At 68.9% G+C, this 54,819-nt stretch carries 57 protein-coding genes and 4 pseudogenes (1 of these 61 only partly in view); 31 read left to right on the top strand and 30 right to left on the bottom strand.

Annotated features, from left to right (window positions below):
- Positions 1-919 carry the 3' portion of a hypothetical protein gene (locus ABZ898_RS24065; protein ID WP_361662483.1) on the top strand. The gene continues 149 nt to the left of window position 1, outside the view, so 919 of the gene's 1,068 nt are visible here — the last part of the coding sequence; its start codon lies beyond the left edge, outside the window; its stop codon occupies positions 917-919.
- Between the two features lie 71 nt (positions 920-990).
- On the opposite strand, the gene ABZ898_RS24060 is transcribed toward ABZ898_RS24065, so the two are convergent.
- Both ABZ898_RS24060 and ABZ898_RS24055 read right to left on the bottom strand, forming a co-directional pair.
- Entirely contained in the window at positions 991-3,345 is a 2,355-nt protein-coding gene (locus tag ABZ898_RS24060) for an FdhF/YdeP family oxidoreductase (RefSeq protein WP_361662480.1), read from the bottom strand.
- A gap of 281 nt (positions 3,346-3,626) precedes the next feature.
- A complete protein-coding gene (locus ABZ898_RS24055) occupies positions 3,627-3,968 on the bottom strand; it encodes a hypothetical protein (protein WP_361662477.1) in 342 nt (113 codons plus the stop codon).
- A 162-nt stretch (positions 3,969-4,130) separates the two neighbouring features.
- On the opposite strand from ABZ898_RS24055, the gene ABZ898_RS24050 reads away from it, so the two are divergent.
- From ABZ898_RS24050 to ABZ898_RS24040, 3 genes are read left to right on the top strand one after another with little or no spacing between them, the layout of a single operon-like run.
- Positions 4,131-5,210, top strand: coding sequence for a site-specific integrase (locus ABZ898_RS24050; protein ID WP_361662474.1), 1,080 nt, complete (start codon positions 4,131-4,133; stop codon positions 5,208-5,210).
- On the top strand, positions 5,207-5,539 hold the full coding sequence (locus tag ABZ898_RS24045) for a helix-turn-helix transcriptional regulator (RefSeq protein ID WP_361662471.1): 333 nt from the start codon (positions 5,207-5,209) through the stop codon (positions 5,537-5,539). The genes ABZ898_RS24050 and ABZ898_RS24045 overlap by 4 nt, the downstream gene beginning before the upstream one ends.
- Before the next feature lie 4 nt (positions 5,540-5,543).
- Positions 5,544-7,121 (top strand): hypothetical protein, encoded by a 1,578-nt coding sequence (locus tag ABZ898_RS24040; protein WP_361662468.1) that lies wholly within the window; start codon positions 5,544-5,546, stop codon positions 7,119-7,121.
- Positions 7,122-7,173: 52 nt separating this feature from the next.
- On the opposite strand, the gene ABZ898_RS24035 is transcribed toward ABZ898_RS24040, so the two are convergent.
- The 5 genes from ABZ898_RS24035 to ABZ898_RS24015 all read right to left on the bottom strand — a co-directional run bounded on the left by ABZ898_RS24035 (position 7,174) and on the right by ABZ898_RS24015 (position 11,350).
- Positions 7,174-7,581 carry a hypothetical protein gene (locus ABZ898_RS24035; RefSeq protein WP_361662465.1) on the bottom strand — a complete coding sequence of 136 codons (408 nt, stop codon included), beginning with the start codon at positions 7,579-7,581 and terminating at the stop codon, positions 7,174-7,176.
- A 258-nt stretch (positions 7,582-7,839) separates the two neighbouring features.
- Complete coding sequence (locus ABZ898_RS24030) at positions 7,840-8,715, bottom strand: serine hydrolase domain-containing protein (protein ID WP_361662462.1); 876 nt, start codon at positions 8,713-8,715, stop codon at positions 7,840-7,842.
- 125 nt (positions 8,716-8,840) lie between these two features.
- Positions 8,841-9,389, bottom strand: a complete 549-nt coding sequence (locus ABZ898_RS24025) for a GNAT family N-acetyltransferase (RefSeq protein WP_361662459.1) — start codon at positions 9,387-9,389, stop codon at positions 8,841-8,843.
- A gap of 228 nt (positions 9,390-9,617) precedes the next feature.
- A complete protein-coding gene (locus ABZ898_RS24020; RefSeq protein ID WP_361662456.1) occupies positions 9,618-10,724 on the bottom strand; it encodes a hypothetical protein in 1,107 nt (368 codons plus the stop codon).
- A 167-nt stretch (positions 10,725-10,891) separates the two neighbouring features.
- Positions 10,892-11,350: a nucleotidyltransferase domain-containing protein gene (locus ABZ898_RS24015; protein ID WP_361662453.1), complete on the bottom strand. Its 459-nt coding sequence runs from the start codon at positions 11,348-11,350 to the stop codon at positions 10,892-10,894.
- Positions 11,351-11,519: 169 nt separating this feature from the next.
- On the opposite strand from ABZ898_RS24015, the gene ABZ898_RS24010 reads away from it, so the two are divergent.
- The gene (locus ABZ898_RS24010; RefSeq protein ID WP_361662450.1) at positions 11,520-12,365 is read left to right on the top strand and encodes a hypothetical protein; all 846 of its coding nucleotides are present in this window, start codon (positions 11,520-11,522) and stop codon (positions 12,363-12,365) included.
- 29 nt (positions 12,366-12,394) lie between these two features.
- Here ABZ898_RS24010 and ABZ898_RS24005 read toward each other — a convergent pair whose 3' ends face one another.
- Positions 12,395-12,544 carry a hypothetical protein gene (locus ABZ898_RS24005; RefSeq protein WP_361662447.1) on the bottom strand — a complete coding sequence of 50 codons (150 nt, stop codon included), beginning with the start codon at positions 12,542-12,544 and terminating at the stop codon, positions 12,395-12,397.
- Between the two features lie 209 nt (positions 12,545-12,753).
- Between ABZ898_RS24005 and ABZ898_RS24000 the strand changes: the two genes are divergently transcribed.
- Positions 12,754-13,410 (top strand): fasciclin domain-containing protein, encoded by a 657-nt coding sequence (locus ABZ898_RS24000; RefSeq protein ID WP_361662444.1) that lies wholly within the window; start codon positions 12,754-12,756, stop codon positions 13,408-13,410.
- A gap of 432 nt (positions 13,411-13,842) precedes the next feature.
- Here ABZ898_RS24000 and ABZ898_RS23995 read toward each other — a convergent pair whose 3' ends face one another.
- Together ABZ898_RS23995 and ABZ898_RS23990 are read right to left on the bottom strand one after the other, a co-directional pair.
- Positions 13,843-14,568 carry an anti-sigma factor gene (locus ABZ898_RS23995; protein WP_361662441.1) on the bottom strand — a complete coding sequence of 242 codons (726 nt, stop codon included), beginning with the start codon at positions 14,566-14,568 and terminating at the stop codon, positions 13,843-13,845.
- Positions 14,565-15,134: a sigma-70 family RNA polymerase sigma factor gene (locus ABZ898_RS23990; protein ID WP_361662438.1), complete on the bottom strand. Its 570-nt coding sequence runs from the start codon at positions 15,132-15,134 to the stop codon at positions 14,565-14,567. The genes ABZ898_RS23995 and ABZ898_RS23990 overlap by 4 nt, the downstream gene beginning before the upstream one ends.
- A gap of 616 nt (positions 15,135-15,750) precedes the next feature.
- Between ABZ898_RS23990 and ABZ898_RS23985 the strand changes: the two genes are divergently transcribed.
- Positions 15,751-16,056 carry a hypothetical protein gene (locus ABZ898_RS23985; RefSeq protein WP_361662436.1) on the top strand — a complete coding sequence of 102 codons (306 nt, stop codon included), beginning with the start codon at positions 15,751-15,753 and terminating at the stop codon, positions 16,054-16,056.
- A 225-nt stretch (positions 16,057-16,281) separates the two neighbouring features.
- Complete coding sequence (locus ABZ898_RS23980; protein ID WP_361662434.1) at positions 16,282-16,524, top strand: chaplin; 243 nt, start codon at positions 16,282-16,284, stop codon at positions 16,522-16,524.
- A gap of 238 nt (positions 16,525-16,762) precedes the next feature.
- Here the strand turns inward: ABZ898_RS23980 and ABZ898_RS23975 are convergent, their stop codons facing one another.
- Positions 16,763-17,410, bottom strand: a complete 648-nt coding sequence (locus ABZ898_RS23975) for a dihydrofolate reductase family protein (protein WP_361662431.1) — start codon at positions 17,408-17,410, stop codon at positions 16,763-16,765.
- Between the two features lie 256 nt (positions 17,411-17,666).
- On the opposite strand from ABZ898_RS23975, the gene ABZ898_RS23970 reads away from it, so the two are divergent.
- On the top strand, positions 17,667-18,062 hold the full coding sequence (locus ABZ898_RS23970) for a hypothetical protein (RefSeq protein ID WP_361662639.1): 396 nt from the start codon (positions 17,667-17,669) through the stop codon (positions 18,060-18,062).
- A gap of 25 nt (positions 18,063-18,087) precedes the next feature.
- Here ABZ898_RS23970 and ABZ898_RS23965 read toward each other — a convergent pair whose 3' ends face one another.
- Positions 18,088-18,660 (bottom strand): GNAT family protein, encoded by a 573-nt coding sequence (locus tag ABZ898_RS23965; RefSeq protein ID WP_361662428.1) that lies wholly within the window; start codon positions 18,658-18,660, stop codon positions 18,088-18,090.
- On the opposite strand from ABZ898_RS23965, the gene ABZ898_RS23960 reads away from it, so the two are divergent.
- Together ABZ898_RS23960 and ABZ898_RS23955 are read left to right on the top strand one after the other, a co-directional pair.
- Positions 18,634-18,933, top strand: coding sequence for a hypothetical protein (locus tag ABZ898_RS23960; RefSeq protein ID WP_361662425.1), 300 nt, complete (start codon positions 18,634-18,636; stop codon positions 18,931-18,933). The two genes, ABZ898_RS23965 and ABZ898_RS23960, sit on opposite strands and share 27 nt — an antisense overlap.
- Positions 18,934-19,012: 79 nt before the next feature.
- Positions 19,013-19,738, top strand: a complete 726-nt coding sequence (locus tag ABZ898_RS23955) for an SMI1/KNR4 family protein (RefSeq protein WP_361662422.1) — start codon at positions 19,013-19,015, stop codon at positions 19,736-19,738.
- A 281-nt stretch (positions 19,739-20,019) separates the two neighbouring features.
- Here the strand turns inward: ABZ898_RS23955 and ABZ898_RS23950 are convergent.
- From ABZ898_RS23950 to ABZ898_RS23935, 4 genes and pseudogenes are all read right to left on the bottom strand, one after another.
- Positions 20,020-20,286, bottom strand: a pseudogene (locus tag ABZ898_RS23950) (SDR family oxidoreductase); the annotation flags it as partial.
- Between the two features lie 29 nt (positions 20,287-20,315).
- A pseudogene (locus ABZ898_RS23945) lies at positions 20,316-20,375 on the bottom strand (hypothetical protein); the annotation flags it as partial.
- An 83-nt stretch (positions 20,376-20,458) separates the two neighbouring features.
- Positions 20,459-21,184: a dienelactone hydrolase family protein gene (locus tag ABZ898_RS23940; protein ID WP_361662419.1), complete on the bottom strand. Its 726-nt coding sequence runs from the start codon at positions 21,182-21,184 to the stop codon at positions 20,459-20,461.
- A 231-nt stretch (positions 21,185-21,415) separates the two neighbouring features.
- Positions 21,416-22,024: a hypothetical protein gene (locus ABZ898_RS23935; protein ID WP_361662416.1), complete on the bottom strand. Its 609-nt coding sequence runs from the start codon at positions 22,022-22,024 to the stop codon at positions 21,416-21,418.
- A 557-nt stretch (positions 22,025-22,581) separates the two neighbouring features.
- Here ABZ898_RS23935 and ABZ898_RS23930 point away from each other — a divergent pair.
- Both ABZ898_RS23930 and ABZ898_RS23925 read left to right on the top strand, forming a co-directional pair.
- Complete coding sequence (locus ABZ898_RS23930; RefSeq protein WP_361662413.1) at positions 22,582-23,583, top strand: hypothetical protein; 1,002 nt, start codon at positions 22,582-22,584, stop codon at positions 23,581-23,583.
- 137 nt (positions 23,584-23,720) lie between these two features.
- On the top strand, positions 23,721-24,098 hold the full coding sequence (locus ABZ898_RS23925) for a VOC family protein (protein WP_361662410.1): 378 nt from the start codon (positions 23,721-23,723) through the stop codon (positions 24,096-24,098).
- Between the two features lie 152 nt (positions 24,099-24,250).
- On the opposite strand, the gene ABZ898_RS23920 is transcribed toward ABZ898_RS23925, so the two are convergent.
- A complete protein-coding gene (locus tag ABZ898_RS23920; RefSeq protein WP_361662407.1) occupies positions 24,251-25,036 on the bottom strand; it encodes an SDR family NAD(P)-dependent oxidoreductase in 786 nt (261 codons plus the stop codon).
- Positions 25,037-25,092: 56 nt separating this feature from the next.
- Here ABZ898_RS23920 and ABZ898_RS23915 point away from each other — a divergent pair, with 56 nt between their 5' ends.
- Positions 25,093-25,542: a MarR family transcriptional regulator gene (locus ABZ898_RS23915; protein ID WP_361662404.1), complete on the top strand. Its 450-nt coding sequence runs from the start codon at positions 25,093-25,095 to the stop codon at positions 25,540-25,542.
- A gap of 67 nt (positions 25,543-25,609) precedes the next feature.
- Here ABZ898_RS23915 and ABZ898_RS23910 read toward each other — a convergent pair whose 3' ends face one another.
- Positions 25,610-26,371, bottom strand: coding sequence for a DeoR/GlpR family DNA-binding transcription regulator (locus ABZ898_RS23910; protein WP_361662401.1), 762 nt, complete (start codon positions 26,369-26,371; stop codon positions 25,610-25,612).
- 91 nt (positions 26,372-26,462) lie between these two features.
- Between ABZ898_RS23910 and ABZ898_RS23905 the strand changes: the two genes are divergently transcribed.
- Together ABZ898_RS23905 and ABZ898_RS23900 are read left to right on the top strand one after the other, a co-directional pair.
- Positions 26,463-27,671 carry an MFS transporter gene (locus ABZ898_RS23905; protein ID WP_361662398.1) on the top strand — a complete coding sequence of 403 codons (1,209 nt, stop codon included), beginning with the start codon at positions 26,463-26,465 and terminating at the stop codon, positions 27,669-27,671.
- A gap of 157 nt (positions 27,672-27,828) precedes the next feature.
- Positions 27,829-28,887, top strand: a complete 1,059-nt coding sequence (locus ABZ898_RS23900) for an aldo/keto reductase (RefSeq protein ID WP_361662395.1) — start codon at positions 27,829-27,831, stop codon at positions 28,885-28,887.
- A gap of 92 nt (positions 28,888-28,979) precedes the next feature.
- Here ABZ898_RS23900 and ABZ898_RS23895 read toward each other — a convergent pair whose 3' ends face one another.
- Positions 28,980-29,366, bottom strand: a complete 387-nt coding sequence (locus tag ABZ898_RS23895) for an SRPBCC family protein (protein ID WP_361662392.1) — start codon at positions 29,364-29,366, stop codon at positions 28,980-28,982.
- A 343-nt stretch (positions 29,367-29,709) separates the two neighbouring features.
- Entirely contained in the window at positions 29,710-31,104 is a 1,395-nt protein-coding gene (locus tag ABZ898_RS23890; protein WP_361662390.1) for a PLP-dependent aminotransferase family protein, read from the bottom strand.
- Positions 31,105-31,164: 60 nt separating this feature from the next.
- On the opposite strand from ABZ898_RS23890, the gene ABZ898_RS23885 reads away from it, so the two are divergent.
- From ABZ898_RS23885 to ABZ898_RS23865, 5 genes are all read left to right on the top strand, one after another.
- Positions 31,165-31,878, top strand: a complete 714-nt coding sequence (locus ABZ898_RS23885; protein WP_361662387.1) for a hypothetical protein — start codon at positions 31,165-31,167, stop codon at positions 31,876-31,878.
- 115 nt (positions 31,879-31,993) lie between these two features.
- The gene (locus tag ABZ898_RS23880) at positions 31,994-32,737 is read left to right on the top strand and encodes a phosphodiesterase (protein ID WP_361662384.1); all 744 of its coding nucleotides are present in this window, start codon (positions 31,994-31,996) and stop codon (positions 32,735-32,737) included.
- A gap of 329 nt (positions 32,738-33,066) precedes the next feature.
- Entirely contained in the window at positions 33,067-33,549 is a 483-nt protein-coding gene (locus tag ABZ898_RS23875; protein ID WP_361662382.1) for an Rrf2 family transcriptional regulator, read from the top strand.
- A 58-nt stretch (positions 33,550-33,607) separates the two neighbouring features.
- Complete coding sequence (locus tag ABZ898_RS23870; protein WP_361662379.1) at positions 33,608-34,831, top strand: FAD-dependent oxidoreductase; 1,224 nt, start codon at positions 33,608-33,610, stop codon at positions 34,829-34,831.
- A 550-nt stretch (positions 34,832-35,381) separates the two neighbouring features.
- Positions 35,382-36,413: a hypothetical protein gene (locus ABZ898_RS23865; RefSeq protein ID WP_361662377.1), complete on the top strand. Its 1,032-nt coding sequence runs from the start codon at positions 35,382-35,384 to the stop codon at positions 36,411-36,413.
- Positions 36,414-36,517: 104 nt separating this feature from the next.
- Here ABZ898_RS23865 and ABZ898_RS23860 read toward each other — a convergent pair whose 3' ends face one another.
- Positions 36,518-37,108 carry a TetR/AcrR family transcriptional regulator gene (locus ABZ898_RS23860; protein ID WP_361662374.1) on the bottom strand — a complete coding sequence of 197 codons (591 nt, stop codon included), beginning with the start codon at positions 37,106-37,108 and terminating at the stop codon, positions 36,518-36,520.
- A gap of 61 nt (positions 37,109-37,169) precedes the next feature.
- Here ABZ898_RS23860 and ABZ898_RS23855 point away from each other — a divergent pair, with 61 nt between their 5' ends.
- Both ABZ898_RS23855 and ABZ898_RS23850 read left to right on the top strand, forming a co-directional pair.
- On the top strand, positions 37,170-38,027 hold the full coding sequence (locus tag ABZ898_RS23855; protein ID WP_361662636.1) for an alpha/beta hydrolase: 858 nt from the start codon (positions 37,170-37,172) through the stop codon (positions 38,025-38,027).
- A gap of 361 nt (positions 38,028-38,388) precedes the next feature.
- Entirely contained in the window at positions 38,389-40,689 is a 2,301-nt protein-coding gene (locus ABZ898_RS23850; protein ID WP_361662633.1) for a SpoIIE family protein phosphatase, read from the top strand.
- Positions 40,690-40,788: 99 nt separating this feature from the next.
- On the opposite strand, the gene ABZ898_RS23845 is transcribed toward ABZ898_RS23850, so the two are convergent.
- Together ABZ898_RS23845 and ABZ898_RS23840 are read right to left on the bottom strand one after the other, a co-directional pair.
- Positions 40,789-42,021 carry a low temperature requirement protein A gene (locus tag ABZ898_RS23845; RefSeq protein WP_361662630.1) on the bottom strand — a complete coding sequence of 411 codons (1,233 nt, stop codon included), beginning with the start codon at positions 42,019-42,021 and terminating at the stop codon, positions 40,789-40,791.
- 378 nt (positions 42,022-42,399) lie between these two features.
- On the bottom strand, positions 42,400-43,422 hold the full coding sequence (locus ABZ898_RS23840; protein ID WP_361662371.1) for an alcohol dehydrogenase catalytic domain-containing protein: 1,023 nt from the start codon (positions 43,420-43,422) through the stop codon (positions 42,400-42,402).
- Between the two features lie 365 nt (positions 43,423-43,787).
- Between ABZ898_RS23840 and ABZ898_RS23835 the strand changes: the two genes are divergently transcribed.
- Positions 43,788-44,393, top strand: a complete 606-nt coding sequence (locus ABZ898_RS23835) for a TetR family transcriptional regulator (RefSeq protein ID WP_361662368.1) — start codon at positions 43,788-43,790, stop codon at positions 44,391-44,393.
- A gap of 72 nt (positions 44,394-44,465) precedes the next feature.
- Positions 44,466-44,987 carry a hypothetical protein gene (locus tag ABZ898_RS23830; protein WP_361662365.1) on the top strand — a complete coding sequence of 174 codons (522 nt, stop codon included), beginning with the start codon at positions 44,466-44,468 and terminating at the stop codon, positions 44,985-44,987.
- Positions 44,988-45,083: 96 nt separating this feature from the next.
- Here the strand turns inward: ABZ898_RS23830 and ABZ898_RS23825 are convergent, their stop codons facing one another.
- The 3 genes from ABZ898_RS23825 to ABZ898_RS23815 form a co-directional block, all read right to left on the bottom strand.
- Complete coding sequence (locus tag ABZ898_RS23825) at positions 45,084-45,536, bottom strand: nuclear transport factor 2 family protein (protein WP_361662362.1); 453 nt, start codon at positions 45,534-45,536, stop codon at positions 45,084-45,086.
- 72 nt (positions 45,537-45,608) lie between these two features.
- A complete protein-coding gene (locus ABZ898_RS23820; RefSeq protein WP_361662359.1) occupies positions 45,609-45,890 on the bottom strand; it encodes an aldo/keto reductase in 282 nt (93 codons plus the stop codon).
- A gap of 113 nt (positions 45,891-46,003) precedes the next feature.
- Positions 46,004-46,765, bottom strand: coding sequence for a maleylpyruvate isomerase family mycothiol-dependent enzyme (locus ABZ898_RS23815; RefSeq protein WP_361662356.1), 762 nt, complete (start codon positions 46,763-46,765; stop codon positions 46,004-46,006).
- Positions 46,766-46,985: 220 nt separating this feature from the next.
- Between ABZ898_RS23815 and ABZ898_RS23810 the strand changes: the two are divergent.
- Positions 46,986-47,263, top strand: a pseudogene (locus ABZ898_RS23810) (hypothetical protein); the annotation flags it as partial.
- Positions 47,264-47,572: a hypothetical protein gene (locus ABZ898_RS23805; protein WP_361662353.1), complete on the top strand. Its 309-nt coding sequence runs from the start codon at positions 47,264-47,266 to the stop codon at positions 47,570-47,572. It begins immediately after the preceding pseudogene.
- A gap of 225 nt (positions 47,573-47,797) precedes the next feature.
- Here the strand turns inward: ABZ898_RS23805 and ABZ898_RS23800 are convergent, their stop codons facing one another.
- Positions 47,798-48,595: an alpha/beta hydrolase gene (locus ABZ898_RS23800; protein WP_361662350.1), complete on the bottom strand. Its 798-nt coding sequence runs from the start codon at positions 48,593-48,595 to the stop codon at positions 47,798-47,800.
- Between the two features lie 44 nt (positions 48,596-48,639).
- Positions 48,640-49,305: a DUF4097 family beta strand repeat-containing protein gene (locus ABZ898_RS23795; protein WP_361662347.1), complete on the bottom strand. Its 666-nt coding sequence runs from the start codon at positions 49,303-49,305 to the stop codon at positions 48,640-48,642.
- A gap of 237 nt (positions 49,306-49,542) precedes the next feature.
- Here ABZ898_RS23795 and ABZ898_RS23790 point away from each other — a divergent pair, with 237 nt between their 5' ends.
- Positions 49,543-50,265 carry a helix-turn-helix domain-containing protein gene (locus ABZ898_RS23790; RefSeq protein WP_361662344.1) on the top strand — a complete coding sequence of 241 codons (723 nt, stop codon included), beginning with the start codon at positions 49,543-49,545 and terminating at the stop codon, positions 50,263-50,265.
- 395 nt (positions 50,266-50,660) lie between these two features.
- Positions 50,661-51,341 (top strand): histone-like nucleoid-structuring protein Lsr2, encoded by a 681-nt coding sequence (locus ABZ898_RS23785; protein WP_361662341.1) that lies wholly within the window; start codon positions 50,661-50,663, stop codon positions 51,339-51,341.
- Between the two features lie 209 nt (positions 51,342-51,550).
- Here the strand turns inward: ABZ898_RS23785 and ABZ898_RS23780 are convergent.
- Positions 51,551-52,095 (bottom strand): annotated as a pseudogene (locus tag ABZ898_RS23780) (SMI1/KNR4 family protein).
- Between ABZ898_RS23780 and ABZ898_RS23775 the strand changes: the two are divergent.
- Positions 51,988-52,416, top strand: a complete 429-nt coding sequence (locus ABZ898_RS23775) for a hypothetical protein (protein ID WP_361662663.1) — start codon at positions 51,988-51,990, stop codon at positions 52,414-52,416. The pseudogene ABZ898_RS23780 and the gene ABZ898_RS23775 overlap by 108 nt on opposite strands.
- Before the next feature lie 385 nt (positions 52,417-52,801).
- Here the strand turns inward: ABZ898_RS23775 and ABZ898_RS23770 are convergent, their stop codons facing one another.
- Entirely contained in the window at positions 52,802-53,788 is a 987-nt protein-coding gene (locus tag ABZ898_RS23770; protein WP_361662338.1) for an alpha/beta hydrolase, read from the bottom strand.
- A gap of 141 nt (positions 53,789-53,929) precedes the next feature.
- Between ABZ898_RS23770 and ABZ898_RS23765 the strand changes: the two genes are divergently transcribed.
- Entirely contained in the window at positions 53,930-54,562 is a 633-nt protein-coding gene (locus ABZ898_RS23765; RefSeq protein WP_361662335.1) for an XRE family transcriptional regulator, read from the top strand.
- Positions 54,563-54,819: the final 257 nt, after the last annotated feature.

Genomic DNA, 54,819 nt, shown 5'->3' with positions numbered 1-54,819 from the left:
TGGGGGTGGCGTGGCGGGCCGGGCCAGCCACCCGCCCGCGAGGCCCAAGCGGCGTACGGGCGGGTACGTGGTCGGACTCCTGGCCGTGCTGGCGCTGCTCGGGGTGGCGCTCGCGCCCCAGCGGTGGGTGAACCTGATCACCGGCGGCACCGACTCCGCGCCGCTGTCGGCCCAACGCCCTACGGCGGACCAGCCGTTCCGCGGCTCACCTGCCGCGCGCTGGGCGAGCGGACCGGCGGGGATCACCATGCCGAAGGCCGAGACGGTCGGCTGGATGGACGCGGCGGAGGTCGAGCGGGCCCTGGCCCGCAGCCGGGACTTCGTCGTCGCCTCCGGCCTGGACCGCGGGGTGCTGCGGGGCGAGCGTCCCGAGAAGGCGATCGCGCAGATCAACCCGCACCAGAAGGACGTCCAGGAACTGCTGCGGGTCGCATTCCGAACCCCCAGCGAGAAGAACGACCCCCTTCTGCTGTTCAGCCGGTTCAAACCCTCCCGCGCCCACCTGGTCGGCGACGTCGTGAAGACCCGGGGCGAACTGACCTACCGGGAGGGCGAGCGCGGCGCGCTCCAGGTGACCGCCGACGTCACCTTCGTCTACCCGGTCGCCCGCGCCGACGCGGGCGGAAGTGTGGACGGCAACGACGAGATCGTACGCACGATCGTCCGACGCGAGCTGGTCCTGAGCTGGGACGACCCCGACAAGGTGGTCACGGAGCCGGGCACGTTCTCGATCGTCTCCTACAAGTACAACGTGACCAACGGCGGCTGCGGTGCCCCGACGGGCTATTTCGTCCCGCCCTTCGGCACTGACCACCAGCAGGCCGAGGCCGACAGAGAGATCGACCCGTACGAACGCGGCACACCGGTCGTGCGGGGCGAGTCCTCCGGGGAGGAGTGCGGCAGGGCGACGCGGTCCTAGTCAGCCGGAGATCCGTCGGCCTCACCGCCTCTGCGAGGCCGCCCGCAAGAGCTGCCCCGATGCCCTCCTCCTCAGGCGTCCTGCTCGATCGTGACGTCCAGTTGTTTCATCAGGGGTTGCTCGCTCTGGGAGCTGTAGTCGCTGATCGAGATCAGCTGGTTCAGCTCCGGCATGTAGCCGGCCGCGACCCCGCGAGGGATGTCGTGCTTGACCGCGAGGAACCCCTTCAGGGTGCGCTCCGTGCCGTCCTTCGCGTACGCCGTGATCCTGGTCGGCTGGAACTCCTCCAGGCCGCGCTCGTCCATGTCCTCGGCGTTCATGAAGACGAGCGTGCGCAGGTTGTGGATGCCCCGGTAGCGGTCGTTGTCGGTGTAGATCGTCGTGTTCCACTGGTCGTGGGAACGCATCGCGCCCAGAACGAGCCGTCCGTCGCGGGGCACCACGTCGGGCAGCCGGGCGTGCGAGAACTCGGCGCGGCCGCTGGGGGTGAGGAAGACCAGCTCGCGGGCGGGCTGCTTGATCCGGAAGCCCATCGGCAGCCGGACACGCCGGTTGAAGTCCTCGAAGCCGTACAGGACCTTCGACATGGTGTCGCGGATGCGGTCGTAGTCCTCGACGTACCACTCCCACGGCGTCGCGGAGTCCGGCAGTGCCGCCCGTGCGAGGCCGGCGATGATCGCGGGCTCCGAGAGCAGCTGCGGCGAGGCCGGGTGCTGGTTGCCCTGGGACAGATGCACCATCGAGTCGCCGTCCTCGACCGACAGCCGCTGCACGCCGCCCCGCTGGACGTCCTTCTCGGTACGGCCCAGGCACGGCAGGATCAGCGCCCGCTTGCCGTGGACGATGTGGCTGCGGTTGAGCTTGGTGCTGACGTAGACCGTCAGACCGACCTTCCGCAGGGCCGCGTACGTGTACCTGGTGTCCGGCAGGGCGAGCGCGAAGTTGCCCGCCATGCCGACGAAGACCTTGATGTCCCCGCGGTCCATCGCCTCGACGGTGCCGATGACGTCCAGCCCGTCCTCACGCGGCGGATCGATCCCGCAGACCTCGGCGAGCTTGTTGAGGAACTCCCGCGTCGGAGCGTTGGTGATGCCGCAGGTCCGGTTGCCCTGCACATTGCTGTGGCCCCGGTTGGGCGCTGCCCCGGCGCCCTCGCGGCCGATGTTGCCGCGCAGCAGCAGGACGTTGATGATCTCGCGGATGGTGTCCACGGCGTGCTCGTGCTGGTTGACGCCCAGCCCCCAGGTGATGATCGACCGGTCGGCGCCGCGGTAGATCGAGGCGGCCTGGAGGATGTCCTCCTTGGTCACGCCCGACTGGTGGACGATCTCGTCCCACGAGGTGTCCTCGACCAGCCTCCGGTAGTCGTCGAACCCGGTCGTGTGGCGGCGCAGGAACTCCCTGTCGATCGCGTGATCGTCCCTCTCGGACAGCTCCAGGGTCGCCTTGGCGATGCCGCGCATCAGCGCCATGTCGCCGGCCGACCGGGGCTGGATGTCGAGGTTGCTGGTCGGGGTGGCGTGGAAGGTCGCCATCGCCAGGATGTCGTGCGGGATGATCGTACGGGTGGCACCCGCCTCGACCTGCGGATTGATGTGGACGATCTTCTTGCCCGCCCGGTAGAGCTGAGCCAGCGGCGTGAGCATGCGCGGGGCGTTGGAGGCGGCGTTGATGCCGATCACGAAGACGGCGTCCGCGGCCTCCCAGTCCTTCAGGTCCACCGTGCCCTTGCCGGTGCCGAGCGAGTCGAGCATCGCGCGGCTGCCGGCCTCGGTGCACATGTTGGCGCAGTCCGGCTGGTTGTTGGTGCCCAGTTCGCGCGTCATGAGCTGGTAGAGGAAGGAAGCCTCGTTGCCCAGCCGTCCCGAGGTGTAGTACGAAGCCTGGTCCGGGTTCTCCAGGGCGCGGACGGCATCGCCGAACAGCTTGAAGGCGTCCGCCCATCTGATCGGAACGTAATGGTCCGTGTCCGGGTCGTACACCATCGGCTCGGTGAGCCGCCCCTCCGCCTCCAGGTCATGGTCGTTCCAGTCGAAGAGCGAGGTGACGCTGTGCCGCGCGAAGAACTCGCGGGTGACGCGCTTGCCCGTCATCTCCCACGTGGTGTGCTTGATCCCGTTCTCGCAGAGGTCCAGCGCCAGGTCCTTGGTGTCGGGCCACGCGCAGCCCGGACAGTCGAAGCCGCCGCTGTTCTCCTGGTTCATCTTCAGCATCTCCAGCGAGCCGACCACGACCTCGCGCTCGTCGACCAGGAACTCGGTGACCGCCTTCGCCGCGCCCCACCCCGCTGCCGGATGCGTGTACGGCTTCGACTCGGGCGGCCCCTTCGGCAGGGGGCCGACCCGCGGCTCCAGCGGCTCGCCGGCCGCGGCCTTCTCCTGCCGTGCGGTCTCGGCCGCGGCCTCGAACAGCTCATCGTCACCCATGATCGGCCCCTTGCCGTCATACTTCCTTTTCCTCACTTTCGAGGCTATGTGCCTACTGCCTGACCGGCATGGGCAGAGCCGGGTTCAGGGGGCGTCGATCGTTTCGGTTTCCCAAGGTCAAGGACGGAGCCACGCGGGGTTACCGGTGAGTCGCCTCAGCGCGGTGTCTGCGGGACGGGCTCAGGGGGTCCGGCCTGAATCGTGGGTGCTGGACCTGCTGGGGTACGTCGCAGAACGTGAGGCTGCGCGACCTTGCCTGCCTCCAGAACTGGCCTCCCGCGTCACGAGACGCGGCGACCTCCCGCGCACAGCGCGTGGTCGATCAGGGCGCTGCCGGCGTTCTCCTGGGCCAGGATGTGTTCCGGGGTGTCGCCGCGCGCCTCGGACATGGAGACCACGGCGCTTCGACGGCCGTCGTCGGTGACGCCGTTCAGGGTGATGTAACCGCCGTCGCCGCCCTCGTGGCTCCAGTAGGTTCCTCCGCAGGTCAGCGGGCGCTCGACCAGGCCGAGCCCGTATCGCCCACCGGGCCAGAGCTGCTGCACTTCCGCGCTCACGGGGACGGTCTGCTTCATCTCGGAGAGTTGGCGCGGCGGCAGAAGGCGGCCCGAGATGTGCGACATCCCGTGAGTTCCCCTGCGCCCCGCTGATTCGCTGGGCCTGTGGCCAGGGGGTTCTTCGTCTTTCGTGTGCTCTGCTGGCTTGTGACGTAACTTCGGGATTCTTGAAGCGTTCTCATCTCGTCCGACCGATTTGCAGTCGGGTCGAAGGTGAGGGGGCTCGGGTTGGCGGCGCTGTCAGTCGTACGGGACCTGCGTGAGCACTGGGCGCCCGCGTCGGCGGAGGAGCTGGAGCGGTTCGAGACCGATGTGCTGTCAGGGTTCGTACTCGCACGGGCCTCGGCAGGTCTGGCGGACGGTACCATCCGCGGCGACGTCGGTCACCTGGATCAGATCAGGTCTTGGTTCGGCCGGCCGCTGTGGGACATGGAGCCCGCCGATGCGGACGTGTACTTCGGGAAGGTGCTGCGGCAGTCGCCCAGTGGCACTCGGCTGGGCCGGTCGCAGGCGCTGAGCACGTACTTCATGTTCCTGGAGCTGCGGCACAAGGTCGAGATCCATCGGATGACCGGCCGGGTGGTCGAGTGCCCGATTGACGAGATGAACCGGCCGCGCGGGGCCAAGGACGCCCAGCTGCGGATCCCGCCGAGTGAGCCGGAGATCGGGACGTTGTTCACCGCCTGGGGCCGCGAGCTGGCCACCTGCCGGAAGTTCGCCCCGACCGCCCGGAACTACACCGCCTCGAAGTTGATGTCCCAGGTCGGCCTGCGGGTGAGCGAGGTGTGTGGGCTCGACCTGGACGACATCAAGTGGGACCTGGGCCGCTTCGGCAAACTCCACGTCCGTCACGGTAAGGGGGCCCGCGGCTCGGGTCCGCGTGAGCGGATGGTTCCGCTGATCAATGGTGCCGACCGGACAGTGCGGTGGTTCATCGAGGACGTGTGGGGCCAATTCGACGACGATCACACTCGCCCTGGTGCCCCGCTGTTCCCCTCTGAGCGCAAGAACACTGACGGCTCCGCCCGCCGGGTCGGCGACGACGCCCTGCGCAACGGGCTCGACAACGCGGTCCAGGCTCATCTGCCGAGCTGGACGGACAGGTTGACACCGCACGTCCTGCGGCATTTCTGCGCGTCCCAACTCTACGGCAATGGGCTGGACTTGATCGCAATCCAGGAGGTCTTGGGACATTCCTGGATCGCCACCACGATGCGGTATATCCACGTGCAGCAGACCCGGGTCGAGGACGCCTGGGTCGCCGGGATGGAACGGGCCGCGAGGCGGCTGGAAGGACTGGCCCGATGAGGTGGAACCTGCGGCTGACCGCCGCGAGCAAGGGTATCTGGAAGGCGTCCGAGCTCCAGCGGAGCCTGGCCGAGCATGGCCTGGTGATCTCGGCCGGCAAGATGTCCGGGCTGTGGTCTGGCCAGCCGGTCTCGCTCAAGCTGGAGGACCTGGACGTCATCTGCGTGGTCCTCGGCTGCGAGGTGGGAGACCTGCTGATCCCCGAACCGGAGAAGGTCAGCCGCCCTGGCCAGGCGGAGGAAATGGAACGGGCCGCGGTCGGTGCGGGAACCGCCGCACCGAAGGTGATCCCCAAGCGCCGGGACGGCCGGTCGCTGCCGCCGGAGTGATCCGGTGGCACGGTTCCCGAAGGGCTACGTCAAGCCCACCGACTCCTGCGACAGCTGCCTGGCCTGGGGAAACTTCAGCGGCCGTCTCTGCCCCACCTGCTACATGTTCGGCCGCGGCCACGACGCGGCCGTATGCACTGGCTGCCGCCGCGACCAGCCGCTGAAGTGGAACTACTGCCGCCTGTGCTGGTGCCAGGCCCGTCTCAATGCGAAGGCCGTCGTCGGCCGGCCCATGGACGAGACGGACGTGCGGGGCCGGCTCGCCGCCGTCCGGCATCATCAACTGTTCTTCGTCGGCATGCACTACCGCAGGAGACCGACCCTCGCGGCTCGGACGCGCGGAGGACGGCGGGGAGCCACGCGCAAGCCGCCTCCTGCACCGGCCAGGCGCCCGGATCCCGGCTGGCGGCAGCTACCGCTGTTCGCACAGATCCCCCGTGACTACAGCCGGCTCGCCCTGGCCAGCCCATGGCTAGCCTGGGCAAAGTACCTCGCCCACCGGCTCGCCGAGACCCGCGGGTGGGGACGCAACATCCGCTTCGCCGTCAACCGGGGCCTGGCCCTCGTCCTCACCGGCCACGTCGAGGGCGACGTCATCCGGCACACGGAGATCTTCGCCCCGCTGCGGGCCCTGGACCTACCGGTCGGCCACACCGTCACGGTCCTGGACAAGATGGGGATCTTCGAGGACGACAGCGAACCCTCCTTCGAACGCTGGCTCGCCGAGAGGCTGGAGGGTCTCGCGCCCGGCATCCGCTCGGAGGCCGAGCGCTGGACCCGCCTCCTGCGCGACGGCGGCCCCCGCAGCCTCCCGCGGCGGGAAGGCACGGTCTGGCTCTACCTCAACCGGGTCCGCCCGGCCCTGCTGGAATGGTCGAACCCCTACGACCACCTGCGTGAGGTGACCCGCGATGACGTCCTTACCTACATCAAGACACTGCACGGCCACCAGCGCCACGACCAACTCGTCGCCCTGCGCTCGCTGTTCACCTGGGCCAAGCGGAACGGGCTGATCTTCCGCAACCCCACCAGTCGGATCAAGGTCGGGCAATACGAGTACGCCGTGCTGCAACCGCTCGTCCCAGAGCAGGTCGATCGCTCCGTCGCGGCGGCCACCACCCCGGCGACGCGGCTCATCCTCGCCCTCGCAGCGGTCCACGCCGCCCGGGTTGCCCAGATCGCCAACCTCATGCTTGACGACCTCGACATCGGCAACCGTCGGCTGACCATCGCCGGACGTGTCCGCCCGCTCGACGAGCTTACCCTGAAGCTGCTGCTGGACTGGCTGGAGCACCGGCGAAACCGGTGGCCGAACACCGCGAACCTCCACCTGCTGATCAACAACCAGACCGCCACCAGGACCAGCCGCGCCAGCAACCACTGGATCAGCGCTTCGATGCGCGGGCAGGACGCGACGCTGGAGCGGCTCCGCGTCGACCGCCAACTCGAAGAGGCCCTGACGCACGGGCCCGACCCACTCCACCTCGCTGAGGTGTTCGGCCTCGATGAGAAGACCGCGATGCGCTACGCGGACTCCGCACGGGCTCTGCTGCACCAGGCCGCTGAACAGCCACTTCAGTGACGTCTGCTTGACCGGTTCACGCCTTTGCTGAGGATGAGCACGCCAGGCAGAGTCAGCATCCGGGTTCGATCGGCGGAGACGATGTCAGGGCGAGAGCAGCATTCCGCAACTGGGCCGCCCATGTCTGCTGGTCAAGCCCCAACGTGTACTCGATGCAGCAATCGCATTGCGGGATCAGCGCCACGAACGATTGCTCCGCCGCGGTCTCGACCTCCGTCTCCCACCAGTCGTCCGTCGCCAGGTCGGCGGGAGTCATCTCTCCAGCGACGAGTCTCGCCGCCATCCGGCGCAGAGCGTGGCGCCGTGCCAGGCCCCGATCCGGCAGCCCGATCCCGGACTCCGCAAGTGCTTGCTCGAACGCTTCGCGAATATCGCGGGCATCCGCGTTGCGAGGCCAACCGGCGAGCTCGCACAATGTCGGGGTGTCCAGTCCGGCTGCGAGCGCCTCAGCAGCGATCATCGGCAGATCCTCCGGGCGTATCTCATCCGCCTGATAACGACACGCCACCTCACCCAGAGATGTGAGCCCACTCTGCACAGAGGTTTCCGGTTCCGGTGTCGTTCCTTCTGCTCTCATGACTCCTACGGTGTCAGCACTGTTTTCAGGGAAGGCACCCAGGGGTGGGCCCGCTCTGCATCACCCCGTGTGTTCGCATGAACCCGGGGCACGAACCCACGAGAGCACCACCGCCGCCCTCGGGTTCCCACGGAAAGTCCTTCAGTTTCCGTGAACTCGCGGGCCTCGCAGCGCGCGGAGAAGACGGTTCTCATCCCGCGTGGTCGTGGCGAACGAGGTCTCGTGGTCCACGGCGACTTGATCGGTGACGTTCACCAGGGAGTCAGGGCTGAAGAGTTGGTAGCCCTCGGCGTGCGGCCGGGGCAGGGTGGCGGAGGTGCCGGTCCAGCGGGTCTGATCGAGGCCGAGCGGGCGCAGGACTCGGTCCTCGATCTCCTGGTGCGCGGGGTGACCGGTGGCCCGCTCGACGATCATGCCGAGCAGGACGTATCCGGGATTGGAGTACGCCCACCCCCGGCCGGGCCGGAAGACCGGCACGTCAGTCATGGCACGGGCCACCAACTGCTCGGGGCTGTAAACGTCGTGGCGCTGCAGGTAGTACTCGTCCGCCGTGGTGTAGCCGGGCATGACGTTGTTGATGCCGCTGGTGTGCTGGAGCAGTTGACGGACGGTGACCCGTCTGCCGTCGTTGCCGTTGCCCTCCACCACTCCGGGCAGCCAGTGGTCCACGGTGTCGTCCACGGACAGCCGGCCTTCGGCCTCCAACTGAAGCACCACGGTGGCGACCAGCGTCTTGGCTGTGCTGGCCATACGGAAGTACCCGTCGGGGGAGAGGGGGCGGCCGGTGCGCAGGTCGGCAGTGCCACTGGTGGCGACCGATTGCCGACCGTCAGGCGCGATCGTACGAGCCTGCACGCCGCTGACACCGAGGGCGTGGATCGCTTCGGTGTCCCGGCGTAACTGGTCCAGCGAGGCCGAGGAATCCGCGGGCCGGGCGCTGGCGGTGACTGTCCCTGTGGCGAGCAGGATGGCGGCGGATAGCGTTATGGCGAGTCGGATGAGTGAAGTCGGAGGCATGGCCAAAACCTAGGTCCGGCCGCAAAGCGGGGACGATCCGGCGCACCTCAGGTTCGGGAGGGGGATAACCTCCGGTGCCGGGAGCCGATGTGATGAGACGTTGACGGTCACCAGGGAGGGCGATCTCAGCGGGGCGGCACGGCCCTGGACCAACTGCCGAACCACTGCTCGGCACCCCAGTCCTCGTGCCGTTGCACCTCGGTGAACCCCAGCTTCGCCGCGAGGCGCATCGAGCGCTTGTTGGCGGTCTGAGTGGTGAGCACCACCGGCTCGCCGGGCAGCGCCCCGGCGCACCATTCCAGTACAGCCGCGCATGCTTCCGCGGCGTAACCGTGTCCCCAGGACCGCGGCAGGAACAGGTAGCCGAGTTCGGCCTCCGAGGCTCCGGGGTGGACGTGCACGGGATGCTTCGGGTCGCGCCGGTCGAGCGTGACGATCCCGATCATCGCCCCGCCGAGTTCGGCCACGAAGAGGCCAGGGCGCCGCGTGGGAGTCTCGGGCATGGTCCGCTCAAGTTCCTCTCGCTGCCGGGGACCACCGATGTAGGTGCCTACTTCGGGCGAGGCGAACAACTCGATGGCCGCCACACGGTCCCGCGCTTCAGGCTCACGGAGCACGAGCCTCTCGGTCCGGATCGGGGCAGGGGGCCATGCGACGGGTCCCAACTCAGGCATGCGGGCGAGCCAATCAGCAAGCTCGGCAGCGATCAAGGGGTGGTGCCGCACGCTGTTGAAGGCTTGGGCTGCCGACCGCGGGAGCCTGCGGATGTGCCGGCCCAGCAGCGTCCGGAACGCGTTCCCGCTTCCCGGCTCCTGAGCAGCTCCGCTGAGCAGCACGGTCACGGTGTAGGGACAGGTACAAGGTCGGGCGATACAGCCGCCCCCCCGTCGGTCGGCCGTCGGCTAGAAGATGCCAGCCTGCATGTACCGCGTGATGTTCTCCAGGATCTCGCGCAGCCACAAGCTGCGGGCGGCCGGGAGCCGGACCAGGGTGTTCCGGAAGGTGCCCGGGTCGGCGCGGAACGAGTGATGGGGCCGCGGCATGGGCGGGTCGTCGCGGAGAACGCCGTCGGGCATGGTTCCCGATGCGGGTCGGCTCAGGTATGGCTTGGGGAAGGCCAGCCACAACCACACCCCGAACGGCAGTGGCACCGGGTACGCGGCCGCGGCCGGGCCGGTCGGTCTCCAGAGCTCGCCAGTCTGCGGGTGGGTCGGCAGGAGCAGCATGTCGGCGCTCGTGTCGGGCACGGGCAATCCCGGTCCGGCCAGAACGGCGTGCCGCGCAGGCAGGCCCGGCGGCAGCAGGGCATCGAGGGCGCGTTGGAACACCTCCGTGGGCAGGCCGTGCGGGACGGTCACGGGCAAACCGTCCGAGGCTGCCAGCAGATGAGCGAGCGCCTGACCGACCGCCGCTTCCCACCGCGGGCTCCATGACCACCAGTGGTCCAGCCCGAGCAGCGAACCCCATCGAGTGATCGGCTCGACCGGGTGCGTGGCTTTCCCCTCCAACAGCAGCTCCGCCCAGGAGAGCGCCGTGCTCTCGGTGCCATCGACGGCGACGCGGCGCACGGCCTCCGGCGCGAGCCACACCGCCTGCCAGAGGGAGCAGTCGTCGATCCGGTTCGCCACGGGCAGGCCGCATGCCTCACAGGCCATGTTGGGTCCGTCACCCCAGTCCAGGCCGCAGCAGTAGCCGCCGGCCGCCTCCGGGATGAGTGTGGTGCCGCGCGCGTCCCCGGGTGCGATGACGATCGGGCCGGGCGCGCACTCGGACCATGCGTCGTCCGGCGCGTGGACGCGGCGGGCCGCCGCTTCGTCCGGATCGATCTCGTCCCACCTCCGCCACGGCGGCCCGAACGGCTCCGGGTTCACGGCGAACGTGCCCGACTCCATGAGCACCGGCAGCTGAATCCCGTTCCCGTACTTCTGATGCGCGTGGACCGGCAGCGCGACCTGGGACAGCGGGACGGTGAGCCTTGCACCGCACCCCGCACACACGAAAACGAACAAACATCCCCCGCCGAAGAAACGGAGGTCATCGTCGCAGCTCCGAGGCGGACCGGCCAACGTGTTTTCGCTCCGCAGTCATGCCGGTGCAGTGTGGCGGTCGGCAACGACAACCCGCCCTGCTCCCCGGTCGCAAGAGTCCGAGGACCCGTCGGTGAGCCGCTGGTTGATCAGCAGGCGGCGAGAAGCTCGGCAAGGACGCCTGCCGGGTCGTACAAGACCCGGGCGCCGTCGGTGACGACCCGATGCGTCCCCGGATCGACAGGATCTGTCTTGGCCCAGGTCGGCGAACCGATGCCCAGCTCGACTTCGAGGCCAGAAGCCGTGGCAAAGCGTCGTTCTGTGATCGGTCCCCACGATTGAGTGCGGATCAGTTCGCCCAGCCCGAGTTCCCCGGCCCAGCCATCCTCCCGTAGATACAGGGACTCATCCGTGGTGAGTAGGACGACGTCGACGTCGGAGTCCGGCTGCGCGGTGTTGCCGACGCAGGACCCGACCAAGAGCAGGCCGACGATGTCTCCGCGTCCCGTCGCCCATCGTGTGATCCGGCCGACCACCTGATTGATCTCGCTGCCGCGCTCCGGCGACAGCGCGGTCGGAGGATTCACTGGCTGATCGTCGTGATGCACCTTGAACGTTCCTCGCTGATCGCCCGCGCCGACTGGCTCGGGCAGTTTCTCAGGCGGCTGCCGCGACACTGCGTGCGAGTGCCGCGATCCGGTGTTTGTGATCAAGCAGTGATTGACACCAGCACTGATCACGTCGGAAGGTGCTTGCTCGAACAGCTGGGGTGGGGACGTGGAACAGCAGCAGTACGTGGAGAGATGCTCAGAACTCTTCGCCGTGGGTGGCTACGGGGCTGTGCGAGCAGCGGCCGAAGCGGGGCTGGAGGAACACGGACCGGACCCGGTCCTCTTCCGCTGGCTCGGACAGGCACATGCCGCGGAAGACGACGAGGACCACGATCGTGAGGCTGAGTCCGCGTATCGGAAGGGCCTCGAACTGGCGGCGGACGACCTCGGACTCCTGGTGTCCTATCTGGAACTGTGTCTGCGCTCGGACTCTTTCGATTACCCGGGGCGGGCGCGCCACGCTGTGGTCCTGCAGGAACGGATCGAAGAGCTGGCCCCACCGGGGTCCACCGAACGTGCGCGAGTCGACAGTGTGACGGGCTGGGCCGGACGGGGCTACTGGGACGACCTGAACGTCACCATTGCTCAAGGGGTAGCACAGCAGGAAGCCACCGCGGACCAGAGCGTGCTGGTCACCGACGCGCTACGGCGAGCCGCCCGAGGCGAGTCCGCCGAGGACACTGGGGAAGACCTCCAGGCCGCTGAACTCGCCGCGGCGGTCGAGCTGCTCCAGGGGCCCTGGAACGCGCCACTGCGCCTGCTTCTCGCGCACCGGGTCGCAGCGTACGTACTGACGTTCATCGCAGCGCTGAGCCTGAACAAGGCCCTGGTGTGGAGCGGGGTGTTGGACTTCAGCCTGTGGGGCTGGCTGTTCTGGATTCCCATGCTCGCCGCCGAAGCCAAGCTCCGCCAGGCCAAGAAGCTCGGGCGGGAGCGTGTCATCGCGCGCATCCAGGCACGCCACGACGCAACGCACCTGCCTGCCGGCCCACCCGAGAGCACACCTGTGTGAGTACGCCAGTAAGCGGGTGAGGGTGCTTGTCAGCTCGGATGCGGTCTGATCAGGCTCAGAACCTCGTCCGTGGTCCGGACGTCGCCGAACGACCGGTAGACCGTGTGCAGCGCGGCATTGTGGTCCTCGTCGCGCCGGGCCGCGTTCGCGTCGGCCACCATGAGCACGCGTATGGGCATCGCCCCGTACCTGCACGCGCGATTCACCCTTGAGGGTGATCTGACCAATCCGCGCCGGCTGCGGAAACGGATTCCACGCGTGAAGGAGGACCGGACCGATCGCCGGCGGCAGTCTGCCGTTTGGGCCGGCGGGAGTTGTGGGCCGTGTCGTTCCTCCGCGTCGCTTCTGAACGGCAGCGTCGTGCTGCAGCCCTGGACTGGAGACTGAGATGAACACCCGTACCGGTCGCACCGTCGGCCTTCTCGCCGCCGCCGTCGCGATGCCGCTGGCCCTGACCGCCTGCTCCGGCAGCGACGACTCCGCGAAGTCCGATTCTTTGAAGACGTCGGCGTCGGCGTCGGCGAGCGCTGGCACGACCGACTCCTCCGGCGCCGGGGCGAGCAGCATGGACGAGCCGTTCGGTGCGGCCTGTTCCTCGGTGCCGAAGGACGGGGCGGGCTCGTTCGACGGCATGGCCAAGGACCCGGTGGCCACCGCCGCCTCGAACAACCCGGCGCTGTCCACCCTGGTCTCGGCGGTCAAGAAGGCCGGCCTGGTCGACACCCTGAACAACGCCCAGAACATCACGGTGTTCGCGCCGACCAACGACGCCTTCGACAAGATCCCGAAGGCCACCCTGGACAAGGTCCTCAACGACAAGGCCCAGCTCACCAAGATCCTGACCTACCACGTCGTAGGCAAGAAGCTGGCTCCGAAGGACCTGGAGAACGGCTCCTTCGACACCCTGGAGAAGTCGAAGGTCATGACCGCCGGTATGGGCGAGTCCTACACCGTGAACGACTCCGCCAAGGTCGTCTGCGGCAACGTGAAGACCGCCAACGCCAACGTCTACATCATCGACACCGTCCTGATGCCCAAGAGCTGACCCGCGATCGACGCGACGACTGCCGACCGGGACGTTCGACGAAAGCGTCCCGGTGCGGTTGCCCGTGGTGGCTGCCGGTCCTGATGGGGTCGGCAGCCACCGGGCGACTGCCCGGCGCACGGTCCAGGACGTGTAGAGAGAGGGGAGCCCCCGCATGGATGACGAGCGTTCGGGGTCCACGCCACCACCCGCCAATGCTTTCGTCCCTGTGCCGGGCTGCTGGCTGTGTGCTGTGCTGGCAGCGGTCGCCCGTGACGCCTGGTGGGGTGTGGACGGTCTGACGCTCCGGGATTGGCTCTCCGTCACCGCGGACGGCCTGGCGCACCGCATGACCGCTCACACCGATGACGAACCTTCGTGCGAGGGCTGTGGCGTGTCACTCGTGGCTGACCCCGCAGAACCCCGGTGACGAGGAAGGGCGCGGAGGACGCCTCACAGCTCGACGATGGTCAGGGGCGTGCTGGTCGGCTGTCGTGAACCCCCGGCGGGTTCGGCGGTGACGCCGACGGCCGTGGCACGGCCGAGGGCGCCGAGCAGGACCCGCGCTTGTTCGCCGCCCGATCCGGACAGCAGGCCGGCCGGCCGGTAGACGCCGTTGTCGGCGTACCACAGTTGATACACCCGTTCCTGGCCGAGAGCCGGCAGACCAGACGCGACGAAGGCCGTCTTGTCTTCCCGCCGCGAGACGATCACGCTCGCTTGTCCGCCCTTGCTCATCGCGCCCGTACGCAGGACGGCGTCAGGAGCCGTGAGCACTTCTGCCAGGGCGTTCGCGCGCTGTTCCTCGCGCAGGGCCGTACGATCCGCGTCGCGCGCCTCCTCGTGCTGCCACCAGGCGATCGACCCACCGGCCACTGCCGCCGCGAGACACGCGGCGAGCGCCCAGGGCAGCAGCCGTTGCCCGCGGCTCGCACGCCGGACAGGAGCCTCCTGCCGCGTGTGGTGGATCTCCTCCAGCACGCGAGCGCGCAGGGTGTCGTCCGGGGGCAGTGCGCCGGCCTCGGCGAGCCCGACGATCGCCGCCATGAGCTGCTCCGCCTCCGCTCGGCAGGCGGCGCAGGCAGCGAGATGGTTCTCGAACGCTGCCCGTTCGTCCGGGGGCAGCGCGTCGAGGACGTAGGCGCCCACGGATGCGTGGAGGTCGGGTTCGTGATTCATCGCCCGGCCTCCAGACACTCACGCAGACGGTGCAGACCGGTGCGCATGCGGGTTTTCACGGTGCCGGCCGGTCTGCTCAAGGCATGGGCCACCTCGTCGTAGGTGAGGCCCTCGTAGTAGGCCAGCACCAGCGGCACTCTCAGTTCGCGGTTCAACGCCGCCAGGCAGCGATAGAGCCGACGTTGCTCGTCCCGGCCCTCCACCAGCTCGGCCACCATGTCGAACGGTCGCTCGCTGTTGCACAGGGCAGCCCTACGCTCGCGCTCCGAGGCCGCCTGCGCCGAACGCACCCGGTCCACAGCGCGATGGTGCGCCAGCGCGAACACCCAGGTCCGCGCCGACGCGCGCTCGGGACGGAAGCGGGCCGCTGTGCGCCAGACCTCGATCATGACTTCCTGCGCGACCTCCTCAGCCTGAGACGCGTCGCGGACCACACGCAGGACGAGGCCCCGCACCGCGCCGGACAGGCCGTCGTACAGCAGGGCGAACGCCTCCTCGCTGCCATGCGCGGCCTCGGTCAGGTACCTGTCGAAACGCTGGTCGGCGGCGGACCTGTTCTGGTGCATACGTGCCGGTCCTCTCCCGCCGTCGCGCGTCACCGACCTCGGCCCTGGCCTCCAGACTGGCCTCCAGGCAGCGCCTGCGCACCCGCTGGGCATCGCGATGCCGCGGACTGCGTCCGTTCGGCCCTGCCCGCGCGTCGTCCTCGCCTGTCGTGCGAGGACCATCGCTCGCGAACGGGTGCGTGGTGATGCCCGGCAGGCTCCGGGATCAGCCGTGGCCGGATTCCTCCAGCGTGAACGACGGGTGTCTCCACCTGGCCCGCAGTCGCTCGGTGTCGAAACTTCGCCCCGCGTCGCTGACTTCCACTCTCACAACGGAGCGGAGGTGGCCCGCACGACGAAGCGTCCATGCGACGCACACCTCGCGAAGGCGTGCGCGTATGGCCTCGACGGAGTCGCTCGAGGCGCAGCCGAAACGGTGGGCATCGAGATTCATGACGGATCACCTTCTGGGAATTCGTAGTGGACGGCCCTGCGGATGCCGCTGCCGGCCCGCCTGCGCTTCACGTCGCCCCGTGGCTCGATGACCGAGAAAAGACGCAAAAATGGTCAAACCGTAGCGCTCCTGGGTCCGAATCACAGGCAGAGAGTCCTCAAGATTCGGGAGGAGATGCACCCGATGCGCCCACTCAAGATGAAGCGGCTCGCTGTCCTCGCGGCGGCCGGGGCGATGCTGGCCGGCGGCGCTGCCATCGGCACGGCGGGTACTGCTGCGGCATCCACACCCACCTCGGCGCCTGCCTCACACAGTCAGCATCACAGCGACCGAGGCGATGGCCATCGCGGCTCGCATGGCTACGGGCATGACCACTGGCGCGGCGACCGGCATCACAACCGGTACCACGACGGGCATGGCTACTCGCACCACCGCTGGCACAACAGCTGGTGGAGCGATGGCTGCTGGCACTCCGGATACTGGTACTGATCCGGCCTGCTGGTGAGTAACGGAAAGGGCGGCCACCGCCATCGAGGTGGCCGCCCCCTCCATGACCTGAAAGCTCGCGCGCATGGCCGCTTTGCGCCTTTCGGGTGAATGCGTATCAATAGGGCCATCCTTGTGCAGCTCCGGCCCGGATTACCGGCGTCCGACGCGAACAGCGCGCCGGACGGGCGGCCAGATCCGCCGCCAGATCTGTGAAGGAGAAGAAACATGATGGCTCGTGCGATGCGTGGCGCCGGTCTGCTGATCGCGTCCGGTGCCGTGGTGCTGGGCGGCTCCGCCGTGGCGTCCGCGGACGCCGACGCGCAGGGCGCTGCCGTGGGTTCCCCGGGCGTGCTGTCCGGCAACGTGCTGCAGATCCCGGTGAACATCCCGATCAACGCCTGCGGCAACTCGGTCAACGTGCTCGCCCTGCTCAACCCGGCCTTCGGCAACACCTGCGCCAACCTCTGACAGCACAGGTGATCAACTGATCCCGTCCGCCGCTGACGTCCCTGAGAGGAATGAGGCGGCGGGCGAGTGGCTGAGGTGACGATTCCGCGTCGTCGTAGCCGATGACGGGGAATCACACTGGTGCGCTCACCGCTGTGCCAGCCGGTGACGGTAGCTACGGGCCGCCGTGACGGTTGCGGCCAGCGTCATTCTTGGCGGCACGCTCAATCCACTGGGGGCACGGCGTGGAGTCGTCGTCTCACTTTCGCCAGAACAGATGGTGCGTCATACCGCTGGGGCTCGGTACGACCTCCAGGTGGAACCGGTCGAGCAGCTCATCGGGGGAGTCCCAGAGCCGCAGTCCGGAACCGAGCTTCACCGGGGACACCGCCACGTGCATGGTGTCCACGAGGTCGGCATCCAGGAACTGCCGGACGGTGCTGACTCCGCCGCCGAGTCGGACATCCTTGCCCTGAGCCGCTTCTCGTGCCTGCTCAAGGACCGCGGCCGGTTCGCCGGCGACGAAGTGGAACGTGGTGTCGGAGAGCGTGAACGAGGGACGCTCATGGTGGGTCATGACGAACACCGGAGTGTGAAACGGGGGCTCGTCACCCCACCAGCCGGACCACTCGTGATCTGCCCAGGGCCCGCGCTGCGGCCCGAACTTGTTGCGGCCCATGATCTCCGCGCCGATGTTCCGTGCGAAATCCCGCGTGAGGTAGTCGTCGAGGCCCCGGCTGCCCCCGTGGTCCGTGCGCATCGGCCAGCTCGCCGTGGCGCCGGCCCACGAGAACAGCTTCGCGGGATCGATGCCGTGACCGAACGGGTTCTCAAGCGTCTGGTCCTCGCCGGCGCCGATGCCGTCACTTGAGACGGTGAAGTTCTGCACTCTCAACAGCTGGGGCACGTGTCTCCTCCTGCGTTGCCGATGACAGTCATGGGACTCCCCGGGCCGCGAAAACTCATCGCCGTGTCGCAGGGTGGGTCAGGGACGACTTGGGCCGGTCGAAACCGAACCAGCCGCACGGCCAGACCTGCACCGGCCGCGGGCCTTGCGAACCCGGTGATCACGTACTCATGCCGGTGGTCAATCAACTACTCAGCCACAACTGAGTACGCGCCCGCTGCCGACCTGACGGGCGAGCGGGGACGCTGAAGCCATGATGAGTGCTTACCTGAAGAAGTCTGCCGCCCGGCCCCTGCCCCTCGTGCTCTACGCCGTCGTCTCCGCCGCGCTGTGGGCGGCGTGGCTCGGCTGGGACCAGCAGCGGGACATGCACCCCGACGGCTCCTCGACCGGCCCGTACGAGCCGTGGCAGGTGATCGGGCTGGTGCTGACCCTGCTCGTGCCGGTGTGCTGGGGTGTGCTGCGGCGCCATGTCCCGGGCGTGGTGGTCGGTACGACGGCGGGTCTCACCATCGCCGCCTTCTACGACTGGTCGGACGACGCCACCGGGCTGTTCGGGGTCGGCGTGACGCTGGTCCTGCTGGGCAGCCTCGCCGCGACCAGCACCGTGGCCGCCGCCCTGAGACGTGGAGACGTGTCCGGCCCCGCGTGACGAGCCGACCGTACGGGCCTCGGCCCTACTGGCTGGCTGTGGGTGTGGCTGTCGGGTGCCACTCACGGCGGAGAAGGCCGAAGACCCAGGAGTCGGAGACGTCGCCGTTGACCACGCAGTCCTCGCGGAGGGTGCCCTCGCGGACGAAACCGAGCTTTCCCAGGACTCGGGCCGACGCCACATTGCGGGTGTCCGTCTCGGCCTGGACGCGGTTGAGGTCGAGCGTTTCGAACGCCCACCGCAGGACGGCGTGCGCGCTCTCGGTGGCGTAGCCGTGGCCCCATGTGGCGGCATCGAAGACGTAGCCCAGGGACGCGCTGCGGAAGTCCGGGTTCCAGTTGGTCAGGCCGCACCAGCCGATGAACGCTCCGTCGGAGGCGCGGTCCACGGCCACCCGTGCTCCCGTGCCTTCCGCCTCGATCGTCCGGCAGGTCGCGATGAACCGCTGGGCGCGGGCCGGATCGGTCCACGGCGGGGAGTCCCAGTAGCGGAGCACGTGGGCGTTGCTGTGTAGTTCGTAGAGCGGGGTCGCGTCGGTGTCGGCGAACGGCCGTAGTCGCAGACGACCGGTGTGCAGCTCGGGGGTGGGCAAGGTCATGCGGAGCATCCTGCCGCGAAGTGGGCTCATGCCTGTTGGATCGCCGGCCAGATCGCTGACGGATCCCTGGATCCCGCCGCCGGCACCCACATCATCCGGGCGGACATCGCCTACGGCCTCGGCTACCCCATAGAACTCGAACCTCTTGTCCACTGCGCGTACAACCTGGACTGCTGGGAGGACAACTGGGGAGTCTCTGTCGAGGCACTCAACCGGGAAGCGGTGGAGGCGGCGAAGAAGTTCCTCAGCCGGGAACAGGCAGCCGGGGCGTGAGTCGTTTCCATGGTCGGCCGCTGACGCGGTGAGTCGGGGCGCGGCGAGCGCCAGTGAGCGGGAAAGTTATCGTCCTGGCATGACACGAGAGTTCGATCTCGCCACGTCCCTCGCCGGCGCTGTAGAAGACCCCGGTGGCGCATGGAACTTCATCCGGGGCTTCGCCGCCCACTGGGCCGGCGTCGTGGAGATCGGGGACGGGTGGGCGGAGAGCGAGCTGGTCGCTGCCGAAGAGAGGCTGGGTGTCCGGCTGCCGCCGGTGCTGCGTGAGGCGTATCTGCTGTTCGGACGTCGTCGGGATCTGACGAGCAACCATGATGTACTGCTCGGTCCGGCCGAGTTGTACGTGGATGACAGCAAGGAGGCCCTGGTCTTTCGGCACGAGAACCAGGGGGCCGCATCCTGGGGCATCCTCCTCGACAGCCTCCAGGACGACGACCCCGCGGTGTTCATCCGGCCCGACCTGGCCGACAAGAGCGCCGAGCGCTGGGAGGAATGGGTGGAGCGTCTTTCCCTCTCCTTCGTGGAGATCGTTCTGTCCGAATCCCTGCACGCTGATGGAGAACTCTGCGACTTCCTCGACCCGGACGACGAGAGCCTCGCGCTGCTGGAGGCGAATGCCGCCCGGCTGCCGTTCCCGGCCTATCCACTCGGTGAGGAGGAGCACGCGATCCGGTGGTTCCTGGGCCAGGACGCTCTCCTGCGCGACGACGGCATGGCCATCCTGGCCCGCGGCCGGACGGCGGAAGACCTCGATCGCGTTCGTGACCTGATCCCGGGTGACTGGCTCAACGACTACCGCTGACCGAGGCGCCGTAGCCCCGAATCCGACCTACCAAGCCACCCTGGTCAGCTGCTGCAGCCGCCGCAGGAGGACCCGCATGACGAGCTGCCGCAGGAGTGGCCCGAGTCACCGACTCACTCGTCGAGGATGTTCACGCCTTCACCAAGGGCGCGCAGCAGGACGACTTGGCGGTACTGGCCTTGCGCAGCGCGCCGTAGCGGATCAGCATGACCGGCGGTGACGTCGTGGCCCTCCTCATGGCGCGCATGCTGTGGGCCCTTCGGTTCGGCAGTGGCTGTGGCTCAGGTGAGTCCGCCCGTCACCCGAAGGTTCTGGCCGGTGATCCACCTGCCGTCTGGGCCTGCGAGGAAGGCTACGACATCCGCGATGTCGGCCGGTTGGCCCAGTCGTCCAAGAGGTGTCATGCCGATGACCGCTTGGATGGCTTGCGGGGGATTGGTTCCACTGAGCAGCTCGGTGTCGGTCGCACCGGGGGAGACGGTGTCGACCGTGATGCCACGTTGCCCGAGTTCCCGGGCGGCGATGGCAGACAACTGCTCGAGACCACGCTCGCTCCGTCGCGGCACAACCGTTCAACGATCGCCCGGCCGATCCCTCGGGATCCGCCCGTGATGACGGCAGTTTTGTCCCTGAGCACTGTTCCTCCGCACCGGCAGCAAAAACGATCTAGGCCGCTCGAACTCAGTGGTGCCACTGCTCCTGTTTCGGTGGGTCACCGGATCACTGCGTTACGGGCACGCACTCGGTGAGCAGGTCCAGGACATCGCGCCAAGCTCGCTGTGCGTGCCGTGGGTGGTAGCCGACACCGGGGGGCGCGGCGTGGTCGACCGGTGGGTGGTGGAAAGCGTGCAACGCTCCGCCGTAGACCGTGAGGCGCCAGTCGACGCCTGCGGCCTGCATCTCGGCGGTGAAGGCCTCCCGTTGCGCGGGCGGCATGATCGAGTCTTCCGACCCGACTCCGGCCCACACCGGGCAGCGAATACGTGCCGCTTCGTCCGGTCGGCCCGTGGTGAGTGCGTTGACTGTCCCGATCGCGCGCAGGTCGACGCCATCGCGCCCGAGTTCCAAGGCGATGGCGCCCCCGGTGCCGTAACCGATCGCCGCGATGCGGTCGAGGTCGGCCCGCGATTCGGTGCGCAACACGTCAAGCGCGGCGTGGCCGATGCACCGCATCCGGTCGGGATCGGCGAGCAGCGGCAGGCAACGGGCCAGCATCTCCTCGGGATCGCTCAGGTAGCGACCGCCGTGCAGGTCGAAGGCCAGTGCCACGTACCCCAACTCCGCCAGGGCCTCGGCCCGGCCACGCTCGACGTGACTGAGTCCCATCCCCTCGGGCCCGATCAGGACCGCGGGCCGACGATCGGCTCCGGACGGAAGCGCGAGGTGCCCGATCATCGTCAGGTTGTCGGCTGGATACTCCACTGAACGCGTGGTGACCGTCGTCATGGGACTGAACGGTAGTGACCGTCAAGTTCGCACGGACGGTTGTTCACCGCTGGCGGAAGAGGGTCTGTCTCGGCTGCGTCTTCAGGGCAAGCGCGACCTGAACTACGACGGACTGGGTGCCGCCGAAGCCAGAGCGTCGGGCCTCCGCGGACCCTCCCCGCGCGCTGAACTCAGGCAGGGCCGAGGAGGGTGAGGGGGCGGCGGGCGTCACGCGCATTGCGTGACGCGGGTTCAGATGGTGGGGGTGTCGTCGATGACCGGCTTGTGGATCTCGACGACCGGCTTCCATCCAGCGGTGAACTCGATGAAGTCCGCGCGGGTGGGGTACGTGTCGATCGCTCGACGGTCACGCTTGGGGGTCTCGTTGCCCTTGCGCCCCCGGGGTATCTGCTCCTCGAAGATGTCGACCTTCACGTCAGGGACCTCCTTGAGGCCCTGGCGCCAGATCTGCACGACATCGGCGCCGAACGCCTGCCGGGCCGCGGCGTAGAGGGCGCTGAGCGCCCCCTTGTCCCCGCTGGGGACGAAGAGCGCCAGGTCCAGCACGACGCCGGCGGACTGGAGGACCTCGATGGTCGCCGGCCCGTCCTCATCGGCCACGAACAGTCCGGCTTCATTTTCGTCGTCGGGAAGGCAGGAGATCTCTTCCTGGAACACGGTTCGCGCGGTGATCGAGCCACCCTCGAAATTCTCACCGGGCTTGGTCAGAAAAGCAGGGACGTAGCAGCCGGGAAGCTTCAGTTCTGCCGTGTCGGCGGAAACAAAGATTCTGTCCTTCGTGTCGAGCTTCGTCACGTCTTCCCAAGAGAGACGACGAGCGGAAATTTTCTCCGTGTTCACGATTTCCCTTTCAGGTTGCCCTGTTTTTATTAATGAAGACGCTACCACGAAAACCCGAGGTCAACTGCCCTGTAATCATTGGGTAAATGGTCCCCGGTGGCCTGCGTGAGAGGCTGCCGAAGCGAGTGCCGCTCGGCCGAGGACGTGCATCCGTCACGCAGTGTCTCTCGCTGCGGTGCTAGGGATCAAATGGCGGTTGCATTTCGGTGCGTTGGGTGGCATGGAGGAACTAAGAGAGAGTTTACGGTGGATAACGCCCATAGCGTCGGGGCGGAGAGGCGAGGCGTTCATTCGTCGTGCATCTCGAAGAGCGCAACGGAAACAGAAGGGATGGTCCGGGGATGCCCTGCAGCGCTCGGGTGAAGCGGAGGGAGTCGGCGGCCCGATGGAATCTGTCGAGGGTTGCGGGCGATGCGCCCCCGTACGCGCGGACGGTGGACGTGGCGGCTGGAGGTCTCGGTGACTGGGACGGTGCTACGTAGGCCCGAAGAACCATGGCGGGTCGCCTTCGCGTCTTGCCCCGGAACCACCTTGCGACGAAGAGAAGGCGCGCCCTCATGCCGACACAGCACATCCCGACGGTGTCACCGCCGAGCGGTGAGGGGCGGCGCGGACTGGCCGCGATGACATGCGCCGTGCTGTGGCGGCACCGCCGCTTTCTGGCGCGGGCGACGATACGCGTCGTGGCCCTGTACGCACTGGCCGGGACGTTGATGACGGCCGCGGTATTCGCGCTCGCCTGGCCCTGCTTCACCCGTATGCGCGACCAGCGCGTCTGGTACCAGCAGAACGAGGAGCCCTACCTGCACGACCACACCGACCTGGCACTGGTCGCCCTCGCTGCGCTCCCGCTCTTCCTGCTCCTCCTCGGGATCGGCAGCGCGGCTGTGCAGACTGTGTGTTCCCGGGTAGTCGCCGCAGTCTCCAGTGATTCGTCACAGGATGAGCCGCCGCCCGGCGTGGCCTTCGCGAGGCTGCGGCCGGTGCTCGCCGTGTACGCGCTGCGTGGCCTGATCGTGTGGCCCCTGCCGCTGCTCACCGAGGAGTTCGCACACAGCCTCACCGGCTACCAGCTCGACACCGACGAGCAAGTCCTGGAACGCGGATCCTGGCTCTTCACCTGCGTGACCGCGTCTCCTGCGGTCGCCGTCTTCGTCGCCGTGCTGCTGCGCCTCGCGCTGAGCCTCGCCCCCGCCTGCGCGGCCGCCGACGTTGCGCCCGTCGCGGCCCTGCGCAGGTCCTGGTCGCTGACATGGACGCGCTTCGGAGCGGTCCGTGTCGTCGCGCTCGCGCTCCCGCTGGCCGCGCTCACCGCCGGGGTGGTCCGGCTGGTGGTGCAGGTCGCGCTGCCGCTACGGCCGCTTGTGCGTGGCCTCCTCGAAGCGGCAACGGGAAATTCCTTCGCCGCGTACTACGCCGGCATCCTCGCCCCGGTCATCGTCGGCATCCTGGCCACTGCGGCCGTGATCCTCCCCATCGCGTGCACTGCCTTCGCAATCCTTCATCAACGGCTGTGGTCATCCCGTACTGCTTCCCGAGGAGTGGCCGCCACGGCCTGACACGCCACTGCGCATGGACGTAGGCTGCGTCCGGCCATCCCCGGACGGGGCAGAGCGCGGTGCTCAGTTCCGGCTCCGACTCGGTTTGGCGTGGGCGATATCTGGACGGCCGGGGAGATGCGTGATCGGCTTGGTTCATGACTTCGCTGATACGTCATGTCACCGTGGACGCCGCCGACCCGTTCGTGCTCGCGGGCTTCTGGGCCCAGGCGCTGGACGGCTCGCTGGCTGATGACGACTTCCCGGGGGACCCGGAAGCCTCGGTCACGAGTGCTGCCGCCACCCTGCTCTTCGTCCGAGTCGAGGACGGCAAGGCGGGCAAGAACCGCGTGCACCTGGACCTCCAGCCCCAGGACCGTACCCGGGACGAGGAGGTCGAGCGCCTGCTCTCGCTCGGCGCCACGCTTCAGGGAGACCACCGCAGGCCGGACGGAACCGGGTGGGTGACGCTGTACGACCCCGAGGGCAACGAGTTCTGCGTGGAACGGGGGGTGTCGGAGCGGGCGCGCGACTGACGTCCTGTCACCCTGCTTCCGCGGCCTCGCGGGTGGTCTTCGCCCTCAGCGTCCCCGAAGTTCTCGCCAGAAATAGGGCCTTGTCGATCGGGCCGATCGACGCTGGTCACGCGAGTGGGGCCCAGGCTACGTGAGGCCGCCAGGGCAGAAAGTCATTCCGGTACAAGAACGTGGGGCTGGTAAACGGGAACGTCGAAGCGACTGGACATGGCCTCGAAAGCGTTCTGCTCGGTGGCGCGTTGTGCGGTGAAGCCCGGCGTGGCGGTCGGGCCGAAACCTACTTCGGAGTGCGAGCCGTCCAGTAGGGGGAAGACGGTGTCGCAGAACTCGTCCAGATCGGCACCGTGCGCCTGGCCGGGGCCGGCGAGTGCGGTGGAAACTGCCGGGGGGATGAGTTCCACCACTCGGACCGGGGTGGTTCGCAAGGCGTGACGCAGGTTCACGGTGTAGCTGTGCAGCGCAGCTTTGGCCGCGCTGTAGAGCGGGGCGAACGGCTGCGGGAAGAAGGCTCCGCCGGACGTGACGTTGACCAGTACACCGGGACGTCCGTGGGCCAGCATGTACGGGACGAGCAGCCGGCCGAGGTGGACCGGCGCGGCGAACAGGATGTCGATCTCGTTCTGCGACTCGGCCCAGGGGGATCGGTCCGAGGCGATGCCCACCCGTCGCTGGACACCGGCATTGTTGATCAGTACATCCAGCTCCGGCATGACCTGCACGACGTGATCGGCAAGTCGCTGTCGTCCTTCAGGGTTGGCGATGTCGTTGACGAAGATCTCGAGGCCGGGCAGCCGGTCGGCCGCCGCGGTGAGCCGGCCCGGACTGCGGCCGGTGACCAGGACGCGGTGTCCGGCGGCCAGAAGCCGCTCGGCCAGGCCGAGGCCGATACCCGAGCCACCGCCAGTGATGAGTACCGCTCGCTTCTCGTGAGTTGCCATGTAAACCATCGTGGACCTTTCATGTTTACATGGCAACTCAACGGTAGGGTGACTCCATGACGCAGCCCCTCAACGACTCCGAGACGGCACGGTGGACCGCCTGGAAGCGGGCGAACGAGGCGGTGCTCGCCGCCGTCGCGCAAGAGATTCACCGTGCGGCCGGGCTGTCCGAAGCCGACTTCGCCGTCCTCTCACGTGTGATCGAGAACGGCGACGGCCGCATGCCCCAGCAGGATCTCGGCGACATGCTGGGATGGAAGCGCCCTCGCCTGTCGCGCCAGCTCTCCCGGATGACCGAACGAGGTCTGGTGCGGCGCGAAGACGGACATGGCAGGCGCATGTTGATCGCCGCAACGGCCGACGGCCGGGCCGCCCTCGCCGAAGCCCGCCCGGCTCACGCACGGGCAGTACGCCGAGCCCTGCTCGCACACACCCTTGCTCCAGGCTCCGACGCCTTCTGGGAGGTGATCCAGGAGATCTCATCGGCTCCCGGAGTGACGGACTAGGCCCGGCCGGGCGCTGGGGGTGGCCGGACGCCCGGAAGGCCCGGGAGACTCGAACCGAACGTAACGGTCAGACGACCCGGACGGCAGTCCCAGCGTGTTCGAGCGCGGCGATTTCTCCGGCGGGCGCGCTGGCGTCGGTCACCAGGGTGTGCAGATCGGCGGGAGGGGCGACATGGGCGTAGGCGGTGTGGCCCAGCTTGCTGCCGTCGGACGCGACGACGACACGGCGGGCGGAAGCGATGCTCCCCTTCTTCACCGCGGCGTCGTCGAGGTCGTAGGCGGTCAGACCGTTGGCCGCACTCAGCCCGCAGCAGCCCATGACGGCGGTGTCGAAGCGTAGGGCCGCCAGCGAGGCGAGGGTCAGTGGGCCGGTGAGCGCCCCCTCTGCGGCGCGGGGCTCTCCGCCCGGCACGACCAGCGTCGCGGGGCCGGGTGCCTTGCTGAACAGGTGGATGGCCTGTAGCGACAACGGCATCACGGTGACGGGCCGCTCGCGCAGCAGGCGGGCCACCTCCCGGCAGGTGGTGCCGCTGTCCAGGACGACGCTCTCGCCGTCCGCGATGAGAGCGGAGATCTCGGCGGCGATCCTGCGCTTGGCGTCGACCGCCTCGTGGACGCGCAGCGCGAAGGGCGGCTCCTCGCCCCGGAGCAGCAAGGTGCGCGCGCCGCCGCGAACGCGTTCGAGTACGCCTTGGGCGGCGAGGGTGTCGAGGTCGCGCCGGACGGTCATCTCCGACGCGCCGGTCAACTCGGCGAGTTCCTGGACCGTGGCGCCGCCCGAGTCCCTGACCACCTTCGCGATCAGCCTGTGCCGGTCTGCGTTGCTCATACCCGCGATTGAACACCACCAGAAGTCAAACACTCAAGATGTTCATTCATGCCTCTTACGAACATCTCGCATGTTCGTTAGTGTTCCCGGCATGGAACGTTCGCTACGGGCCGCCCGCCTGGCCACCTACGTCTACTTCGTCCTGTGCGGCACCCTCATGGGCGCGTGGGTGGTGCACATCCCCGCCATCGAGGAACGCGTCGGCATCAGCCACGCCGCGCTCGGCGGCCTGCTGGTGCTGCTCGGTCTGGGCGCTTTCCTCGGTATGCGGGTCGCCGGCCCCCTGACCGACCGCCTCGGCGCCCGCGTCGTCGTCTGCGCCAGTGGCGCACTCTGTGGAGCGTCCCTGGTCCTGCCCGGCCTGGCCGAGAATCCGTGGACGCTGGCCGGCGCCCTGCTGGTCTTCGGGTTCTGCAACGGCTCCCTGGACGTGAGCATGAACGCCCACGCCGTCCATGTGGAGAAGGCCTACGGCCGACCCGTCATGTCCGGCTTCCACGCCACGTTCTCCGTAGGCGGAGTCATCGCCGCGCTCGCCGCGGCGGCTGCGGCGAGCGCGGACGTGGGCCAGGCCACGGGTATGGCCGCCATGGGCTCCGTGGGCATCATGATCGCCCTGGCATCGGCCGGTGCCCTGCTGCCTGCAAAATCCGTCCCCGAACACGGGGAGCCCGCGCAGGAAGCCGAAGCGTCCCCGACCGTCGGGCCGCGCGGTCCCACGCGTCGCATCTGGTTCCTCGCCGTCCTGGCGCTGATGGTCATGCTGTGCGAGGGCGCCGCCAACGACTGGAGCGCCCTGCACCTCAAGGACGTCCTCGGCGCCCCCGCAAGCGTGGCCGCCTTCGCCTACGGCACCTTCGCGGCCGCCATGACCGTCGGCCGGCTGCTCGCGGACCGCGTCGTCGCCCGGTTCGGTTCCCAGGCCGTCCTGCGGTACGGCGCGACCACAGCCGCCTTCGGCATCACTCTCGCGGCCCTCTGCCCGTGGATGTGGGCCGCGTTCACCGGATGGGCGCTGTTCGGCCTGGGCCTGTCCGGTTGCGTCCCCCAACTGTTCAGCGCCGCCGGGCACACCGACCCCTCCACCGCGGGCGCGAACGTCTCACGCGTCGCAGGACTGGGCTACGTCGGCATGCTCGCCGGCCCCGCCGTCATCGGCTGGCTGACCCACCTCGTCGCCCTCAACACGGCCTTCGTCCTCCTCACCGTGCTCTGCGCCACCACCGCGGCCGGAGCCCGAGTGCTGAACACCGCAACCGATCCCGCCCGCGAGAACGAGCCGGCCCCCAGCAGCCTCTGAACGTCTGTGCGGCACGGACGCGCGTCCGCACGAAGTCGGTCACCGTGGAGTACGCCGGTCACCGGTGGAGTACGCCGGTCAAACCCCTTGCGCTGTAGCGCACTCCAACTCGTAGGGTCGCGGCGTTCTCAACTCAGTTACAACGTGGGGGAGTCGCATGCGTCACCGGGTTCTGGGCGGGACGGGTATCGAGGTCAGCGCGTACTGCCTCGGCACCATGATGTTCGGCCGGATCGGCAACCCCGACCACGACGAGAGCGTGCGGGTCATCCATGCCGCGCTCGACGCGGGGATCAACTTCGTCGACACGGCCGACATGTACTCGGCCGGGGAGAGCGAGACCATCGTCGGCAAGGCGTTGGCGGACCGCCGCGACGACGTGGTACTGGCGACGAAGGTCCACTTCCCGATGGGCGAGGGCCCCAACCGGGGCGGCAACTCCCGGCGCTGGATCGTCCGGGCGGTCGAGGACAGCCTGCGCCGCCTGGGCACGGACTGGATCGACCTCTACCAGGTGCACCGCCCCGATCACACGACCGACGTCGAGGAGACGCTCTCCGCCCTGACCGATCTCGTACGCCAGGGCAAGATCAGGGCGTTCGGCTGCTCGACCTTCCCGGCGGAACAGATCGTCGACGCCCACCATGTGGCCGAGCGCCGGGGGCTGCACCGGTTCCGCACCGAGCAGCCGCCGTACTCGCTGCTCGCGCGCGGCGTCGAGAAGCACGTGCTGCCCGTGGCGCAGCGCTTGGGCATGGGCGTGCTGACCTGGAGCCCGTTGGCCTCCGGCTTCCTGACCGGCCGATACCGCCAGGGCCAGGACATCGACCTGAGCAGCGGGCGGCCCAAGCTCAACTCGGCCCGCTTCGCCCCCGCGTCCCCGCTGACCGCCAAGAAGCTGGCGGCCGTGGAGCGGCTGGTGGCCGTCGCCGACGAGGTGGGCTGCACGCTGCCGGAGCTGGCCGTCGCCTTCCCGCTCGCGCATCCCGCCGTCACGTCCGTGATCATCGGCCCGCGCACGATGGACCAGCTCCAGGACACGCTCAAGGGGGCGTCGGTGTCCCTGGACGACGCCGCGCTCGACCGGATCGACGAGATCGTGCCGCCCGGCACCGACCTCTACCCGCCGGACGGCGTGTGGTCCCTGCCGGCCCTGACGACCCCGTCCCTCCGCCGCCGCCCGGCCGACACCAGAGCGGCGGCCGGGATGCAGTGAGGGTCGGCCGGTCCGCCCGGTCGGGGCCGGCTCAGCCCTGCCGGGCGAATAGCGGCGAACACGCGCGGTGCTGCATCAGCGTGTCCACCGGGTCAGGGCTGTACGAGGCGATGCAAGGCGAGGCGGGCAAGGGGAGTGTAGGCGAGGAGTGCGGGCTTCGGGCCGTCCATCGTCAGGCTGGTGGTGGTGCCGCGTTCCTGTGACGTCACCCCGTGGTGCAGCCGGATCTGCATGCGGCCCAGGCGCACCCGCCACGCCCAGGTGCGGTGATCCTCGTCGACGGCTTCCACGAAGAAGGCAACGTGGATGCCGACGACTGATTCCACCGTGCCGCTCATGCCGGGCCGCAGACGGCGGTCGGCGCAGTGGACCGCCTTGATCTGCGGGGACCAGGACGCCCATTCATCGACGCTCGCGTAGCGCTCCCAGACCGTCTCGGGGCCGGCCGCGCCACTGGCGGACAGGGTTACGCAGGCCATGGCGGAGCCGGGAGCCGGCGCGGCGGCCGACCGGTAGGAGCAGGTGTCATCGGTTCAGATCCTCACGCCGGGTGATGGCTGTGCTCGCGGTCTCGTCCCAGCATCGCGGCGACGGCGTCGACTGTCACGGCGAGGTACGGCAACGGGAGCAGTGCCAGTCGTGTGTAGTCCTACGAGGTCCAAGGGCGGGCTTGCCACGTCCGGGGCGGCACCGATGGCACCGGCCGAACGAAGCGAACGCGCGAGATCCCCGGCTCGGAAGACGCTGTCGAACTCGACCGCTCCGGTTCCGGCGAAGCTTCCGACGGCACGACCGTGCCGGCACTCACCGCCCCGTCGGCGCTCACGCGACAGGCGCAGGGGTGTGAGAACCGGTGGCGCCCCGCGTGAGTGCTCGCCGGGCTTGTGCCAGCCTGTCGATCGCTTCGGCCAGTTGACCGGGCGGGAGGGTGTAGGGCAGTCGGATGTTGCGTTCGAACGCGCCGCCGATGCCGAAGCGTGGTCCGGCTGCGATGGTCACTCCGTGGTCGGGTGCGATCGCTGCCAGCCGTGAGCTGATGGGCTGCGGGAACGTCGCCCACAGCGTGATGCCGCCGGTGGGCCGAAGGGCCTGGACCTCGGGCAGATGCTCGGTGAGCGCCTTCTGCAGTGCGTCGCGTTGTGATCGCAGTTGCTGGAGTGTGCCATGGCGCTGGGTCTGGTGCTCGTTCAGGAGTACGGCTGCGGCGAGTTGTTCGACGACCGGGGTGCCGAGGTCCGTGGTGTGGCGGTTGTGCTGGACGCGTTCCAGGACAGACGGTGCCGCCCGGATCCAGCCGATGCGCAGGCCGCCCCAGATGCTCTTGGAGACCGAGCCGATGCTGATCGCGGTCGGCATGTGCAGCGCGAAGGGCTCCGGGCTCGCTCCGTCCAGGGCCAGGTCGGTCATGGTCTCGTCGACGACGACTGTGGGACAGGCGAGCCGGAGGCCGGCGCGGATGCTTGTGGGCATGCAGAGCCCAGTCGGATTGTGGAAGTCGGGTATCAGGTAGGCCAGTTGCGCGCTGCGGGCGACGTCCTGGAGCTGTGCGGTGTCCCAGCCCGACGGTGTCAAGGCGACGGCCAGGAGCCGGGCGCGTGCCTCGGTGAAGGTGCTGATCGCGTGCGGGTAGGTCGGATGGTCGATCAGCACCCTGTCGCGTGGGGACAGGAGGGTACGTGCGAGAAGGGCGAGCGCGTGCTGCGCACCGTTGGTGATCAGGATGTGATCGGGCGCGGTGGGCAGGGAGCGCCGTCGATACCAGCCGGCCACCGCCTCACGCAGCTCCGCGATGCCGTACCGGTCGTAACCGTGCCGCTCGAAGTGCCGCGGCAACTGTTCGAGCGCGGTCGCGAACGCGGTGTGGAGGATCTCGACCGGTGCGGGCGGAGCGGCGAAGGACAGGTCGATGGCCGCATGGTCCGCAGTGCTCCTGCGCTCGGGCGGCGGGTCATCTGGCAGCCGCACCGTCGCCCTGGCGCGTGCCCGTGTGGCGAGGTATCCCTGATCGACGAGAGTGCGGTAAGCGGCGCTGACGGTGGTTCTGCTGGTGGAGAGCGCGGTGGCCAGGTCGCGCTCGCTCGGCTGGGCCGACCCGAGAGGCAGACGTCCGTCCAGGACCAGGAGCCGCAGCCTGTCGGAGAGACGCTGATGTGCCGGACCGGGCCCCTCCTGCCAGGTCCCCAGCATGCGGGCCACCGCGTGCGCACTGACTTTCACCTCGCCAGCATAGGCAATCTGGCTATGGAATCGAGGTCCAGATACTTACAGGCTTGCCGCATGGCATCTCCTGCTTCCGCCGCCGCGCACGTCCCCGTCCAGGTGCGTCACGACCAGCCTGTGCTGACCCGACTGAACGCTCTCGCTCAGATCAGGGCGGGCCGCACGACCCGCCGCATCCTCCAACTCCTGGTCGGCCTGGTCGGATACGGAGCCGCCGTGATGACGCTCGTCCAGTCCGGATTGGGAGCAGCCAGCTGGAACGTACTCACCGAGGGCGTCGCCACACGTCTCGGTGTCTCGTTCGGTTGGGCGACGAACCTGATCTCCCTGCTGGTACTGCTCGCATGGATTCCGCTGCGAGAACTGCCCGGCCTCGGCACACTCCTCAACGTCGCCATCGTCGGCTTCGCAGCTGATGCCACCGCGGCCGTCCTCCCTCCCCCGCAGGGGACACTCGCCGAGATCGCCTACCTCGTGCTCGGCCTCCTCGCACTGGCCTTCTTCGACGCGCTCTACCTCGGTGCGCAGTTCGGGTCCGGCCCGCGCGACGGCATCATGACCGGACTCGTCCGGCTCACCCGCCTGCCCGTGGCCGCGGTACGCACCGGCATCGAGATCGCCGTCGCCGGAACCGGCTGGCTCCTGGGCGGAACCGTCGGCGCCGGCACCGTACTCATCGCACTGTGCATGGGCCCCCTCGTCGGCTACTTCCTCCCGCGTGTAGCAGTGCGCCTCCCCGCCCCCGAGGCAGACGGGCAACACACCGGATGAACGCCGATCCACCACCGCTCCACCAGCACACGCCGCCGCCCGCCGGAGGGCCGGCAACGACTGACTGAACCCTCCCCGACGCACCCGACCACCCGCACCACGAGAGGACGAAGCGATGACGATGCTGCTTGCCCAGATCAGTGACCTGCACCTGGACGGCGGTGAGAGGGCCACCCGGCGCGCCGAGCGCGTCATGGACTACCTGCGGGCGTTGCCGCGTCCGGTCGACGCGGTCCTGGTCACCGGTGACATCGCCGATCACGGTGAGGAGGCCGAATACGAGCAGGCGGCCCGGATTCTCGCTGCCCCCTTCCCCGTGCTCACCTGCCCGGGCAACCATGATGTGCGCCCGGCCTACCGCAAGGCGCTGCTGGGGGAGACGCCCGATGACACGCCCGTCAACCGGCTCCACGACATCTCCGGGACCGCCGTGCTGATGTGCGACTCCACGATCCCCGGCCGTGACGAGGGCCGGCTCGACGCGGCGACGCTGGACTGGATGGACACCACTCTCGCCGCCCTGCCACGGGACACCCCGGCGCTGATCGCCTTCCATCAGCCGCCGGTAGAACTCCACCACCCGCTAATCGACTCCATGATGCTGGAGCAGCCCGAACGGCTGGCGGCCCTGCTGGAGACGCACCCACACGTCGTCGCCGTCCTGACCGGACACGCACACACGGCAGCCGCCTCGACCTTCGCAGGCCGTCCCCTGATCGTCGGCCCGGCTGTCACCTGGACCCTGCGCATGCCCTGGGAAGGCGACAATCCCGCAGACCGGGACCAGCCGCCCGGCATCACCTTCCATGTCCTGGACGACGACCGGCGCCTGACCACCCACTACCGCGTCGTGATCTGAATCAGCCCGAGCGGTCCGACAACGCCGACGTGCGGCCATGCAGTGGATCGACGACAGCTACCACGCCGTCTTCCCGGGTTGCTGCTCGACGGCGGTCTCGGCGGTATCTCGGTCGCCCGTACGGGTTCCGCGTGAGACTCTCCCGCCGCCCTGGCAGGCGTCATTGAGCGCGGCTACGGCGACGACACCCTCGCATTTTCACCGGAGACCTCGGGCGTTCGCTTCGCTCGGCCGGTGCCGTGGGCATCGACCCCTGACACGGTCGTCACCGCGGCCACGGCAGCCCTCCCGTTTTGACTGCTCCGAACCTGGATGAATATGGTCCAGGTATGCGGTTGAGCCGAGGAGTCGAGTGGGCCGTGCACACGCTGCTGAATCTCGCGTGGGCCGGCGGTGACGAGCCGGTGGCGGTGGCCACCCTCGCCGCCGGTCACGACCTGCCGCGCGCCTACCTCAACAAGCAGCTCCAGCTGCTGGTCAAGGCCGGCCTGCTGGAGTCGGTGCCCGGCGCCCGCGGTGGCTTCCGCCCGGCACGGGACCTCGCGTCGATCACGCTCCTCGATGTGGTCGACGCCATCGAGGGCCGCGAGCCGGTGTTCCGGTGCGCCGAGATCCGGCGGTGCGGAACTGTGGGGGAGTGCACGGTGAGCGACTTCAGCACGGCGTGCGCGGTCAAGGCGTCGATGGACCGGGCCGAGCGCGCCTGGCGTGAGGCGCTGGCCGCGCAGACGCTGGCGGACGTACGCCTGCGGGCGGACGCACACGCCCCCGCGATGGACACGTCCGTGCGCCGGGCGTTCGGACTGGACTGAACAGATTTCGATCAGGGCGAGGCTCCTGCCGCGCCCTTTTTTTGGAAGGTGAATCTGGATGAAAAATATCCTGGTTATCGGTGGCGGCTTCGCGGGTGTCTGGAGCGCCATCGGCGCGGTCCGCACGCTGCGGGAGAGCGGTACCGATCCCGCCGACATCCAGGTGACACTGGTGAGCAGCGGCGACGACCTCGTGATCCGCCCCCGCCTGTACGAGGCCGCCCCCGAGACCATGCGGGTCTCGCTGGACCGCGTACTCGGTCCAGTGGGCGTCCGGCGCGTCGCCGCCACGGTCACCGCCATCGACACCGACGACCGGAGCATGGTCGCCCTCGGGCGTGACGCACGCGAGATCGTCCTGCCGTACGACCGGCTGGTGCTCGCCGCGGGCAGTCAGGTCGTACGTCCCGAACTGCCTGGCGCGGAGCACCTGTTCGACATCGACACGATGGGTGCCGCAGCCCGCCTCGACCACCACCTGAAGCGCGTCGCCGAACAGCGCCCCTTCGAGGGGCAGTTCACCGTGACGGTGGTCGGGGCCGGCTTCACCGGCCTGGAGATCGCCACCGAACTGACCGAGCGGCTGCGCGAACTGGCCCCCGCCGAGCGGCGCGACGAGGCATGCGTCGTGCTCGTGGAGCGCGCGGACGTCGTGGGGCCGGAGCTGGGTGCGGGGCCGCGTCCGCACATCGCCGGCGTACTGGCCGACCTCGGCGTGGAGCTGCGCCTCGGGGTGACCCTCGACGAGGTCGGGGAGCGGTCGGTCACCCTGTCCGACGCGGAGGTCGTCCCCACCGCCGCCACGGTCTGGACGGCCGGCATGCGGGCCAGCGACCTCACCGCGCTCGTACCCGGCGAGCGGGACCGTATGGGCCGACTGCTGGTCGACGACCATCTCCGCGTCCAGGGCGTCCCCGGTGTCTACGCGGCGGGCGACACCGCGGCCGCACGCGCCGAGGACGACCACATGGTGACCCAGAGCTGCCAGCACGCCGTACCGCTGGGCAAGTTCGCGGGGCGCAACGTGGCGGCCGACCTGCTCGGCCTCGAACTCGTCCCGTTCGCCCCCGACCCGTACGTCACCTGCCTCGACCTCGGCCCCGCCGGAGCGGTACTGACCTCGGGCTGGGACCGCACGGTGCAGCTCACCGGACAGGAGGCCAAGGAGCTGAAGCAGCGGATCAACAGCGACTGGATCTACCCGCCGGTGGACGACCCCGACAAGATCCTCAACGCCGCCGACCACCGCACCACCTGGCCCACGGCGGAGACCACGGCCTGACACCCACGGGTCCCGGTGCCGCCGTGCGGTCCATCATGGCCGAGGCGGCGCCGGGATCAGGGCCAGGCCGGCGTGCGGACGTAGCGGGGGACAGGCGTGAGGGGATCACCGCTTTCCCGATTCCCGGCAAGTGAGGGTCCCGCCGCGGCGGATCGTGATGAAACGAGGATCCCTGACCTTCGGCAGGATCATGTTCTGCATTCTCCGTTGTTCGGTGTGCCTTGCCGCGACCCGTGACCAGAGGCGGACCGCCTCGTCCCAACCGCCGTAGCTGCGCGCGCGCCATGCCGTGCCGCGCCACGCAGGTCACGTGCCGTTCCCGTTCGCCGCCACACGAATGGGCTACTTGCTTGGCCGTCAGCAGAACATCCGGATTCTCGTCGCTCACCCACCCGCCACGCAGCTCGCGGACACCCTGATCAGCCAGCCGGCGTCGTGCCGCCTCCACGGCCCGCGTCTCCATTCGGGCAGTATGGCAAGCCGCGCCGGAGTCGAGGACAAGGTCAGGCATCGTGATCAAGTTCCGGTGGAGTAAGGGCAGGGGTGTGCTGTGAAGGACTGGCGGACCGATCCGACGTTCGCGATGTGCCGGGAGTTGGCGGACGGGGCGGACCTGGCCTCGTTCTCGGGCGGCCCGTTCGACGTCCGGGCGGTGGTGGCCGGCATCCTGTCGGAATCCTGGCAGGGCCTGGACCTCGATGCGGCCCCTTGGGGCAACTTCCCTCACGGACGTGACGTACGGGACGCCGTGCACCTCCTGCGCGCTGACGGCGGACCCGGCAAGGACGCGACGGATGTGCTGTGGGGCCTGTGCGCCAACGACAGCCGGGCCGCCGCCGCCCTCGCCGTACCGTTCCTCATCCCCCTGGCCATCGACGCGCACCACCCGTATCGCACCGCCGCCCTCACCATGCTCTCCGGCCCCGCCCGCGCCCGTCACCATGGCGTCGCCTCCCGTGAGGAGTTCCTCCTCCATCGCAACGATCCCCGGCGGCACGCCCCCAACACCCACGACGACTACGGCTACGAAGTGACCGGGTACCCGGCCGGCTGGTCGGTGGCCGCCGCCCGAGCCGCGATCACCAGAGCAACCCCCGTACTCCTGCCCCTCCTCGCAGACTCCGCCCCCGCCATCCGCGTCGATGCCGCCTACGTCCTGGCCACCGTCACCGACCCCGACCACTCCATCCGCACCGCCCTGGCCGACAGACTCGGAGCCGAAAGCGACGCCATCGTCCGCGCCGCCCTGCTCCTGGCCACCGCCGAGATCACCCGGGCCCACCCGCACGCGCCGACCGTCACCTGGCTGCGCGACCGTTGGTACGACCGGACCGAAGCCTCCGAAGCACGCCTGGCGGCAGCGGTCGGCTGGCTCTGCCTCACCGACCAGGCCGCACCCGAGGAACTCCACTGGACCGTCGACACCCTCGCCGACGAGGAACGTGCACAAGCCATGGACGCCCTTCCGTGGATGAACGCCGCCTCCGGCACCACCGAACCAGGATTTTTGCGCTGCAGACGCCGCATGCTCCATCCAGAAGAACCCGACCCGGAAACGGCGTTCTGGGACTCCCTGTTCTGAGAGACCGGGTGGCCGGCCTCGTTCTCTGCCGGATCCCGGCCGGTGTGGGCGAGAGCCTGAACTGGAAGAGGACACGCACAGGGGGCCTTCCTCGCTGTCCGGAATCAGTCCTCGCCGCCCTGAGCGACTGCCGTGCGCAACAGTTCGGCCATCGATCGGCCGGCCACCCGCAGCGGTTCCGGATCACGGGCAGCCCGGCTGAGCATGAAAGCCCCCTCCAACATCATGACCATCGAGTACGCGAGGGACTGCGCCGTCTTCGGTTCGGCCACCCAGCGGCCGAACCACCCCGTTGCGGCGCCCACCCACTCCTCGAACACCTCCGCCGTAGCGACCCGCAACACCTCATTGCTGCTCGCGACTTCCAGGGCTACGGTCCCGATCGGGCATGCGTCGGCATAGTCGGCCCCCGCCAGGTCGTCCGCGGCCGCGTCGAATGCGTTCACGAGGGACTCCGCGGGATCCGGCACGCTGTCCAGCAGAGCCAGGACCATACGCCCGTACTCGGCTCCAGACGTCCGGATCATGTCCTCGGCCAGTTGCTGCTTGCCGCCGGGGAAGAAGTGGTAGATCGAGCCGAAGGGTGCGTCCGCCTCTGCCGCGATCCGCTTCAGGCCGGTGGCCGAGTAGCCGTGCCGACGGAACAGTACAGCGGCGGCGCCCCGAATCCTGGCTCGCGTGTCCGACTTTCCCATTGCCTCCCACCCCTCACTCATCGAGAATTAGAGTAGAACGATCTATCAAGTGGGGGTAGAGGTGCCGAGGATCGAGCTGTCGTCCGGACCGATCGACTACCAGGACACCGGCGGTGAAGGGCCTGTGCTGGTGTTCGGCCACGGTCTTCCGATGAACGAGACCCAGTGGCGCAAAGTGGTCCCACTCCTGGACGGATACCGCTGCGTCCTGCCCACGCTGCCCCTGGGCGGTCACCGTCAGCCGATGAACCGAGACGCCGACCTGTCCCAGCGCGGCGTCGCCCGACTCCTGGGCGAGTTCATCGAGGAACTCGGCCTCGACCAGGTGACCCTCGTCCTCAATGACTGGGGCGGGGGCCAGTTCCTCGTGTCGGAAGGTCAGGGCCGGCACATCGCGCGCCTGGTGCTGGTGGCCTGCGAGGCCTTCGACAACTTTCCTCCGGGGCCCGCCAAGGCCATGGCGCAGGTGTGCAGGGTTCCCGGCGGCGTGTGGCTCCTGACGCGGCTCATGCGCGTTCCCGCCTTCCGGCATGTCCGGGGCGGATACGGAGGGATGAGCCTGCGTGGCATCCCCGACGAGATCATGGACGACTGGTTCGCTCCCGCCACCCGCAGCAGGGCCATCCGCCGGGACTTCGCCAAATTCGCCACCGGGGCACCCGGACGCAAGACCCTGCTCGCCTGGAGCGAGCGACTGCGTACCTTCGACCGCCCGGTACTCGTCGTCTGGGCGACCGAGGACCGGTTGATGCCGCGTGAGCACGGCCCCCGGCTGGCCGAGCTGTATCCGCAGGGCCGACTGGTCGAGATCGCCGACTCGTCCACCCTCATCCCCGAGGACCAACCCGAACGACTCGCCCAAGTACTCACCGACTTCCTGATCCAGACCGGAGCAGAGCCGGTCCGACACGCCTCCTGAGCGCGGGGGCGGCAGGCGGATCCGACAGCCACTTTGTCTGGTGCAGGGCGCCGCACCCGGCAGGGGCGTGGACGCGGACGGAACGTGCCGGTCACGAGCTGTGGCGATTGCTGCGCGTGACGTAGTCGCGCAGCCGCACGAAGCGGACGGGGTGGCGAGCGACATCGGCGGGCGTCGGTCAAGCCCCCGGCGGCCAGGCCAACGCCAGGCTGCCCGAGCGGAGCGGGGTCAGCCACGCGAGACTGAATAGAGCACCGAATCGGATGACGAGTGATGCGAAAGCGGCCGCGCGATGAACCGATCGGCAGATGACAAGCGTCCTCCGGACGGAACGGGCCATGCGGCAGAACAGCGGGCTTTCCTGCTGATCGACACCGCGGGCACCGTTGTCGGCTGGAGTGCTGCAGCCGAGGAACTGCTCGGGTACCCGGCAGAACTGGTCGTGGGCCGGCCTCTCACGCAGTTGCTCGGTGACGACCGGGCCGCCGCCGGTGATGCGGTTTTCCGGCACCGGGACGGTGGCCTCGTCGGCTGCCGCATCCGGTTGCGCCGTGAGCAGGCGCAGCCGGAGGGCGCGTGGGTGAAGGTCGAACTACTGCCGGGCGGAGAGGACACGTCCGCGGTCGACAAGGCCCTCCTGGACGCCCTGTTCAACCGCTCCCCGATCGGGCTGTGCCTGCTTGATCCGGAGCTTCGCCTGACACGGTTCAACGCCGCGGCCGACGGAATGCAGGGCATCAGCGCGACCCACGGACTGGGACAGCGGCCCACAGAGGCGTGGCCCACGTTCAGCGCCAAGCATGCCGAAGAAGTGCTGACCACCGTGCTGGAGACAGGTGAACCCGTCCTCGGCTTCGAGAAGACCGGTCGACCACCCGGTGACCCCGACACCGAGCACACCTACTCAGCGGCGGCGTTCCGGCTGGAGGACGAGGACGGCCGCGTCCTGGGAGTCGCGGACACCGTCGTCGATGTCACCGACCGCCACCGCGCCCAGGAGAGGCTGGCCCTGACCGCGGAAGCCGGATCCCGGATCGGGACGACGCTGGACGTGCTGCGCACCGCCAACGAATTCGCGGAGATGGTCGTGCCCCGGCTGGCCGACAGCGTGACCGTGGACCTTCTGGAGCCGGTTCTCACCGGGCAGGACATGCCCCAGCCCCCTGGACAGTCCGGGGGGTCCCTGCGGCGCGCCGCTTCACGGTGCAGGCGAAGCGATGCCGAGCCCGGCGTCTACGCGGCCGACGAGCCCGGCGACTTTCCGGGCGCCGCACCAGCCGCCCAGGCGCTCATCGACCACCAGCCACGCCTGATACGTGAGATCGACCAGGACGACGACGGTGCATGGGTACGTGATGAGCCCGCTCGTGGTGGGCGGATGCGCAAGGACAAGATTCGCTCGCTCATGGTGGTCCCGCTCGTCGTACGGGACTGCGCACTCGGGCTGGTGACCCTCTACCGCTGGTCTCCTGGCCGGCCCTTCGACGAGGAGGACCTCGCCCTGGCGCAGGACCTGACGGTACGCGCCGCCATCGCCCTGGACAACGCACGCCTGCACATGCGTGAGCACAACGCGGTGCTCACGCTGCAGCGCGGCCTGCTACCGCGCGACCTGCCCGCTCCCGGTGCGGTGGAGGCGGGGCATCACATGGTGCTTTCCGGGGCGGGCGGCGACTGGACGGATGTCATCGCCCTTCCCGGAGCCCGTGTCGCGCTCGTGGTGGGCCGTACACCGGGCCGTGGCATGGGCACCGCAGCCACCATGGGCAGACTGCGCACAGCCGTACAGACACTCGCGGCCCTGGACCTCGCACCGGACGAGGTCATGGCCCGGCTCGACGACCAGGTCCGGCAGATGGACGAGGAGTGCGTGGATCAGGCGGCCGCCAGCCCCGTCGGCACCACCTGCCTGTACCTGGTGTACGACCCGGTGACCCGCCGGTGCACCCTGGCGGCGGCCGGGCACACCGGTCTGGCCGTCCTCCGCCCGGACGGCACCGTGACGTTCCCGGAGCTTCCACCGGCCGAACCTCTGGGCCGGCCGGGCCCGCCGTTCGCAAGAGTCGAGCGGCACCTCCCGCAGGGCAGCCGTCTGGCGCTCTTCACACCAGGACTGCTGCAGGCCTTCGACGACGACACCGGACGCGCCGCACTCGCGCGGCTGCTCGCCACCTCCACCGAATCCGTCCAGAGCGCGAGCATGACGCTCACCGAGCAACTGGTACCGGCCGATCCACCGCAGGACGCGGCAGTCCTGATCGCCCGAACCCGGACCCTGGACCCCGCGTCGGTCGGCGAGTGGGAGCTGCCCTCGGACCCGGCGGCCGTCGCCACCGCCCGCTCCCTCGCCACCCGGCAGCTCGACGCCTGGGGTCTGACAGAGGAGCTGTTCGCCACGGAACTCATCGTCAGCGAACTGGTCACCAACGCCATCCGTTACGCCCAGCCGCCGGTACACCTGCGCCTCATCAACGACCGCCGGCTCACCTGCGAAGTCTCCGACGGAAGCAGCTCGGCCCCCCACCTGCGCCACGCCCGCACCACCGATGAGGGCGGCCGCGGTCTCCTCCTGGTCTCGCAGCTGGCCGAGCGATGGGGCGCCCGGTACGAGAACGTGGGCAAGACCATCTGGGCGGAGCAGCCCCTCGGTGCCGCGGCGTAACGGGAACCCCTTCCCGGAGAGCGCGTGAAGTACAGGACCGTGTCCGGCGGTGCCACGGCCGAGGGTCCGAGGTGAGTGCCCTGATGGAACCGCGTGGGTTCAGCTTGTGCCCTCGTGCCCGGAGCGCAGGTCGTCCAGCATCCGGCGCTGGTGGCGGTAGCCGATCGTCTCGTACCCGATCACGGTGACGTAGGGGGCGAGCATGACCACGAGCAGACACACCGCTACGGAGACCCCCGCGGCCGACAGCAGTGCCGCCACGGCGAGCACGACGAGGGTGAGAGCGATGAGCAGGAGGTGGAAGGGGTCGATCGCCGACAGCAGCAGGGTGTGCAGCAGGTAGACCATGAGCAGGTAGAGGCCGGTCGGGAGGGCCAGGGACAGCACGACGGCGGTGGGGCCGAGGTGTGCGTGGTGCTCCATGTAGAGGCCGGCCACGTGGAGTCCTGCGCCGACGCCCGCGATGGCGGTGAACAGGGGGATGTGCCCGTAGCCGAAGAGGTATCCGCGCTTGCGGCGGTGGACGAGGATGTCGCCGAAGGGGGTGGAGAAGTAGGTCCACCACATCCCGAAGGTCAGTCCGACACCGGCGACGATGACGGCGATGGCGTTTCCGGTCCACTGCGTGCCGTCCGGGCCGCCGAGGAGGTCGCCGGAGGAGGCTGCGGTGCCGACGACGCTCTCGCCGAGCACGATGATCGCGAACAGGCCGTAGCGCTCGGCGACATGGTGCGGGTGCCAGGGCGTGCTGCCGGGGCCGCCCTGGGCGAGCACCGGGAGCAGCAGCTCCAGCGTTCCGATCACGACGACGCACACGATCACCGCCACGAGCGGCAGATCGGCGAAGCCGATCACGGTCCAGCCGATCTGGGCGACCAGGGTCCACAGGATGTTCGCCCGGGCCACCTTGGCGAACGCGGGGGACTGCCGGGACACGCGCCACCACTGGAGCACCATGGCGACGCGCATCACGATGTAGCCGCTCACCATCACCCGCAGTTCCAGGTGGCTGCCTTCCTCGACGGAGCGGAACATCGCGGGGATGCCGAGCGCGAAGACGACGACCCCGATCATCTGCACCATCGTCAGTGCCCGGTAGAGCCAGTCGTCCGTGCCGAACGCGGAGGCGAACCAGCTGAAGCTGATCCAGGCGACGCTGATCGCGAACATGGCGAGGAGGAACGCGACGACGGCCTGCGCCGCATGCCCGCCCGCGAGCAGCTCCGCGTAGTGGGAGGCCGCGGTGCCGACCGCGACGACGAACGTCAGGTCGAACAGCAGCTCCAGCGGTGTCGCGACCCGGTGTGCCTCTCCGGGATCGCGTCCGGTCATCGGAATGAGCCGGTGCGCGAGCCTGCCTCTACCGGTACCGCCGGTACTGCCGGTGCTTCGGGATTCGCTCATGCGCATCATGTTCCCCCTGAGGAGACGGTGGACGTCTCAGCCTGCGATCGGGCGCGTACAAAAGAGCGGCGGCCGCGAGCGGTGGCGGAGGCTGGGCGGCGGGAACGTGCAGGCTGCGGGAGAGCTCAAGCGGTGAGCCGAGTTCGGCGGTGACCGCCTGGGCCATGCCCTCGGCGCGGCGGGCGTACTCGGCGCCGACGGCTCCGAAGAAGGAGTGTGAGGGCGCGCCGAGGTGCCGGACGGCATCAGCCGCCCCACCCGGCACCCCGGCCCGCGCGTCGGCGGGCCGGGCAGGCAGGCGCCGGGTCAGGCGCCGTGCGGGAGAAACACGCCGCGGAATCGCATCTTGCCCGAGGAGAGCCGGTCGTACGCCTCGGTGGCCTGGTCGAGGGAGAAGGTCTCGGTGATCGGCTTGACCTTGCCCTGGCCGGCGAGGTCGACGACCTCGGACAGGTAGTGCTGGCCGCCGTGCGTGGAGCCGATGACCTTCTGGCGCATCATGTGGAACGGGATGCCCTCGGAGGAGATGGAGAACGGCCGGGAGAAATCCAGACCGCTCAGGACGACACGGCCGCCGGGCCGCAGGCCGGTCATCGCCTCCTCCGCCGCCTCGAAGGCGTTGGTGGTGACGATCAGGACGTCAGCCCCGCCCAGTTCGTGCAGCTCCTGGCCGTTGGCGACGACGTGGTCGGCGCCCAGCTCGACGGCCAGGTCGTGCTTGTCGGGGGAGTGCGTGACCGCGATGGTCTCGAAGCCCGACGCCTTGGCAAGCTGCAGGGCCACGTGCCCCAGCCCGCCGATGCCCACGATGGCGATCCTCTCGTGCGGCTGCGGCTCGGCATCCCGCAGAGCGCTCCACGTGGTGTAACCCGCGCACATCATCGGCGCCGCGTCCTCGTAGGCCAGACCGTCGGGCAGCAGCACCGTTCCCTCGGCCGAGATCGCGATGTACTCGGCGTGCCCGCCCTGGGCGGCGAAGCCGGTGGTCCGCGGCGCGACGCAGTTCATCGCGGTCTGGCCGGTCAGCGGCAGGTTCTGGCGGCAGTAGTCGCAGCGGCCGCACGCCGACTGCACCCACGTCGTACCGACCCGGTCACCGACCTGACGGGTGTGCACGCCCGCACCCACTTCGACGACCTCACCGACGACCTCGTGGCCCGGGGTCTGCGGGTAGATGTCCCCGCCGTAGCCCTGCGTGGCCCACACGTCGGTGAAACACATGCCCGAAGCACGAACCTTCACCAGTACCTGACCGGGCTCGGGCACCGGGGTGGGGACCTCCTGGACCTCCCACGGCTGGTTCGCACCGGTCATCACAACAGCCTTCATGATCTCGCTCCTAGCTTGCGGGGGGAAACGGCGCGGAAGCGGCCTATCGCAGGATCCGCGCTCGGATCGGAGGACTCGAGACCCCGACCACCGCAGGTAACCACCTGGATAGATACACCGTAACGCCGGGCGGCCGGACTATCAATAACCAGATAGTTACCTCGATGCCGCGAAGAGACACTAACCCGGGACCGCGGCCCGGTCCGGCGTCGGGCGAGGCCGGACGCCGTACCCTCACCCGGGCGGCTCATGGCGCGCCGCCCTCACCCCTGCCGCCGGCCCGCGCGCAGCCGCCCCCGCTGGTCCGGTGCCCGCATGGTGAACCTCACTATCCGTGTAGTTACCAAACGGACTACTCTCTACTCATGCCGCCGGACGCCACTGCCACCAAAAAGCGCCTGCTCGAAGCCGCGTACAACGAGTTCGCCCAGTTCGGGCTGGCGGGTGGCCGCGTGGACCGCATCGCCGAGGCCGCCAAGGCGAACAAGCGCCTGATCTACGTCCACTTCGGCAACAAGAACGACCTCTTCGACCTCGTGGTCGCCAACAGCCTGGCGGACCTGGCCGAGGCTGTCCCGTTCACCGCCGACGACCTCCCCGGCTACGCGGGCAACCTCTTCGACTACCTCCTGGAACATCCCCAGGTACTGCGCCTGACCGGCTGGGCCCAACTGGAACGCCCCGACGCTTCTCCGGCCCAGGTAGACGCCTACCACCCCAAGATCGGCGCCATCTCCAGCGCCCAGCAGCAGGGAATCGTCACCAAGACGGTCACCCCCGCCGACATCCTTGCCCTCCTGCTCGGACTGACGACCGCATGGGCCAACGCCTCGCCCGCCCTGCGATCACTGGCAGACCAACCGCCATGGGATCCGGAACGCCTGCAGATCCACCGCGCCGCGATGATCGCCGCGGTGCAGGCACTCACCACGCTGCCGCCGTCACGGTGGATCGGACATCGCACCAGCTGAAACGGGCGCTGCCGAGTCCTGGCGTACGTTCGAACCCGTGACGCGCATCCTGAAATCCCGGTTGGTGGCCCGATGAGCGGCTGGTGGCTCTACTTGGAGGAACGGACTCGCCGTGAGGTCGATGCCGACGTGCTGCGCGACCGTCGGCTGGCGGCGGTCAGGTCCGTCTGGGAAGCGCTGCGACCCCTGGAGGTCGGCCTGCACGAAGCCGAGCGGGTGGTCCACGCCCGATACGAAGCTCTCGGCGACCGCGTACAGCGCACGCCGCCCGATCCGCTGGACCTCCCCTCGCTCGCAGCCCGGGCCGCAGCTCTTCCCGGCCGCGTGGCAGCGGTGGAGGCGCTCTGGGACGGCGATACGGTCCACGACTGGTTCGTGCTCCTGGTGGCAGTCCTTGACGCCCCGGAGGGGGAGGGGCACCTGGCGACCGTCTACCACCGATCTGACAGCCCTCCTCCTGCCGTTACTGCCGCCGAGGCCGGCCGGGCGCTGGCCGGCCACCTCCAGGTGCCCTTCCACTTCGCGTCACCGGACGTTCCGGATGACGACGCCCCACGCTGGAGGCCGATCCAACGGCTGATGGAAGGGCCGTGACTGAAGACATGAACAGAGCGCGGAGACCCCAAGGAGGCCGGACTGCACAGGGCCGCCCGTTCTCATGGGTGCGGGCGTGGTCGCCGTGTGTGGCGGTCAGGGGGTCAGGAGTAGCTGGCCGAAGTGGAGGTTGAGGTCCTGGATGCGCCAGCCGTCCGGCGTGCGGACGTAGCGCAGATCCTCGCTCTGGTGCACCTCGTTGGGCTTGCCGCCGCCTGCGACGGCGACCCACAGGAGCCAGTTGCCGGTGGCGCTGTCGCCGTCGACGTCGATGATCGGGTTGGTGAAGCTGTGCATGGCGAAGCTGCCGCCCGCGGTCGCCTCGCCCAGCATGGCCACGATGGCGTCGATGCCCTCGGCCTTCACACCCATCGCGGCGCTCTCCCAGACGGCGTCCGAGGTGAAGACGCTCGGCAGCTTGTCGAACGCGACCTCTTTGCCGATCCAGCCCTTGTTGACGTAGTCGGAGTAGGTGGCGGTCAGTTTCTTGATCTCCTCGATGTCCTCCAGCCGCTGTACGCGCTGTTCGAGGGTGAGGTTCTCGGCCATGGCAACTCCTGGTTCGGGTGCGGTCGTGCGGTCGTGCGGTCGTGAGGTCGGGTGCGAAGCGCGAAGGGGTGCTCAGATCCAGGCGGGTGCGTGGCCGTCGCCGATACGGGGTCCGTGGCCGCCGTGGGGGAGGATCTCGCGGATGCGTGACAGGTCGGCGTCGGTGAGGCGGAGGCCGGCGGCCGCGATGTTCTCCCGGACACGCTTCGGGTTCCGGCTGCCGGGGATGGGCGCGATGTGCCCGTTCTGCGCGAGCAGCCAGGCCAGCGCGAGCTGGGAGGTGGTGGCGCCCTTCGCGGCGGCGAGTTCGGTCAGCTGCTGAACCGCCGTCGCGTTCTTCTTTTTCCCCGCCAACCCCGACAGCACCGCCGCCCACGCTGCTGGCCCGGAGCCTGCGTAACCGGACGCAAGCGCGCTGAGAACGAACGTGAGCGCCGCCGCGCGCGTCAGTTAGCGGCAGTGGCTGGCTACTCCTCGGGCTCCCAGGCGATCAGATGCTCGAACACCTGCTGGTCGCCCTCGATCTTCAGGTCGTCCATCGTGAGGCGGCCCCAGACGAAGAGGAGCAGCTGCTCGGCCGTGCCTGTGACCGAAGCGGAGGCGGGAGCGGCATTGCCCGTGAGGGGGGCGGGCCAGGCGCCGGTGTCGTCCAGCACGAGGAGCCAGGAGCGGCCTTCGGCGGCATGGTAGTGAATGGTGGCGGGCTCGTGCGGCCAGGCCGCCGGGGTGGAGTTGCACGTGTCGAGGAACTCGGCCACGCCGTCGATCGCGACGTCCGTCGGCATCGGCTGCACGGCGCCTGCGGCGAGCTGGGCGTCGTAGGTGTGCACCAGCACCTCGTGCACCCGGCGCCGGGCAACGCCCCAGGCAGTCGCAGGCGACACGCCGGCGCTCCACCACGTCCAGCACGCGCGCTCCGGGCCGGCTTCGCGCAGTGCGCTCAGGAGCAGCTCGTTAGAGTCGGCGTACCAGGCCAGCAGCGCCTCGAGCTCGCGTGGCGCCTGCGCGGCGTCCTTGGTCGGCGGAGCCACCGCCGGCCCCGCGGCGACGATCGCGGCCCACCATCGCTGGCCCGTGCCCAGATGCTGCACCAGATCGAACAACGTCCACTCGGGGCAGGACGAAACCGGCACGTCAAGGCTGGGCGCGGCGGCAACCGCACTACGGAAGGCGGCCGACTGCTCGTCGATCAGCTGCAGCAGGGCGGAAAACTCGAGACGGTCTGTCACATGGCCTACTTATCAACGCGGCTCGGCCGACCGCACCCTATTTTTAGGCAGACGAGGCCCTACGCGGCCAGCAGCCACGGCGCTTCAGAAGCGGCAGGCATGGGCACCTTCTCCAGCGCGGCCAACGGCTTCATCACCAGCAGGCGCCCGTCCTGAACGATCGCGGCAGTCACCACGACCAAGCCCTCCTCCCGGTGAAGCCTCGACTCGCCCCCGGTCACAGACTCTTCGCGAGCTCGGCGTCAGCCTGAGGGACGAGGGCGATCGGCTCCGCGTGCTCGCACGCGTGGATCCGCTTCACCCAGCATCCTGCGAAGCCACGGGTGATCGTACTGGCTCGACACGTTCAATATCGCTTACGGCCCTGTCCGCCGGGACGTCTTTCTGTTGGAGCCAACCGTGATCGTCGACGAGTACGGCCCAACGTTGCCGGTCAGAGCACTAGGGTGTCGTCAAAACATCTTGCCCGGGTGGTCTGGACCCCTGGATGATGTGTAGGTGGGACATCTTCCTGTCGACGTGCGTGCTTCGCTTCGGTTCTTCGCCTTCTACTTGGCGAACGGCACCATCGACGTCGACTTGCTCGACGGTTTTGACTACCGGCCGGCTCTCTTCCAGTTCGGTTCGTCGTTGGAGCAGGTCTTCGCGATCTATGGCAACGTGCTGGAGGTCGACGCAGACGGCCAGGTGCTGAACGACGGGGACGCGCAGTACCGTGCCGCACAGTGGATTCGCCGCCTCTGCGACCCGGCGTACGAGGTAGAGCCGCCGTTCCAGGACTGGGAGACCGAACTTCACGGCCCGTGAATGAGCGGGCAGTGCTGGCGTGGACATCACGCCCTGTCAAGAGTGACGCCGAGGGTGACAGTAGTCGCCTGGCAGGACCCGCGGTCTTGTCGTATCGAATGGCAATGTCTCTCCGCCGCTCGTCGTCGCAGTGCGCTGCCGAGGCAAGGGGACCGTCGAAGCGGCGGTGCGCGCCCCGTGCACGTCTCCTTCTCGTCGGAAGTTGCCCGCCGTGTGGACGGTCCGTCAGCGGGTGGCGACCTCGCGTACGGCTGCCGCGATGGCCGTGAAGTCCTTCTTGAGCAGCGCGCCGTGGTTGCTGCTGACCTTTGCGGCGATCCGGATGTTCGGGTTGCGCGCGGTCACCGCGTCGAGGCCGGCGCGGATGCGTTCCTGCTCGTCACCGCGGCTCCCGAACGACGTACCGGAGGCGACCACGTACCGCACCGGGACGGTGATGCCGTCCAGCACCGGGCCCAGCTCGCTTTCGCGGGAGAGCCTGCCGAGCTCGATGTTGCTCTCCGCCTGCTGTTCGGCGGTCATCCGTGGGGCCAGGCCGGTCGGGCGAAGGAGGGGCAGGAACCAGCTCAGTCTGCGGAAGAGCCTGCGGATTCTCTGTTCCATCGCCTCGTCCAGCCAGTCGTAGGGGAAGGCGCCGTCGACGAGGACCGCGCCGAGGGCGCGTTCCGGGTTCCGGTCGGTCCAGTGCGCCCCGACGACGGCTCCGTACGACCAGGCCACCACCAGCGCCCGGTCCACCCCTCTGGCCGCGAGAACGGCGTCGACGTCCCGGACGGCCGCCGCGAAGGAGTAGTCCGCCGAGCGCTTCGATCTTCCGCGGGCCCGCTCGTCGTAGGTGATGTGCCGGTACTGCGTGCCCAGTTCGGCGATGACCCGCTTCCAGTACCCCTGGGTGGCGAACTGGCCGTTGAGGTAGACCACCGGGATGCCAGGACCGCCGGTGTCGGTGACGGCCAGGGCCGTGTCCTCGACCGGCACCATGCCGGTCCATGTCGAACCGTTCGCGGAAGTGCTGTTCTTCATCGTCTGTTTCCCCCTGGTCGCTGGTGGGGCCGGGCTCTGATTTGTCAGAGGCTGCGGGCGCTGATGTCGCCCCTGGAGGTGGTGGCGCTGATCCGGAGGGTGGTGGTGCCGTCGTTCTTGAGGGCGTTGCTGACGCGGCCGTAGCCGGTGGCGGCGTCCAGCGCTGCCGAGACTCCGGCCGCGGCGCCGACCGAGATGTCACCGGCCTCGGTGCGGAGCACGACGGTGCCGCGCTGGGCCTCGGAGACACGGATGGCACCCCGCGTGGTGGTGATCTCCGCGGCGCCGCCCAGACGGCCGACCTCGATGTCACCGTCGATCGCGGTGAGGCGCACTTCGGCGGCCTCGTCGATCTTGATGTGGCGGTAGGCGCCCTCGAAGGTGACGTCTCCCAGGCGTCCGACGACGCGGAGTTCGGCAGCGTCGGCCTTGCCCTCGACGCGGGAGCCGACCGGAAGCTGCACGGTCACCTCCAGGGATCCGGAGGCACCGGAGAACCTGTTGTCCGGCGTCGGGGCCGTGATCCGCAGGACACCGTCGTCACAGGTGACGGAGGTCTGCTCCGCGGCCTTGACGTCCCGGCTCTTGGCGGGGTCGGTGGGCAGGACCTCGACGGTGGTGTCGGCACGGCCGGCCGCGATGAACCGGACCCGCCCGGCGGGGATCACCAGGACGGCGGAGACCGGGGTCGGGGTGCTGAATGTCCGCATCGTTCTCCCCCGAGCGTTCGTGGTTTCTGACATCGAAAACGCTACGTTGCGTTTTATAGTCAGGCAACAAACTTGCCGTGAAGAGATTCACTACGTGCAGCTCATGGCCAATATTTTGTTGCAATGGCCCTGATCCTAATGCAACGGAATCCTGACCCTCATTGCAATGAGTTGAAGGTGAACGCTACTGTGGCACTCAAGGACCGACCCGCGCGAAAGATCACCGAGGAGACGGTTGTGCCGGGAGGCAGACTTACGCACCAGGAGCGCCAGCAGATCGTGCTGGGGCTGGCCGATAACCTCTCGTACGCGGAGATCGCCCGCCGGCTCGACCGTCCGACCTCGACGGTCACCCGTGAGGTGATGCGCAACGGAGGCCCGAACGCCTACCGTGCCGACCTGGCCCACCGCGCCACCGAACGCCGTGCCCGCCGCCGCGGGTCTCCCGCCTCGCCCGGTCCGCAGGCAGCCCCGCGCGAGCAGGGACAAGACACCGAGGCCATGGCGCAGTACGAGGAGACGTTCGCCGCCGTCCTCATGGCCTCGGGTCTCACCAGGATGTCGGCGCGCGTGCTCACATGCCTGTTCACCACCGACACGGGCAGCCTCACCGCGTCCCGGCTCGCGCAGCGCCTCCAGGTCAGCCCGGCGTCCATCTCCAAGGCCATCGCCTTCCTGGAGAGCCAGAGCCTCGTCCGCCGAGAGCGCGACGAAGGACGCCGCGACCGCTACGTCGTCGACGACGAACTCTTCTACCAGGCGACGATCGCCAGCGCCCGCGCCAACGACCGGCTCGTCGAGACGGCCCGCCAGGGTGTCGCCGTCCTCGGCCCCAACACCCCCGCCGCCGCCCGCCTGGAGAACATCGCCCGCTTCCTCGACTTCATCAGCGAGAGCATCATCCGCGCCGCCGAACAGGCCCGTGAAGTCCTCCACACAGAACCGCAAGCGCCCGCATAGGTGAAGAGGGTACCGAGTGCACCGCACTGGGAGATCGAGAACCGGCTGCGCCGGATCCGCGACGTCACCTTCAACGAAGACCGCTCCCAGATCCGCACCGGCCAGACGTCCTGCGGGATGGCCGGTCCGCGTAACCCCGCGATCACCTTCCTCCGCCGCGACGACCGCGCGCACCCCGCTGCCGCCCTACGTCAACACACCCGGGAACCAACCGTCCCGCGTTCCATGGCGTTCAGCTGGCCATACTTGAACAGCAACGGACACCGCCGTTCGGGAGTCGTCCGGGTTGGTAAAGCGACAGGGACGGTCTCGGCGATGTTCGTGATCGAGGCGTCGAGTGTGGCGAGGTTACTGCTGCCGCCTCCGCGCGCCGCCCTTGATCACGGAGGAGACCGATGACTTCTCTTGCCGCGCTGACCGCGTTGTGCATGCCTCCTGCCGTCGTTCCCCCTGCCCCTGACTGGTCACAGATCGAAGACACGCTGGGAATGCCCCTGCCGCAGGACTACAAGGACCTCATCACCACCTACGGGCCGGGCCAGTTCGGCGGCTTCATCACCCTCTGCCAGCCGTATGTCCCTAGCGAATGGGCCGATCTGACCGGCCCCATGCCAGCGCGTCTGCGTCAGCAGATCGAGGAGGTCCGGCAGGCTGCCCGAGATCCCTGGCAACTTCCGCAGTCTCCCGAGAACCTGTTCGCCATGGGGGTCACGGGCAACGGGGACTACCTCTTCTGGGTCACCCAGCCCGCCGACAGCCCGGACCGGTGGATCGTCGCCGTCAACGAGGCCCTGCGCGCAAGCTGGTTCGCCTACAACGGCTCCGTGACCGAGTTCCTCGTCAGCGTCCTCAGCGGGACCACGAGCGTCCCCATGTTCCCCGCAGACCTCCTCGACCATACTCCCGCCTTCATCCCGTCGACGCTCGAAAGCAGCACACCCGCCGCAGCCGCCCGGACATCCGTCAGCACACGCGCCATCCGCGCCTGGGCCAACGCGAACGGATACGACCTGCCCGAACGCGGACGCATCCCGAGCGAAATCATCGACGCGTGGAAGCGGGAGAATCCCAGCTGACTCACATCGGCCACCCTGCCTGCCGTAACCACCACGCCCTCGACGCCTCAATCAGTCGGACGCAAACGTGACTCCAGCCCCACAGCGACCATGGCGTCACCACAGATGCCGCCCAAACCCACACGCATGCCGCCCCCGCCACCACGCATCCCCTTCCCAACATCGCCCACTTGGTTCTGGTTCACATTCCGTGCAGCTGTTACGGAGAGTCAGATCCTCGGGGCCATGCGATGCTGGTTGGGGTGGGCGCGAAGCTGGGGTGAGGTGAGTTCCAGGGCCCGATTGTCGCGTCCGGCGCTCATATGGTTGAGCCAGCGTTCGTACCAGTCGAGGAAGTCGTCGGCGGAGGAGACGTTGGGACCCCAGTAGCCGTCCCCGTTACCGATGAGGACGCGACCGGTGAGGGGACCGTCACCGCGATGACGCATACGTCGGCGCAGCCCATTTCGATGACGTGGAGGAAGAGGTCGCGTCCGTGAGCCTCAGCTCCCGTGCCACTGAAGCCGCGAGGTGCACCTGGCTCCCCAGGCGGATTCATACAGAGCAGGGAACACCGCTCCAGCGGGATGAGGCCGTAGAACGGCGCCGCGCCTGAGCTGCCGATGTGTGTGAGGAACTGCCGGTAGGCGTCGGGCAGGACGATGTCGTGCTCGGTCTCGAATGCTGCGATGCGTGCTTCCGCCAGCTTCGGACCGAGGCGAAATTCGTGTTGCTCTTCACCGAAGGAGTGGCTGCGGAGTGGTTGGAACGGGATCGCGGCCAGCTTGCGACGCAGGCGGGGTATGCGGGGATCCATGGTGCGTCTTCTCTCGTCGCCCTCACCCTATGTGTGCCTGTGGTCAGCTGGCCACAAGTACTCTCTTACGCAGAGTGCGAAGCCGGCGCGGCCGAACATCTGGCGCTTGAGGTCCTGGCGCAGGCCGCGCTGAACCTGTACTTCCAGGAACGCGGCGCCTGCGCCCTGCGCCTAGCGGGAACTCACCGGCATCGGCTACATCGCCGCCCGGTTCTGACCAGCACCAAAGGGCTCGTGTGCCGCGCGTGGGTGAGCCGAAGCACGGTAGTTGTCACCTAGGCAGGTTTGTTGTCACCCGCGTAGTGGAGTACGCGCGCGTTCCGGGGAAGTGCTGACAGCCTGACACTCGCGTCTCACCAGGTCGATGAGGGTTGCGGTGCGCCTTGATCCCTCGTGTGGAATCGCTGCTCCACCTCCTGGTCTGTCTGGAGACTGCGGTCGACCCGATCACCCGGCCATCAGCATCGCCACCCTGAGCGGAGCCCCTCCCCGCGGGCTCACGTTGAGCGGCCTGAGACAAGATCGCATCCTCGGGAAGCGGTCGAAAGCGCCGACCTGCTCAGGCTGATGCGGCTGTTCGGCATCACCGAGCAGACCGCCATGCGCTACGTCACCGCCGTCCACTCCGAACGAACCGTCAAGCTGCCCAGGTAGCCCGACTGGTTCAGCCCTGGAGGGTGGCGAGCCAGTCGGTCAGCAGGCGGTTGACCTCGTCGGGGCGCTCCTGCTGGATCCAGTGGCCGCAGCCGTCCAGGAGGTGGGAGGCCGACAGGCCGGGGAGGGTGGTGGGGTAGGTGTCGATGGCGTCGGACATCCAGGTGGTGGAGGCGTCCAGGGCGCCGCCGATGAAGAGGGATGGCTGCTTGATCGGGGCTCCGCGGTGCGGGGCGAGGTCTTCCCAGTCTCGGTCCATGTTGCGGTAGCGGTTGAGCGCGCCGGTGATCCCTGTGCGCTCGAACTCCCCGGCGTAGACATCGAGGTCGTCCTCGGTCATCCAGGCCGGGAGGACCCCCGTGGGGAAGCGGTCGCGCAGTCGGCCGCCGCGGGCGACGAAGTGCGGGTCGGGCTCTCCCTGGGCGGGCATGGTGTCGGCGGACAGGGTCGCGTAGAAGCCCGCGAGCCAGCCCCGGACGTCGGGCTCGATCTCTGCCTCGGCGCGGCCGGGCTCCTGGAAGTAGGAGACGTAGAACTCCTGCTCGGGGCCGCCGATCTGACCGAAGATGTCGGTGGGGCGGGGGCCTCCGGGCGGCGCGTAGGGGACGCTGAGCAGGCCGACGGCGCGGAAGACCTCAGGGTGGAGCAGGGCGGAGGCGGCGGCGATGTTGGAGCCCCAGTCGTGGCCGACGACCACCGCTTTCTCCTCACCGAGGGCGCGCACGACGGCGACGTTGTCCGCCACCAGGTCGAGCATCCGGTAGGCGTCGGTAGCCTCCGGCTTGGAGGAGCGGCCGTAGCCGCGCACGTCGATCGCCACTGTCCGGTGGCCGGCCGCGGCGAGGGCCGGGAGCTGGCGGCGCCAGGAGTACCAGGACTCGGGAAAGCCGTGCACGAGCAGGACCAGCGGGCCGGTGCCCTGCTCGACCAGGTGCAGGCGCCCGGCCGGGGCCTCGACGGTGCGGTGGCGGAGCTCGGCGGTCGGCTCGGGCTGCATGGGCTTCTCCTCGGATCGCGGGCGCAGGCGGCTACTCATCGATCATGCGGCGCGGCACCCACCCGACGCGATCAGCCTTGCCATTCTGGCAAACTCGCAGGACAGAGCGGTGGAGCGGCAAGGCAAGGAGGAGCGGGCGAGGTGGCAGTCGACGACGTGGACGGCACGCTGGCTGCGATGGGGTCCCGATTGCGGGCCGCGCGCGAGCGGCGTGGCTTGACGCTCGTCGGTGTCAGCTGTGCGACCGGCATCTCGACCAGCACGCTGTCGCGGATCGAGACCGGCCGGCGCAAGCCCACCCTGGAGGCGGTGCTGCATCTTTCGAAGGAGTACGGCGTCTCCCTGGACGAGCTGGCCGGCACCGCACCCGCCCCCGCGGCCGAGCCGCGCGCTACGGCGCCGCTGAGCTTCGGCGACGACAAGGTGGTGCTGCCGTTGACCCGCTACGTCGGCGGCCTGCACGCCCACAAGCACGTCCTGCCCGCCCTCAAGGACCCGCCGGCGCGGCCCCGTCAGGTCTCCCACGACGGCCACGAGTGGCTGTGCGTCCTGTACGGGCGGCTGTGGCTCGCACTGGGCAACCAAGACCTCATCCTGACCCCCGGGGACGTCGCCGAGTTCGACACCCGCATCCCGCACGGGGTGGCGAACGCCAGCCCCGGCGGCCCCGTCGAGTATTTGATCATCTTCGGACCGCAGGGCGAGCGCCTACGGCCGCGCACCACCCCTTCAGCGGCTGGTTGCGGGACCGGTGACAGAAAGGCTGCTGAATGAGCAACTCCGGTCTCAGGTCCACAGCCGCATGATGTCCGTGCGTGCCGACACGCCCGAGCCAAGCCCATGAGGCGCTGCCAGTTCTCATCCACATTCCCGGGCGCCTCGATCAGGAACGGCTGCCAGGCCCCGTCGACATGCGCTCTCCGTTCTCACCTGCGAAGCCAGCCAGCCGTAGGTGGAAGGTTCCGGCCAGGCCGTCGGTGCCGGACTCGGTGACATGGACGACGCGGGGGCTGTTGCCGTAGCGCAGCCAG

The organism is Streptomyces sp. NPDC046860 (assembly GCF_040645115.1).
Classification (GTDB): Bacteria; Actinomycetota; Actinomycetes; order Streptomycetales; family Streptomycetaceae; genus Streptomyces.
This window is presented reverse-complemented; position numbering and strand designations above follow the sequence as displayed.

Coding starts and splice junctions, on each gene's coding strand:
- ABZ898_RS23880 (WP_361662384.1), top strand. CDS start 31,994: ATGACGATGCTGCTTGCCCAGATCAGTGACCTGCACCTGGACGGCGGT.
- ABZ898_RS24060 (WP_361662480.1), bottom strand. CDS start 3,345: ATGGGTGACGATGAGCTGTTCGAGGCCGCGGCCGAGACCGCACGGCAG.
- ABZ898_RS23965 (WP_361662428.1), bottom strand. CDS start 18,660: ATGACCTTGCCCACCCCCGAGCTGCACACCGGTCGTCTGCGACTACGG.
- ABZ898_RS23840 (WP_361662371.1), bottom strand. CDS start 43,422: ATGAAGGCTGTTGTGATGACCGGTGCGAACCAGCCGTGGGAGGTCCAG.
- ABZ898_RS23985 (WP_361662436.1), top strand. CDS start 15,751: ATGCGCCCACTCAAGATGAAGCGGCTCGCTGTCCTCGCGGCGGCCGGG.
- ABZ898_RS23875 (WP_361662382.1), top strand. CDS start 33,067: ATGCGGTTGAGCCGAGGAGTCGAGTGGGCCGTGCACACGCTGCTGAAT.
- ABZ898_RS23970 (WP_361662639.1), top strand. CDS start 17,667: ATGAGTGCTTACCTGAAGAAGTCTGCCGCCCGGCCCCTGCCCCTCGTG.
- ABZ898_RS23915 (WP_361662404.1), top strand. CDS start 25,093: ATGACGCAGCCCCTCAACGACTCCGAGACGGCACGGTGGACCGCCTGG.
- ABZ898_RS23990 (WP_361662438.1), bottom strand. CDS start 15,134: ATGCACCAGAACAGGTCCGCCGCCGACCAGCGTTTCGACAGGTACCTG.
- ABZ898_RS24005 (WP_361662447.1), bottom strand. CDS start 12,544: ATGCCCATACGCGTGCTCATGGTGGCCGACGCGAACGCGGCCCGGCGC.
- ABZ898_RS23900 (WP_361662395.1), top strand. CDS start 27,829: ATGCGTCACCGGGTTCTGGGCGGGACGGGTATCGAGGTCAGCGCGTAC.
- ABZ898_RS23860 (WP_361662374.1), bottom strand. CDS start 37,108: ATGGGAAAGTCGGACACGCGAGCCAGGATTCGGGGCGCCGCCGCTGTA.
- ABZ898_RS24030 (WP_361662462.1), bottom strand. CDS start 8,715: ATGCCTCCGACTTCACTCATCCGACTCGCCATAACGCTATCCGCCGCC.
- ABZ898_RS23770 (WP_361662338.1), bottom strand. CDS start 53,788: ATGCAGCCCGAGCCGACCGCCGAGCTCCGCCACCGCACCGTCGAGGCC.
- ABZ898_RS23995 (WP_361662441.1), bottom strand. CDS start 14,568: ATGAATCACGAACCCGACCTCCACGCATCCGTGGGCGCCTACGTCCTC.
- ABZ898_RS24045 (WP_361662471.1), top strand. CDS start 5,207: ATGAGGTGGAACCTGCGGCTGACCGCCGCGAGCAAGGGTATCTGGAAG.
- ABZ898_RS23870 (WP_361662379.1), top strand. CDS start 33,608: ATGAAAAATATCCTGGTTATCGGTGGCGGCTTCGCGGGTGTCTGGAGC.
- ABZ898_RS23910 (WP_361662401.1), bottom strand. CDS start 26,371: ATGAGCAACGCAGACCGGCACAGGCTGATCGCGAAGGTGGTCAGGGAC.
- ABZ898_RS23980 (WP_361662434.1), top strand. CDS start 16,282: ATGATGGCTCGTGCGATGCGTGGCGCCGGTCTGCTGATCGCGTCCGGT.
- ABZ898_RS23830 (WP_361662365.1), top strand. CDS start 44,466: ATGAGCGGCTGGTGGCTCTACTTGGAGGAACGGACTCGCCGTGAGGTC.
- ABZ898_RS23920 (WP_361662407.1), bottom strand. CDS start 25,036: ATGGCAACTCACGAGAAGCGAGCGGTACTCATCACTGGCGGTGGCTCG.
- ABZ898_RS23905 (WP_361662398.1), top strand. CDS start 26,463: ATGGAACGTTCGCTACGGGCCGCCCGCCTGGCCACCTACGTCTACTTC.
- ABZ898_RS23955 (WP_361662422.1), top strand. CDS start 19,013: ATGACACGAGAGTTCGATCTCGCCACGTCCCTCGCCGGCGCTGTAGAA.
- ABZ898_RS24055 (WP_361662477.1), bottom strand. CDS start 3,968: ATGTCGCACATCTCGGGCCGCCTTCTGCCGCCGCGCCAACTCTCCGAG.
- ABZ898_RS24035 (WP_361662465.1), bottom strand. CDS start 7,581: ATGATCGCTGCTGAGGCGCTCGCAGCCGGACTGGACACCCCGACATTG.
- ABZ898_RS23800 (WP_361662350.1), bottom strand. CDS start 48,595: ATGAAGAACAGCACTTCCGCGAACGGTTCGACATGGACCGGCATGGTG.
- ABZ898_RS23925 (WP_361662410.1), top strand. CDS start 23,721: ATGACTTCGCTGATACGTCATGTCACCGTGGACGCCGCCGACCCGTTC.
- ABZ898_RS23885 (WP_361662387.1), top strand. CDS start 31,165: ATGGCATCTCCTGCTTCCGCCGCCGCGCACGTCCCCGTCCAGGTGCGT.
- ABZ898_RS23785 (WP_361662341.1), top strand. CDS start 50,661: ATGACTTCTCTTGCCGCGCTGACCGCGTTGTGCATGCCTCCTGCCGTC.
- ABZ898_RS24000 (WP_361662444.1), top strand. CDS start 12,754: ATGAACACCCGTACCGGTCGCACCGTCGGCCTTCTCGCCGCCGCCGTC.
- ABZ898_RS23795 (WP_361662347.1), bottom strand. CDS start 49,305: ATGCGGACATTCAGCACCCCGACCCCGGTCTCCGCCGTCCTGGTGATC.
- ABZ898_RS23835 (WP_361662368.1), top strand. CDS start 43,788: ATGCCGCCGGACGCCACTGCCACCAAAAAGCGCCTGCTCGAAGCCGCG.
- ABZ898_RS23930 (WP_361662413.1), top strand. CDS start 22,582: ATGCCGACACAGCACATCCCGACGGTGTCACCGCCGAGCGGTGAGGGG.
- ABZ898_RS23845 (WP_361662630.1), bottom strand. CDS start 42,021: ATGACCGGACGCGATCCCGGAGAGGCACACCGGGTCGCGACACCGCTG.
- ABZ898_RS23940 (WP_361662419.1), bottom strand. CDS start 21,184: ATGACGACGGTCACCACGCGTTCAGTGGAGTATCCAGCCGACAACCTG.
- ABZ898_RS23895 (WP_361662392.1), bottom strand. CDS start 29,366: ATGGCCTGCGTAACCCTGTCCGCCAGTGGCGCGGCCGGCCCCGAGACG.
- ABZ898_RS24025 (WP_361662459.1), bottom strand. CDS start 9,389: ATGCCTGAGTTGGGACCCGTCGCATGGCCCCCTGCCCCGATCCGGACC.
- ABZ898_RS23825 (WP_361662362.1), bottom strand. CDS start 45,536: ATGGCCGAGAACCTCACCCTCGAACAGCGCGTACAGCGGCTGGAGGAC.